The 42,722-nt window shown below is 58.7% G+C and carries 36 protein-coding genes; 18 read left to right on the forward strand and 18 right to left on the reverse strand.

Going from position 1 to position 42,722, the window contains the following annotated elements:
- The first annotated feature begins 92 nt into the window (after positions 1–92).
- Together quiC and KGB24_RS19300 are read left to right on the forward strand one after the other, a co-directional pair.
- Positions 93–1,994 carry a 3-dehydroshikimate dehydratase QuiC gene (gene quiC / locus KGB24_RS19295; protein WP_223415828.1) on the forward strand — a complete coding sequence of 634 codons (1,902 nt, stop codon included), beginning with the start codon at positions 93–95 and terminating at the stop codon, positions 1,992–1,994.
- A 102-nt stretch (positions 1,995–2,096) separates the two neighbouring features.
- Entirely contained in the window at positions 2,097–2,774 is a 678-nt protein-coding gene (locus KGB24_RS19300) for a TetR/AcrR family transcriptional regulator (RefSeq protein WP_192228022.1), read from the forward strand.
- 74 nt (positions 2,775–2,848) lie between these two features.
- Here KGB24_RS19300 and KGB24_RS19305 read toward each other — a convergent pair whose 3' ends face one another.
- From KGB24_RS19305 to KGB24_RS19315, 3 genes are all read right to left on the reverse strand, one after another.
- On the reverse strand, positions 2,849–3,703 hold the full coding sequence (locus KGB24_RS19305) for a shikimate dehydrogenase (protein WP_223415827.1): 855 nt from the start codon (positions 3,701–3,703) through the stop codon (positions 2,849–2,851).
- Positions 3,704–3,708: 5 nt separating this feature from the next.
- Positions 3,709–4,149 (reverse strand): type II 3-dehydroquinate dehydratase, encoded by a 441-nt coding sequence (gene aroQ, locus KGB24_RS19310; protein ID WP_008028918.1) that lies wholly within the window; start codon positions 4,147–4,149, stop codon positions 3,709–3,711.
- Between the two features lie 140 nt (positions 4,150–4,289).
- Positions 4,290–5,201: a LysR family transcriptional regulator gene (locus KGB24_RS19315; protein WP_223415826.1), complete on the reverse strand. Its 912-nt coding sequence runs from the start codon at positions 5,199–5,201 to the stop codon at positions 4,290–4,292.
- 329 nt (positions 5,202–5,530) lie between these two features.
- Between KGB24_RS19315 and KGB24_RS19320 the strand changes: the two genes are divergently transcribed.
- Positions 5,531–5,977, forward strand: a complete 447-nt coding sequence (locus KGB24_RS19320) for a DUF2442 domain-containing protein (RefSeq protein ID WP_223415825.1) — start codon at positions 5,531–5,533, stop codon at positions 5,975–5,977.
- Between the two features lie 54 nt (positions 5,978–6,031).
- On the opposite strand, the gene trmA is transcribed toward KGB24_RS19320, so the two are convergent.
- A complete protein-coding gene (gene trmA / locus KGB24_RS19325) occupies positions 6,032–7,111 on the reverse strand; it encodes a tRNA (uridine(54)-C5)-methyltransferase TrmA (protein WP_223415824.1) in 1,080 nt (359 codons plus the stop codon).
- The gene (locus tag KGB24_RS19330) at positions 7,108–8,403 is read right to left on the reverse strand and encodes an NCS2 family permease (RefSeq protein WP_008028910.1); all 1,296 of its coding nucleotides are present in this window, start codon (positions 8,401–8,403) and stop codon (positions 7,108–7,110) included. Before KGB24_RS19330 ends, trmA begins: the two co-directional genes overlap by 4 nt.
- Positions 8,404–8,625: 222 nt before the next feature.
- Here KGB24_RS19330 and KGB24_RS19335 point away from each other — a divergent pair, with 222 nt between their 5' ends.
- Positions 8,626–9,072: a DUF4879 domain-containing protein gene (locus tag KGB24_RS19335; RefSeq protein WP_223415823.1), complete on the forward strand. Its 447-nt coding sequence runs from the start codon at positions 8,626–8,628 to the stop codon at positions 9,070–9,072.
- 66 nt (positions 9,073–9,138) lie between these two features.
- Positions 9,139–9,690 carry a DJ-1 family glyoxalase III gene (locus KGB24_RS19340; protein ID WP_008028906.1) on the forward strand — a complete coding sequence of 184 codons (552 nt, stop codon included), beginning with the start codon at positions 9,139–9,141 and terminating at the stop codon, positions 9,688–9,690.
- Between the two features lie 6 nt (positions 9,691–9,696).
- Here the strand turns inward: KGB24_RS19340 and KGB24_RS19345 are convergent, their stop codons facing one another.
- On the reverse strand, positions 9,697–10,935 hold the full coding sequence (locus tag KGB24_RS19345; RefSeq protein WP_008040294.1) for an MFS transporter: 1,239 nt from the start codon (positions 10,933–10,935) through the stop codon (positions 9,697–9,699).
- A gap of 482 nt (positions 10,936–11,417) precedes the next feature.
- Here KGB24_RS19345 and KGB24_RS19350 point away from each other — a divergent pair, with 482 nt between their 5' ends.
- The 3 genes from KGB24_RS19350 to KGB24_RS19360 all read left to right on the forward strand — a co-directional run bounded on the left by KGB24_RS19350 (position 11,418) and on the right by KGB24_RS19360 (position 14,129).
- Entirely contained in the window at positions 11,418–12,860 is a 1,443-nt protein-coding gene (locus tag KGB24_RS19350; protein ID WP_008040295.1) for a cytochrome ubiquinol oxidase subunit I, read from the forward strand.
- Positions 12,861–12,863: 3 nt separating this feature from the next.
- Positions 12,864–13,871: a cytochrome d ubiquinol oxidase subunit II gene (gene cydB, locus KGB24_RS19355; RefSeq protein ID WP_008028900.1), complete on the forward strand. Its 1,008-nt coding sequence runs from the start codon at positions 12,864–12,866 to the stop codon at positions 13,869–13,871.
- Positions 13,872–13,961: 90 nt separating this feature from the next.
- Positions 13,962–14,129, forward strand: coding sequence for a DUF2474 domain-containing protein (locus KGB24_RS19360; RefSeq protein WP_008028899.1), 168 nt, complete (start codon positions 13,962–13,964; stop codon positions 14,127–14,129).
- 78 nt (positions 14,130–14,207) lie between these two features.
- On the opposite strand, the gene KGB24_RS19365 is transcribed toward KGB24_RS19360, so the two are convergent.
- Positions 14,208–15,332, reverse strand: a complete 1,125-nt coding sequence (locus KGB24_RS19365; protein ID WP_223415822.1) for a methyltransferase — start codon at positions 15,330–15,332, stop codon at positions 14,208–14,210.
- 150 nt (positions 15,333–15,482) lie between these two features.
- Positions 15,483–16,214: a helix-turn-helix transcriptional regulator gene (locus KGB24_RS19370; protein ID WP_008028896.1), complete on the reverse strand. Its 732-nt coding sequence runs from the start codon at positions 16,212–16,214 to the stop codon at positions 15,483–15,485.
- Positions 16,215–16,553: 339 nt separating this feature from the next.
- Here KGB24_RS19370 and KGB24_RS19375 point away from each other — a divergent pair, with 339 nt between their 5' ends.
- Positions 16,554–17,330 carry a ferredoxin--NADP reductase gene (locus KGB24_RS19375; protein WP_223415821.1) on the forward strand — a complete coding sequence of 259 codons (777 nt, stop codon included), beginning with the start codon at positions 16,554–16,556 and terminating at the stop codon, positions 17,328–17,330.
- Positions 17,331–17,374: 44 nt separating this feature from the next.
- Here the strand turns inward: KGB24_RS19375 and mscL are convergent, their stop codons facing one another.
- A complete protein-coding gene (gene mscL / locus KGB24_RS19380; protein WP_008028892.1) occupies positions 17,375–17,788 on the reverse strand; it encodes a large-conductance mechanosensitive channel protein MscL in 414 nt (137 codons plus the stop codon).
- 637 nt (positions 17,789–18,425) lie between these two features.
- On the opposite strand from mscL, the gene radA reads away from it, so the two are divergent.
- A complete protein-coding gene (gene radA / locus KGB24_RS19385; RefSeq protein ID WP_223415820.1) occupies positions 18,426–19,793 on the forward strand; it encodes a DNA repair protein RadA in 1,368 nt (455 codons plus the stop codon).
- Between the two features lie 95 nt (positions 19,794–19,888).
- On the opposite strand, the gene KGB24_RS19390 is transcribed toward radA, so the two are convergent.
- Positions 19,889–20,257 carry a PilZ domain-containing protein gene (locus tag KGB24_RS19390; RefSeq protein WP_223415819.1) on the reverse strand — a complete coding sequence of 123 codons (369 nt, stop codon included), beginning with the start codon at positions 20,255–20,257 and terminating at the stop codon, positions 19,889–19,891.
- Between the two features lie 158 nt (positions 20,258–20,415).
- Between KGB24_RS19390 and KGB24_RS19395 the strand changes: the two genes are divergently transcribed.
- The 3 genes from KGB24_RS19395 to yjiA all read left to right on the forward strand — a co-directional run bounded on the left by KGB24_RS19395 (position 20,416) and on the right by yjiA (position 23,828).
- Complete coding sequence (locus KGB24_RS19395; protein WP_008028884.1) at positions 20,416–22,482, forward strand: carbon starvation CstA family protein; 2,067 nt, start codon at positions 20,416–20,418, stop codon at positions 22,480–22,482.
- Positions 22,483–22,496: 14 nt separating this feature from the next.
- Positions 22,497–22,694 carry a YbdD/YjiX family protein gene (locus tag KGB24_RS19400; RefSeq protein WP_007895266.1) on the forward strand — a complete coding sequence of 66 codons (198 nt, stop codon included), beginning with the start codon at positions 22,497–22,499 and terminating at the stop codon, positions 22,692–22,694.
- Positions 22,695–22,856: 162 nt separating this feature from the next.
- Positions 22,857–23,828, forward strand: coding sequence for a GTPase (yjiA, locus tag KGB24_RS19405; protein ID WP_008028882.1), 972 nt, complete (start codon positions 22,857–22,859; stop codon positions 23,826–23,828).
- A gap of 95 nt (positions 23,829–23,923) precedes the next feature.
- Here the strand turns inward: yjiA and KGB24_RS19410 are convergent, their stop codons facing one another.
- From KGB24_RS19410 to KGB24_RS19420, 3 genes are read right to left on the reverse strand one after another with little or no spacing between them, the layout of a single operon-like run.
- A complete protein-coding gene (locus tag KGB24_RS19410; protein ID WP_223415818.1) occupies positions 23,924–24,613 on the reverse strand; it encodes a GntR family transcriptional regulator in 690 nt (229 codons plus the stop codon).
- Between the two features lie 25 nt (positions 24,614–24,638).
- Positions 24,639–25,343 (reverse strand): FadR/GntR family transcriptional regulator, encoded by a 705-nt coding sequence (locus KGB24_RS19415; protein ID WP_008028878.1) that lies wholly within the window; start codon positions 25,341–25,343, stop codon positions 24,639–24,641.
- Between the two features lie 52 nt (positions 25,344–25,395).
- Positions 25,396–26,709, reverse strand: coding sequence for a C4-dicarboxylate transporter DctA (locus KGB24_RS19420; protein ID WP_008028877.1), 1,314 nt, complete (start codon positions 26,707–26,709; stop codon positions 25,396–25,398).
- On the opposite strand from KGB24_RS19420, the gene KGB24_RS19425 reads away from it, so the two are divergent.
- From KGB24_RS19425 to lanM, 3 genes are all read left to right on the forward strand, one after another.
- Entirely contained in the window at positions 26,708–26,998 is a 291-nt protein-coding gene (locus tag KGB24_RS19425) for a hypothetical protein (protein WP_223415817.1), read from the forward strand. The genes KGB24_RS19420 and KGB24_RS19425 overlap by 2 nt on opposite strands.
- 292 nt (positions 26,999–27,290) lie before the next feature.
- On the forward strand, positions 27,291–27,446 hold the full coding sequence (locus KGB24_RS19430) for a hypothetical protein (RefSeq protein WP_008028874.1): 156 nt from the start codon (positions 27,291–27,293) through the stop codon (positions 27,444–27,446).
- A gap of 58 nt (positions 27,447–27,504) precedes the next feature.
- On the forward strand, positions 27,505–30,582 hold the full coding sequence (gene lanM / locus KGB24_RS19435; RefSeq protein ID WP_223415816.1) for a type 2 lanthipeptide synthetase LanM: 3,078 nt from the start codon (positions 27,505–27,507) through the stop codon (positions 30,580–30,582).
- A gap of 75 nt (positions 30,583–30,657) precedes the next feature.
- Here lanM and glyA read toward each other — a convergent pair whose 3' ends face one another.
- Together glyA and KGB24_RS19445 are read right to left on the reverse strand one after the other, a co-directional pair.
- On the reverse strand, positions 30,658–31,911 hold the full coding sequence (gene glyA, locus KGB24_RS19440) for a serine hydroxymethyltransferase (protein ID WP_008028869.1): 1,254 nt from the start codon (positions 31,909–31,911) through the stop codon (positions 30,658–30,660).
- A 222-nt stretch (positions 31,912–32,133) separates the two neighbouring features.
- Entirely contained in the window at positions 32,134–35,982 is a 3,849-nt protein-coding gene (locus tag KGB24_RS19445) for a bifunctional diguanylate cyclase/phosphodiesterase (protein ID WP_223415815.1), read from the reverse strand.
- Positions 35,983–36,265: 283 nt separating this feature from the next.
- Between KGB24_RS19445 and ettA the strand changes: the two genes are divergently transcribed.
- Positions 36,266–37,930: an energy-dependent translational throttle protein EttA gene (gene ettA, locus KGB24_RS19450; RefSeq protein ID WP_008028865.1), complete on the forward strand. Its 1,665-nt coding sequence runs from the start codon at positions 36,266–36,268 to the stop codon at positions 37,928–37,930.
- 349 nt (positions 37,931–38,279) lie between these two features.
- A complete protein-coding gene (gdhA, locus tag KGB24_RS19455) occupies positions 38,280–39,617 on the forward strand; it encodes an NADP-specific glutamate dehydrogenase (RefSeq protein WP_008028863.1) in 1,338 nt (445 codons plus the stop codon).
- Here the strand turns inward: gdhA and KGB24_RS19460 are convergent.
- The 3 genes from KGB24_RS19460 to KGB24_RS19470 all read right to left on the reverse strand — a co-directional run bounded on the left by KGB24_RS19460 (position 39,614) and on the right by KGB24_RS19470 (position 42,603).
- Positions 39,614–40,108: a GreA/GreB family elongation factor gene (locus KGB24_RS19460; RefSeq protein ID WP_008037922.1), complete on the reverse strand. Its 495-nt coding sequence runs from the start codon at positions 40,106–40,108 to the stop codon at positions 39,614–39,616. The genes gdhA and KGB24_RS19460 overlap by 4 nt on opposite strands.
- 70 nt (positions 40,109–40,178) lie before the next feature.
- Entirely contained in the window at positions 40,179–40,535 is a 357-nt protein-coding gene (locus tag KGB24_RS19465; RefSeq protein WP_008028859.1) for a hypothetical protein, read from the reverse strand.
- A gap of 214 nt (positions 40,536–40,749) precedes the next feature.
- Complete coding sequence (locus KGB24_RS19470) at positions 40,750–42,603, reverse strand: DUF4105 domain-containing protein (RefSeq protein ID WP_223414059.1); 1,854 nt, start codon at positions 42,601–42,603, stop codon at positions 40,750–40,752.
- Positions 42,604–42,722: the final 119 nt, after the last annotated feature.

Genomic DNA, 42,722 nt, shown 5'->3' on the forward strand with positions numbered 1-42,722 from the left:
GCCGGCGATGGCGTCCGCGAAATCGCCATCGCCGGCAAGCCGGCTCCTACAAAACCTCTAACAAGACAGTCTCCACCACCGGGAGTCGAAACATGCAGCGTTCCATTGCCACCGTGTCCTTGAGCGGTACCCTGCCGGAAAAACTCGAAGCCATTGCCGCCGCCGGTTTCGACGGGGTGGAGATTTTCGAGAACGACCTGCTCTATTACGACGGTAGTCCTCGGGAAATTAAACAGATGTGCGCCGATCTCGGGATCGCCATCACGCTGTTTCAACCGTTCCGCGATTTCGAAGGCTGCCGCCGCGACCGCCTGCCGCGAAATCTGGAGCGGGCCGAGCGCAAGTTCGACCTGATGCAGGAACTGGGCACTGACCTGGTGCTGGTGTGCAGCAACGCTTCCGCCGATTCCGTGGGTGATGAGCAAATCCTCGTCGACGACTTGCGCCTGTTGGCCGAACACGCCGGTGCGCGTGGCCTGCGAATCGGTTACGAGGCGTTGGCCTGGGGCCGGCACGTCAACACCTGGCAACAGGTATGGAACATCGTTCGCCAGGCGGACCACCCAAGTCTGGGCGTGTTGCTGGACAGTTTCCACACGTTGTCGCTCAAGGGCGATCCGAGTGCCATCGCCGACATTCCCGGCGAGAAAATTTTCTTCGTGCAAATGGCCGACGCGCCGATCCTGGCCATGGACGTGCTGGAATGGAGCCGGCATTTCCGCTGCTTCCCGGGGCAGGGCGAATTCGATTTGCCGGGGTTCCTCGCGCCGATCATCAAAAGTGGCTACACCGGGCCGTTGTCGCTCGAAATCTTCAACGACGGCTTCCGCGCCGCACCGCCACGGGCCAACGCCGCCGATGGTTTGCGTTCGTTGCTGTACCTGGAAGAGAAGACCCGCGAGCGGCTGGCGCAGGAAACCAAACCTGCGGCCAGCCCGGACATTCTGTTCGAGACGCCGAAGGCCAGTGAATACAACGGCATCGAATTTCTTGAGTTCGCCGTGGACGAAAGCCTCGGCGCCAGGCTTTCTCATTGGCTGGAACGGCTGGGCTTCGTCAAGGCCGGTCAACACCGTTCAAAAAGCGTGAGCCTGATGCGTCAGGGTGACATCAACCTGATTCTCAACTCCGAGCCCTACTCGTTTGCCCACAGCTTTTTCGAAGCTCATGGCCCGTCGCTTTGCGCCACTGCGGTGCGGGTCAATGACAGCGCCAGCGCGCTGGCCCGGGCCGTGGCTTACAAAGGTCAGCCCTATCGCGGACTGGTCGGCCCCAATGAGCTGGAACTGGCTGCGGTGCGCGCGCCGGATGGCAGCCTGATTTACCTGGTGGACCAGGACGCCGACGTCTACGGCACCGACTTCAATCTGCAACCGACGGAAACGGCCAGCGGTGGCCTCAAGCGCATCGACCACATGGCCATGGCGTTGCCGGCCGACAGCCTCGACAGTTGGGTGCTGTTCTACAAAAGCCTGCTGGATTTCGAAGCTGATGACGAGGTGGTGCTGCCCGATCCGTATGGTCTGGTGAAGAGCCGGGCGCTGCGTAGCCGCGACAGTTCGATCCGCTTGCCGCTGAACATTTCCGAGAACAGAAACACCGCGATCTCACACGCGCTGTCGAGTTATCGCGGCTCCGGTGTGCATCACATCGCGTTTGACTGCGACGATATCTTTGCTGAAGTCCGTCGGGCCAAGGAGGCGGGCGTACCGCTGCTGGATATCCCGCTCAACTATTACGATGACCTGGCGGCGCGGTTCGATTTCGACGACGAATTCCTCAGCGAACTGGCTTATTACAACGTGCTCTACGACCGTGATGCCCAGGGCGGTGAGTTGTTCCACGTTTACACCGAGCCGTTCGAAGGGCGGTTCTTCTTTGAAATCATCCAGCGCAAGAACGGCTATGCCGGTTACGGCGCGGCCAACGTGGCGGTGCGGCTGGCGGCGATGGCCAAATCCCGTAGCGGCGCCATTCGTCAGGCGAAGTTGTAGCAATTTCGTAAACGCGAGGTTAAACCGCTGCCGCGCGGCTTCCTTCACTGTGCCGTGCGGCTCATAATCGCCAGCCTGTGCAGTGATGGCCGTGAGCCCGCAATGACAATGACATCAGAACTCTCCGTAGCGCCCGACGAACCCTTGGCCGAGCCACGCAAGAGTCGCAAGAACAACCCGGAAAAGACCCGCGAGAACATTCTTCAAGAGGCCATTGTAGAGTTCGTCCAGCAGGGGCTTTCCGGCGCTCGCGTCGATGCGATCGCCGAGCGTATCCACACCTCCAAACGCATGATCTATTACTACTTCGGCAGTAAGGAACAGCTCTACATCGAGGTGCTGGAGAAACTCTACGGCGATATCCGCAGCACCGAAAACCGCCTGCACCTGGCCGAACTGGCGCCGGTGGAGGCGATTCGGCGGCTGGTGGAATTCACCTTCGATCACCATGATCGCAATGTCGATTTCGTGCGCATCGTCAGCATCGAGAACATTCACAACGCCGAATTCGTGAAGCGCTCCGATGCGATCAAGGCGATGAACAACACCATTCTTGATTCACTGGGCGTGATATTGCGTCGCGGGGTTGAAGAGGGTGTGTTCCGGGCGGGGCTTGAGCCGCTGGATGTGCATCTGTTGATCAGTTCGTTCTGTTTCTATCGCGTGTCGAACCGCCATACATTTGGTGAGATTTTTCAGATCGACCTGCCTGACGAAAGCATCAAGCAGCGTCATCGGGAGATGATTTGCGAGTCGGTGTTGCGATACCTGCAGGCCTGACGCCTTCGCGGGCAAGCCTCGCTCCTACAGGTTTTACGTTGATCTGTAGGAGCGAGGCTTGCCCGCGAAGCTTTTCAGCTATTCATACTTTGAAAATGCGCCAGCATTCGCTGCGCATCCGGCACCACGCCGCTGAACAATTCAAACGCCTTCACCGCCTGAAACACCGCCATGTTGCCGCCATCCAGTGTCCGGCATCCCAAGGCGCGGGCGTTGCGCAGCAGTTCGGTTTCCAGCGGGAAGTACACGATCTCCGCCACCCACAACTGTGGCCTTAGCAACTCCACCGGGACCGGCATGCCAGGCAGTTTTTTCATGCCCATGGGCGTGGTGTTTACCAGGCCGTCAGCCTGAGCCAGCGTGTTCGGCAAATCATGACCCGCCACGGCTCGGCCAGCGCCGAAATGCTGATTGAGATTGTCTGCCAGACTTTGCGCGCGACTGATTTCCACATCGAAAATGCTCAGCCGCTGTACGCCTTCGCTCAACAGCGCGTGGGCCACTGCCGCCCCGGCACCACCGGCGCCCATCTGGACGACACGCTCAAGGGCAACGCCCTGCAAGCCACGGCGAAAACCTTCGGCAAAACCCAGGCAATCGGTGTTGTGGCCGATGCGTTTACCGTCCTTCAACACCACCGTATTCACCGCGCCGATACCGCGGGCTTCCGGCGACAATTCGTCGAGCAGCGGGATGATCGACTGCTTGCACGGAAAGGTGATGTTCAGGCCAGTGAAGTTCATACGTTCCGCCGCCATCAACAGGTCGGGGAGGGCGCTGCTGTCGAGTTTCAACTGATCGAGATCGATCAGGCGGTAGAGGTAACGCAAACCCTGGGCGTCGCCTTCATGTTCATGCAGTGCGGGCGTACGGGACGCCTGAATGCCGGCGCCGATCAGCCCGGCCAGTACCGCGTAGTTCTGAGTCACGGCGTTCACCCTTTCAAGCGCAGGCTGAAATGCTCCAGCGCCAGGCGATAGCCGTGGCTGCCGAAACCGGCCATTACTGCGGTGGCAATGGCTGAAACAAAGGAGTGGTGGCGGAAAGGTTCACGAGCATGGACGTTGGACAGGTGGACTTCGATCACCGGCAATTCGCTGGCGACCAGGGCGTCACGAATGGCGACCGAGGTGTGAGTCCAGGCGGCGGGGTTGATGACGATCCCGGCGCAACGGCCGCGGGCGGCATGAATCCAGTCGAGCAGTTCGCCTTCATGGTTGGTCTGGCGAAACTCCACCGCCAGGCCGAACTCTTCGGCGGCCCGGCCGCACAACGCTGCGATATCCGCCAGGGTTTCGTGGCCGTAGGTTGCCGGTTCACGGGTGCCGAGCAAGTTCAGGTTCGGGCCGTTGAGCACCAGAACGATAGGGTTCATCAGGGTCTCTCCACATATTATTTTTGGCATGGGCTGATGCTTCAGCCTGTGGAGATAAATTGTACTAGATGGTTAATTTGGTCAATTGAACAGGCGCCGAGACGGAGGTTTGTGTGCGGTGATCGGACGGTTTCGGCATCTCAACGCGGCAAATGCTCGATCAGGAAATCAATAAACGCCCGTAATCGCAGAGGCACATGGCGGCTTTGCGGGTAAAGCAGGGTGAATGGTCGTGACCGTCCGCCGTAAGGTTTGAGGATTTCCACCAGCGAGCCATCGGCCAGCTCTTTTTCGACGATAAAACGATAAGTCTGGAAGAGCCCCGCCCCATGTTTGGCCAGCGTCACACCGCCCAGCACGTCGTCGGAACAACTGAGATCGCCCTCGGCGAGGATTTCGCGCTGCACGCCATCGTCGTTGAACAGCCAGGCAATCCGCCGACCGCTGCTGGGCAAATCGTACTGGATGCATTCATGATTTTTCAGGTCATCCAGGGTTTGCGGCGTGCCCGCGCGGTTCAGGTAATCGGGGCTGGCGATCATCACCAATTGCGCGTCCTCCAGTTGCCGGGCGATCAGCCCGGAATCCGGAATCGCCCGCACGCGGATGGCCAGGTCATAGCCTTCACCAACGAAATCGATGTTGCGATTGCTGATGTGCGACTCGACTTTCACCTGCGGAAAACGCTCCCGAAACGCCGGCAGCAACGGCAGGATCCGGTGATGCGCATACGTCGTGGGAATACTGATGCGCAAGGTGCCGGAAGGCTCTTGCTGCTGGCCCATCACTTCGCGCTGAGCCTCGACCAATTGCGCCAGCGCCTGACGACATTCTTCGTAATACCGGCGCCCGCTATCCGTCAGTTTGACGCTGCGAGTGGTGCGCGCGAACAGCCGCACACCCAGGCGTTCCTCCATGCGCGACACGGACCGACTCACCGCTGCCGGCGTCACGCCAGCGACCAGCGCTGCGGCGGTGAAGCTGCCCGCTTCGGCGGCGAGGCAAAACAGTTCGATGCTGCCGAGCTGAAGATCGTCGAATGTTCGCTGCATGATTGATTACACCGGGGATCAAATGAAGGGCTTGATGCAGTGTTTATCAAATTGGTGAAAGGATTGCTTACCATTTTTGCAGCGTATCGCCATGCCCGATGCGAGTTGGAACGCTAGCCTCAAGTTCGGGAGATAACGTGCAGGCTTGCACCGGTTATCGGATTTTCAAGGGAATGACGAGTCATTGGGCTCATTAACCTAACTGATGGGTTAGCATGAAATTGTTCCTCCAGTGCGACCAACATGATTTATTCGGCTTGCTATGAGCCCGAGACGAACAAGACCTTACTGGCGCTGTTTGGCGTTTCGGAGGGTGTGGAGATCAAGTTATGAAATCGATAGAGGCGAAAACACTGGCGGATCGGCCTGTGACAGAGGCCGCGCTGGATATGGCCATCCGTCGTGGGCAAGTGCGCCACAAAGCTGGTTTGCACGTGACGGCCGTGTCCTATGTGGAGCCGTGTCTGGCAGTCAGTTTCGTTGATGGCAGTGGCGTGCTGCTGCCGGTGCAGCACTATCCGGAGTTCAATGGATTCGAGGTCGAGGATTTCGCCGACCTGAAAGTCGGCTTTTCCGGAACCGCCCTCTGCCATGAGGGCAAGGATTTGCATGTATCCATCGCCGGCATGATCTCGGCGAGCAAGCCGCTGATGGACATGGCCGCCTCGGTCATTGCTTCGCGCAATGGTCGCCAAAGCAGCGCAGCCAAAGCGGAGGCTGCGCGGGCCAATGGTCGCAAGGGCGGACGTCCGCGCAAGCCAGAAATCACCGAATGAGCACGCACAAAAAAGCCGTCGAAATGACGGCTGTTTTGTATCGCTCAGCAGCAATCAACGACGGGTCAACAACACCCCGGATTCCATGTGGTGAGTCCACGGGAACTGGTCGAACATTGCGCATTGGGTAATGCGGTGGGTGTCGTGCAACTGGGCGATGTTGGCCGCGAGGGTTTCCGGGTTGCAGGAGATGTACAGGATATTGTCGAAGCGTCGGGTCAATTCGCAGGTGTCCGGGTCCATGCCGGCGCGAGGCGGGTCGACGAAGACGCTGCCGAACTCGTAGCTCTTGAGGTCGATGCCGTGCAGGCGACGGAACGGGCGAACTTCGTTCAGGGCTTCAGTCAGCTCTTCAGCGGACAGGCGCACCAGCGTGACGTTATCCACCGCGTTTTCGCTGAGGTTGCTCAGCGCCGCGTTGACTGAGGTCTTGCTGATCTCTGTGGCCAGCACTTTGCGTACGCGGGTCGCGAGCGGCAGCGTGAAGTTGCCGTTGCCGCAATACAGCTCCAACAGATCGTCGGGACGATCGCCGAGCTCGTCAAAAGCCCAGTTCAACATCTTCTGGTTCACGGTGCCGTTGGGCTGGGTGAACGCGCCTTCCGGCTGACGATAGCTGAACGTGCGGCCACCGACTTCCAGTTTTTCGACCACGTAATCGTGGCCGATCACTTCGCGTTTGCCCTTGGAGCGACCGATCACGCTGACGTTCAAGTCGGCCGCCAGTTTCGACGCCGCCGCGTGCCAGTGTTCATCCAGCGGGCGGTGATAGCACAGGGTAATCATCGCATCGCCGGCCAATGTGGTCAGGAACTCCACCTGAAACAGCTTGTGGCTCAGGGCCGCACTGGCTTTCCACGCGGCCTTGAGCTGCGGCATCAGTTGATTGATGCGCAGGCTGGCAATCGGGAACTCTTCGATCAGGATCGGCGTGCGTTTGTCTTCCTGGGAAAACATCGCGTAGTGACGCTCGCCGGCTTCACGCCACAGGCGGAATTCGGCACGCAGGCGGAAGTTCTTCAGCGGCGAGTCAAATACGGCTGGCTCAGGCGCATCGAACGGGGCCAGCAGGTCGCGCAGGCGCGTGACCTTTTCTTCAAGCTGAACGGTGTAAGCCTGGGAATCAAAAGTCATGCGTTGAACCAACCCAACTTGATCACAAACAGAATCGACAGAATCACCAGCGCCGGGTTCAGCTCACGGCCGCGACCGGACAGCAGCTTGATGGCGGTCCAGGAAATGAAACCGAAGGCGATGCCGTTGGCGATGGAGTAAGTGAATGGCATGGCCAGCGCAGTGACCACGACCGGTGCGGCAACGGTGATGTCGTCCCAGTCTATTTCGGCCAGGCCGGAAGTCATCAGGACAGCGACGAACAGCAGTGCCGGCGCTGTGGCAAATGCCGGAACACTGGCGGCCAGTGGCGAGAAGAACAGCGCCAGCAGGAACAGGATCGCCACCACAATGGCCGTCAGACCGGTGCGGCCGCCGGCGCTCACGCCCGCTGCGGATTCGATATAGCTGGTGGTGGTCGACGTACCCAGCAACGAACCGGCCATGGCCGCGGTGCTGTCCGCGATCAGGGCGCGGCCCATTTTCGGCATGTGGCCGTCCTTGCCCATCAGGCCGGCGCGCTTGGCGACGCCGATCAGGGTGCCGGAGTTGTCGAACAGGTCGACGAACAGGAAGGCGAAGATCACGCTGACCAGACCGATGTCCAGTGCACCCTTGATGTCCAGTTGCAGGAAGGTCGGCGCCAGCGATGGCGGCATCGACATCACGCCGCCGAACGGGGTGAAACCGAGGGCAATCGACGCAATGGTCACGACCAGAATCCCGATCAGCACCGCACCGCGCACGGCGAGGGCTTCAAGGGCAACGATCAGGGCAAAACCCAGGGTGGCGAGGATCGGTGCCGGTTGTTTCAGGTCACCGAGGCCGACCATGGTCGCCGGATTACTGACCACGATGCCGGCGTTGTGCAGGGCGATCAGCGCCAGGAACAGGCCGATACCGGCAGCAATCGCCGAACGCAGCGGCAGCGGGATGCTGTTGATGATCCATTCCCGGATGCGGAAGATCGACAGCAGGAAGAAGCACACTGCCGAGATGAATACCGCGCCCAGCGCCACTTGCCAGGTGTGGCCCATGTGCAGGACCACGGTGTAGGTAAAGAAGGCGTTCAGGCCCATGCCCGGTGCGAGGGCGATCGGGTAGTTGGCGATCAGGCCCATGGTCGTGGAGCCGATGGCGGCTGCCAGACAGGTGGCGACAAACACCGCACCTTTGTCCATGCCGGTCTCGCCGAGGATGCTCGGGTTGACGAACAGAATGTAGGCCATGGCCAGGAAGGTCGTGACGCCCGCAAGAATCTCGGTCCGCACGTTGGTGTTGTGTGCCTTGAGTTGAAACAGCCTTTCCAGCATGTCTGCTCCCCGTGGCGCGCCCGGCGCCGTGAATGTATCGACCTCAACAGCAAAGCACAGACCGCTGCAGGCGCCTGGTAATTTTCTGTGGGTCGGAAAAAGCCGCGCATCATACCAGCCGCGTGGGGTTGTGGCTGCTTATGGTGGTGATCGTCGTCGATGTTTTGCGTTAAAGCCAAGTGCGCCATACTGCGCGCTGGTTTTGGGGGACATGGGGATTGCATGAAAAAGCGTCTGGTTAACGTATTCGCAGTATTGATTGCCTTGATGCTGGGGGCGCAAACCGCCTCGGCTGCCTCGGCGGCGCCGTTGAGCCAAGTCAAGGTGCTCAAGGTCGAGTCGCCAGGCTGTGGGTTTGAAGACATCAGTGAGGGGCAGGAAAAGACCCGCTGCGATCACAGCGGTCCGAGCATCAAGATCTACGTGCTGGAAGTCGGCTATGGTCGCAAGGCGCAAGTCGGGCTGGACGGTTTTGATGTGGACGGCACCCGGACCCCGGTCTGCGCCTTTGATAACGGCAATCTGACCGAATGCACCGTCGGTAGAAAAACAGTCGGCTATCTGTATGTCTTCGATCTGGCCGGCAAGCAGGAAGGCACGTTCACCTTCAGCAACACGTCCATCAACGCACCGGGCAACACGCTCTCGACGCAGCTTTACATCAAGTAACGGCCGGCTCGAACAAGGGTCAGGAAAGCTGACTACGCTTTAAAGATCATTCTGTGGACTGCGCCCATGACCTTTAGAGCCCTGATTACCCTCGCCGAGGGCATCGATGATCTGCAAACCGTGACGCTGATCGATGTGCTGCGTCGCGCCAAGGTTGAAGTGGTGGTGGCCAGCATCGAGGGCCGGCGCATGCTCACCTGTGCCCGCGGCACCCGCGTGACGGCCGATGCAATGCTGGTGGATTTGCTGGCCCAGCCGTTCGACCTGGTCGCGCTGCCTGGCGGTGCCGTCGGCGCGCAACATCTGGCCGGCCATCAACCCTTGCAGCAATTGATCAAGGATCAGGCGGCAGCCGGCCGTCTATTCGCCGGCATCGCGGAAGCCCCGGCCCTGGCACTTCAGGCCTTTGGCGTCCTGCGTCAACGGCGGATGACCTGCCTGCCGACGGCCAGCCATCAACTGTCGGGTTGCAACTTCGTCGATCAACCGGTGGTGGTCGACGGCAATTGCGTGACCGCTCAAGGTTCAGGGGGCGCACTGGAGTTTGCCCTGACACTGGTGGAACAACTTTGCGGTAAGGCCATGCGTGCGACGGTGGCGGGGGAGTTGGTGGTTTAACGAGTGTCAGGCCGTCGTTTCTTCCACTGGCACATGCATGCGATCCCGGTTGGCCAGGGTCGGAAACAGTTTGATCCAGACCCCGGTCACCACCAGCGTGCCGATACCGCCCATGACCACCGCCGGCACAGTGCCGAACCAATGGGCGGTGAGACCGGATTCGAACTCGCCCAGCTGGTTCGAAGCGCCGATGAACAGGCCGTTGACGGCGCTGACCCGGCCGCGCATTTCATCTGGGGTTTCCAGTTGCACGAAGGACGCGCGGATCACCATGCTGATCATGTCTGCTGCGCCCAATACGACCAGCACCGCCAGCGAGAACCAGAATGAAGTGGACAGGCCGAACGCAATGGTCGCGACGCCGAATACACCGACGGCGGTAAACATCACCCGACCGACCTTGCGATCCACGGAGAATCGCGCCAGCCATAGCGACATCAGCAACGCGCCCACTGCCGGAGCCGAACGCAACAAGCCCAGGCCCCATGGACCGGTCAGCAGAATGTCCTTGGCAAACACCGGCAGCAAGGCCGTCGCGCCGCCGAGCAGCACGGCAAACAGATCCAGAGAAATCGCCCCGAGAATATCTGGCCGACTGCGAATGAAGCGGATACCCGCCAGCAGCGAATCCAGGGTGGCCTTGCCTTTGTTCAACGGCGTTTGCCGCGCGGGCAGGTTGAGCATCAGCAGGCAGGCAATCACGTAGAGAATCACGGTCGGGCCATAGACCCAGACGCTGCCAAAGGCATACAGCAAGCCGCCGAGGGCCGGCGCGACGATGGTCGCCGATTGTTGGGCGGACTGTGCAGCGGCAACGGCGCGAGGGAACAGCGCGGAGGGAACGATACTTGGCAGCAGCGCCTGGGTGGTCGGCATCTCGAAAGAACGCGCGGCGCCGAGCAGAAACGCGAGGATGAAGATCATTTCCCGCGTGACATGGCCGGTGGCACCGCCAATCGCCAGGGTCAAGGCAATCAAGGCTTGCAGCGACTGACAGATCGCCGCGACTTTACGCCGGTCATAGCGGTCGGCGACATGCCCGGTGTGCAACATGAACAGCACGCGCGGGGCAAATTCCACCAGACCGACCAAGCCCAGATCCAGCACGTTGCCGGTCAGTTGATAGAGGTTCCAGCCGATGGCCACGGTGAGCATCTGAAAGCCGCTGGCGGTAAATACCCGAGCCAGCCAGAACGCGATGAAAGGGCGGTGATGACGTAACAGCAAAGGCGCTTGGCTGGGCATCGGAGGCAGATCTTGAGCGAGGGGAGGCCCGAGATTATCACCAACCTGTAACCAGAAGTTGCAGAGGCGGGAAATTTAGTTAGCTAGACACCGATCCCGAAAACCCTGAAATCCCCCTGTAGGAGTGAGCCTGCTCGCGATGGCGTCGGTACATCCAACATTAAAGGTGACAGACAGACCGCTTTCGCGAGCAGGCTCGCTCCCACAGGAATGTGTTGCCAGCTATGACTGTGGCTATGAGGCAACCTGTCACGCGGCAAAAGACCACACCGTCCATCGCCAAAAACCGGACTACTCTTTTACCCAAGCTTGATCCAGATCAAGGCCTTTGCGGAATTGATCTGGTGGCCAGATGGCCAGACTCCCTACGTGTGATGTTTGTAAACAGAAGAACGAATTCAAATTCGCCACACTCCTATTCGTGGGGGCCGTGGGTGTAGGCCGCAAGCCTTCAGCCGGTATTACCTGACAGAGGAAGACTTATGTTCGGTTTGGAGGCGCTTGATCTCGCCCGAATTCAGTTCGCGTTCACCATCTCGTTCCACATCCTGTTCCCGGCCATCACCATTGGTCTGGCGAGTTACCTGGCGGTACTCGAAGGCCTGTGGCTGAAAACCAATAACGACACCTACCGCGATCTGTACCACTTCTGGTCGAAGATCTTTGCCGTCAACTTCGGCATGGGCGTGGTCTCCGGGCTGGTCATGGCCTACCAGTTCGGCACCAACTGGAGCCGTTTTTCGGACTTCGCCGGTTCCGTCACCGGGCCGTTGCTGACGTACGAAGTATTGACCGCGTTCTTCCTTGAAGCCGGTTTCCTTGGGGTCATGCTGTTCGGCTGGAACAAGGTCGGGCGCAATCTGCACTTCTTCGCCACGGTCATGGTCGCCATCGGCACGCTGATCTCGACCTTCTGGATTCTGGCGTCCAACAGCTGGATGCAGACCCCGCAGGGTTTCGAAATCGTCAACGGCCAGGTCATTCCAACCGACTGGCTGGCGGTGATCTTCAACCCGTCGTTCCCGTACCGTCTGATGCACATGGCGACGGCCGCGTTTGTCGCGACCGCATTCTTCGTCGGCTCCTCGGCGGCCTGGCATTTGCTGCGCGGCAAGGACAACCCGGCGATCCGTACCATGCTCTCGATGGCCATGTGGATGGCCTTGATCGTCGCGCCTATTCAGGCGGTCATCGGTGACTTCCACGGTCTCAATACGTTGAAGCATCAACCGGCGAAAATCGCCGCGATCGAAGGCCACTGGGAAAACCACGGCGATGAACCGACCCCGCTGATCCTGTTCGGCTGGCCGGACATGAAAGAAGAGAGGACCAAGTTCGCCGTCGAGATTCCGTACCTGGGCAGCCTGATCCTCACGCACTCGCTGGACAAACAGGTGCCGGCGCTCAAGGAGTTCCCGCCGGAAGACCGGCCGAATTCGACCATCGTGTTCTGGTCGTTCCGGATCATGGTCGGCTTGGGCATGCTGATGATCTTTACCGGTCTGTGGAGCCTGTGGCTGCGCAAAAGCGACAAGCTGTATACCTCGCGACCGTTCCTGTACCTGGCATTGTGGATGGGGCCGTCCGGCTTGATCGCGATCCTCGCCGGTTGGTTTACCACTGAAATCGGTCGTCAGCCTTGGGTCGTCTACGGCCTGATGCGCACGGCGGATGCGTCTTCCAATCACAGCTTCATGCAGATGAGCATCACGCTGATCCTGTTCGTCGTGGTCTATTTCGCGCTGTTCGGTGCCGGTCTTGGCTACATGATGCGCCTGGTGCGCAAAGGGCCGAAGATCGACGAAGGCAAGGAAACCAACGACGGTGGTCCCGGCCAGAAACGCACACCGGCGCGTCCCCTGTCTGCGGCTGACGATGATGGCGCCGAAAACGACCACAGCCCCAGCCTGACCAAGGAGATTTGAGTCATGGGTATTGATCTTCCGCTGATCTGGGCCGTGATCATCATCTTCGGCATCATGATGTACGTGGTCATGGACGGCTTCGACCTGGGGATCGGGATTCTCTTCCCGTTCATTCCGGGCAAGACCGACCGTGACGTAATGATGAACACCGTCGCACCGGTCTGGGACGGCAATGAGACCTGGCTGGTGCTGGGCGGTGCGGCGCTGTTCGGCGCCTTCCCGCTGGCGTATTCGGTGGTGCTCTCGGCGCTGTACCTGCCGCTGATTTTCATGCTGATCGGGCTGATCTTTCGCGGCGTGGCGTTCGAGTTCCGCTTCAAGGCCAAGGACGACAAGCGCCACCTCTGGGACAAGGCGTTCATTGGTGGCTCCATCGCCGCGACCTTCTTCCAGGGTGTCGCATTGGGTGCGTTCATCGATGGGCTGCCGGTCGTCAACCGTCAGTTCGCCGGCGGATCACTGGACTGGCTGACGCCGTTCACGATGTTCTGCGGCGTGGCGTTGGTGGTGGCTTATGCGCTGCTCGGTTGCACTTGGCTGATCATGAAAACCGAAGGCAAGTTGCAGGAGCAAATGCACAACCTGGCGCGGCCGCTGGCGTTCGTGGTGCTGGCGGTAATTGGTATCGTCAGCATCTGGACGCCGCTGGCTCACGCGGAAATCGCCGCGCGCTGGTTCACGTTGCCGAATCTGTTCTGGTTCCTGCCGGTGCCGATTCTAGTGTTGGTGACCATGTACGGCTTGATCCGCGCTGTGGCTCGCAATGCTCACTACACGCCGTTCCTGCTGACGCTGGTGCTGATTTTCCTCGGCTACAGCGGTCTGGGCATCAGCCTGTGGCCGAACATCGTGCCGCCGTCGATCTCGATCTGGGACGCCGCCGCACCGCCGCAAAGTCAGGGCTTCATGCTGGTTGGCACCTTGTTCATCATCCCGTTCATCCTGGGTTACACCTTCTGGAGCTACTACGTGTTCCGCGGCAAGGTCACCCATGAAGATGGTTACCACTAATCCTGTAGGAGCCGAGCTTGTTCCGGGCGGCGCTCCGACGATGGCGTCATCACAGACGCCATCAACCTTGAAGAGGAGGTCTTGAACGCCATGACTGGTAAACACACTTTGGAAGAAATTCAGGCGGCAGAGAAAAAGCCGCTCTGGCAGCGGCTCGGCTGGCTGGCGATGATCTGGGCCGGCAGCGTGGTGGCGCTGTTCATCGTTGCGAGCCTGATGCGCATGTTCATGAATGCCGCAGGCCTGTCGACCCACTGAACTCGCAAAATCCCATCCCGATGCCTTGCGGCACGGATTTACAACCCTCCTGCGCTGGAGGGTTTTTTTTGCCCAGGATTATTTTCGGGCTTTGAGGATCACGAACTTCGGCGTGGCGGCCACTTGTTCGACGCCACGGAACAACCGCGCCAGTTTGCTGTGATAACCCAGATGACGGTTGCCGACGATGTACAGCGCGCCGCCGACCACCAGCGCTTCGCGCGCTTGCTGGAACATCCGCCAGGCGAGGAAGTCGCCCACGACTTGTTGCTGGTGAAACGGGGGGTTGCACAGCACCACGTCCAGTGACTGCGGTTCCTGTCCGGCCAGACCATCCCCAGCACGCACGATCACGTCCCGGTCACCCAGCGCCGCGCGCCAGTTTTCGGCGGCCGATTGCACGGCCGTGAAGGATTCGTCCACCAGCGTGTAGTGTGCCTGCGGGTTTTGCAGAGCGCTGGCAATGGCCAACACGCCGTTGCCGCAGCCCAGATCAGCGACCCGTGCCGCGCCGAGGTTTGTCGGCAAGTGCGGCAAAAAGGCTCGGGTACCGATATCCAGCCCCTCGCGACAGAACACATTGGCGTGGTTGAGCAGTTCAATCGCCGGCGCATCGAGCCGATAGCGAGTCGGGTAGGGCGACGTCGCGGGGGCTTTCGCTTCAGCGGTGGCCATCAACAGCCGAGCCTTTTTCACCGCCAGCGAGGCTTGAACCGGACCGATGTAGCGCTCCAGCAAATCCCCGGCGGCGCGTGGCAGATGCTTGATCATGGCGCCGGCAATCACTTGGGCGCCGGGCGCCAATTGGCTTTGCAGACGGATCAGTTGTTCCTCCAGCAAGGCCAGGGTTTTCGGCACGCGGATCAGGACCCGATCAAACGGGCCGCTAAACCCTTCGCTGGCAGGCACGCGAGGCACGGCATCAAATGCCTGAGCGTTACGGATCAGATTTTTTTCCAGGCCCTGAAAGGCCAGGAACGAGTCGCCGCTGCTGGTCACCTGAACCTTGCCCGCGAGGCTGGCAGCCAATGCGCCAAAGCTGTCATTGAGCACCAACACTCGAGTGTTCGCGCCCGGTTGTTGGTCGGCCAGGTGATTGAGCAGATATTCGTCGGCGGCATCAAACGCTTGCAGCGGTTCGTTCTGCTGTTCTGGCTGGCGGATCAGGTCGAGGCGGGCGAAGGGTGTTTCGAGCAAAGGCATGGGGCGGGGCTCTGGGTAAATCAACGGGTATCCCGCGGCCCAGGGGCGTTGTAGCGGGCGAGACTGTCCGAGTGCACTGCGTCGTGAAGCTTCACACGTCAACACTCAGGAGGAATCGCAAATGGTACGTTACTCGCAGGTTTTAATCGATCAACGTGTCAAGGTGCTTTTGAGGTAGCCGGCCTTGATCGCGGCGATGATCGCGGCAATCTTGTTGCTGACCCCGAGTTTACAAATCACGCTTTGAATGTGGAAATGGATGGTCCGTGCGCTCAGATTGAGAATTCGTGCGCTTTCTTCAGCTGTTTTACCGGCTGCCGCCAGTTCCAATACGTCGATTTCCCTTGGAGTTAACTGCGGAGCAGGCTGTTTCAGCATTTTCCTGGGCAGCGATTGTGCGATCAACGCATGAAGATGACGGCACATGAATACCGAGAAACCGAGATTTTCATACAGCTCCAGGACCGTGATCGGACAATGGCTCCTGGCCAGGCTCAGAATGCTGCACAGGCCGCTATCTTCGTCATGCAGCGATTGTGACCAGCCGTGCTGCAAACCTTGTGCTTCAAGGGCCTCCCACAGTAAAGGAGCCTTGGAAAAAAGATTTTCGCTCCACAGGATTGGCAGCATAGAGTGATTGCAATGAGCTACTAACGGATCAATCGAGCTTAAATTTTTTTGTTCATACTCCTTGTTCCAACTGGTTGGGTAATTGTTGTGTTGGATAGTATTGAATTGGTTGTTTTTTGTTTGATAAGTAGTTGAAAAAGCGAAAAATTTAAACCCGATATTTTTCGCGAATTCAAGTGCGATCGGGTACGCGGCATCCATATGCTTCGTGCTCGATAGTTGGTTGAGTTGTGACTCCTTCCACCGCTCCATCATGTATCTCCAATTTGAATCTACTGGGGTGCTGTTTGGATCCGAGATCAAGCACGAGCCGAGTGTAGGATGAATCCTACATTCAGGTGAGACTTTTTCGCTTTACCAGGCGTTAAAAAATAAATATCAAGATCTAATAGGGTGTTTAAACATATGACCGATTTTGAATGTCGAGTTTAATTTCATAGATAGTTATTTTTAACTGAATGGTACGTATAGAAATAAAATACTATTTGTAATGTTCAGCTCGACAACCGCATTAAAGGCACTACAAATCGTCGGTGTTTGTTTCCCATGCTTTGCGGGACACTGGACGCAATCTGTTGAATGGAGCGCCCCATGACTGCCAGTGCAGAAAAATTCACGCGCCAGACCCTGCTCGACGTCAAGCCGTTGACCCCGAACCTGTTCACCCTGCGCACGACGCGGGATCCGGGTTTTCGTTTTCGTGCAGGGCAATTCGCCCGGCTGGGCGTGACCAAGGCTGACGGCAGCGTTGTTTGGCGTGCCTATTCCATGGTCTCTTCGCCTTACGACGAGTTCCTCGAATTCTTTTCCATCGTGGTGCCGGGGGGCGAGTTCACCAGTGAGCTGAGCCGGCTGGGCGTCGGCGATACACTGCTGGTTGACCGCCAGGCCTTTGGTTACCTGACGCTTGACCGCTTCATCGATGGGCGGGATCTCTGGTTGTTATCCACAGGCACGGGCGTGGCGCCGTTTCTGTCGATCCTGCAGGACTTCGAGGTCTGGGAGAAATTCGAGCGAATCATCCTGGTCTACAGCGTGCGCGAAGCCCGGGAGCTGGCGTATCAGGAGCTGATCGCGGAGTTGGTGCAGCGTGACTATCTGGCCGAGTACGCGCACAAGTTTCAGTACATTGCCACCGTCACCCGCGAGCAGCATCCAGGCGCCTTGAATGGCCGGATCACCACCTTGATAGAGAGTGGCGAACTGGAGCAGGCGGCAGGCGTGGCACTGACGGCCGAGCATGCGCGGGTCATGCTGTGTGGTAACCCGCAGATGATCGATGACACGCGAAAACTGCTGAAACAGCGTGACATGCACTTGAGCCTCAGCCGACGCCCCGGGCACGTTGCGGTGGAAAATTACTGGTAAAAAAACGGCGCCACGAAGGCGCCGTTTTTACCTGCATCCGATCATTAAGGCCGATTGTTCTGGGCCTTCAACAGATCGCGAATCTCACCCAACAGCTCTTCTTCCTTGGTCGGAACCGGCGGCAGGGTGGGCGCAACGGCCTCTTCGCGCTTCAAGCGGTTGATGGCTTTGACGCCCATGAAAATCGCGAATGCGACGATGATGAAGTCGATCATGCTCTGGATGAATTTGCCGTACGCCAGCACCACTGCGGGGGCGTCGCCGCTGGCGGCCTTGAGCGTAATGGCGAGATCACTGAAATCCACCCCACCGATCAGCAGGCCGATAGGCGGCATGACCACATCGCCGACAAACGACGAAACGATCTTGCCGAAGGCGGCACCGATGATGATACCGACGGCCATGTCGACCACGTTGCCTTTTACCGCGAAGGCCTTGAACTCATTTAGCACGCCCATAGGTTATTTCCTTGTTACAGATGAGGTTGGTAATGCAGTGTAAATCAGCCAAATGGTTCTTGCCCGAAACAACTGCTTACAGCGCTTGCCTGCTATCGACCGAGGCAACGGTAAAAAGTTTTCAAAATGCCATCACTGATGCGCAGGTCTGCGTGTTCCAGGCTTGCTTTCGCTATCCATCTGAGGTGGCGTTGTTCGTCATTCAGCGATGGAGGTGGTGGTTGTCATTAAAGGTGTGTGCGTCTCAGGAGTGACTTATTGAGAGTAGTGGGAGTGTGCGCAATAAGTTTTACAGTGCTGCATTTCAGGTGTCAGTTCTCGGCTAAAAAGTAGTGGCCGGAAAAACACAGGGTGCACGATGTCATAAAGCCATTTATTTGATTCTCTGTATTAAATTATTTATTTTTGGATGATGTTGTACATTAAATTTTTAGAGTGCTATGGCGTGTATAGCTTTGTGGGGGCTTATTTTGAGTTTGACAGTGTTATTTGAGTGGTGCGTTGTACAAGTTATTCCAGTTGCAACACTGTAGGTGTCTCGAGAACCGAATAAGTTGCAGCGAATCTCCATTGAGTAACTCCGTCGCACTGATCCAGTCCAGCTGAGCTATCATCGCGGTTTTTGCCGGGAGTTCAGATGGCCAAGGCCAAGCGCATGTACGGCTGCACCGAGTGCGGCTCAACCTTCCCCAAGTGGGCCGGCCAGTGCGGCGAATGCGGGGCCTGGAACACGTTGACCGAAACCATGGTCGAGAGCGGCGGTGCCGCAGCTCCCAGCGGTCGCACCGGCTGGACCGGCCAGCAGGCGCAGATCAAGACCCTGGCCGAAGTCAGTGTTGAAGAAATACCACGTTTTTCCACCGCCTCCAGTGAGCTCGATCGCGTCTTGGGTGGCGGACTGGTGGATGGTTCGGTGGTGCTGATCGGCGGTGATCCGGGCATCGGCAAATCAACCATCCTCTTGCAAACCTTGTGCAACATCGCCAAGAGCATGCCGGCGTTGTACGTCACGGGCGAAGAGTCCCAGCAGCAAGTGGCCATGCGCGCCCGACGCCTGGGATTACCGCAGGATCAACTGCGGGTCATGACCGAAACCTGCATCGAAACCATTATCGCCACCGCCCGGGTCGAAAAGCCCAAGGTCATGGTGATCGACTCGATTCAGACGATTTTCACCGAGCAGCTGCAATCGGCACCGGGCGGCGTGTCCCAGGTGCGGGAGAGCGCGGCGTTGCTGGTGCGTTATGCCAAACAGAGTGGCACAGCGATTTTCCTGGTTGGCCACGTGACGAAAGAAGGTGCGCTGGCCGGTCCTCGCGTGCTGGAGCACATGGTCGATACCGTGCTGTATTTTGAGGGCGAATCCGACGGTCGCTTGCGCTTGCTGCGGGCGGTGAAGAACCGTTTTGGCGCGGTCAACGAACTGGGCGTGTTCGGCATGACCGACAAGGGTTTGAAAGAAGTCTCCAACCCTTCGGCGATTTTTCTCACTCGTGCACAGGAAGAAGTCCCGGGCAGTGTGGTCATGGCAACGTGGGAAGGCACCCGACCGATGCTGGTGGAAGTTCAGGCGTTGGTGGATGACAGCCATCTGGCCAACCCGCGTCGGGTCACGTTGGGGCTGGATCAGAACCGACTGGCGATGTTGCTGGCGGTTCTGCATCGACACGGCGGCATTCCGACCCACGACCAGGACGTGTTCCTCAACGTGGTGGGCGGCGTGAAGGTGTTGGAAACCGCTTCCGACCTGGCGCTGATGGCGGCGGTCATGTCCAGCTTGCGCAACCGGCCATTGCCCCATGACCTGCTGGTGTTCGGCGAAGTCGGTTTGTCTGGCGAAGTGCGTCCGGTGCCGAGTGGGCAGGAACGCTTGAAGGAGGCCGCCAAGCACGGTTTCAAGCGGGCCATCGTGCCCAAGGGCAATGCGCCGAAGGAGTCTCCACCGGGATTGCAGATTATTGCCGTGACCCGCCTCGAACAGGCCCTCGACGCATTGTTCGAATAACCCCAATCCTTGTAGGAGCCAGCTTGCTGGCGAAGGGGCCTTGAGTTGTTCTTGAGGCCGCCTTCGCCAGCAAGCTGGCTCCTACAAAGGGAGGTTCACACCTCTATAAGTGCGCCCAATTCGCGCTCCAGCTCCTGCGGATCCCCCAGATTGAGCTCGATCAATCGCCGCAGGCGTTCTATGGATTCCAGGCTGATGTATCGGCAAACGAATCCCAAATGGCGAGGATCATCGTGCGTCAGTTGCACATCCATCTTGATGTCAACGTCGTTGCTGAGATGAATGTCGACGGAAAAGATCTTTTCCGGGTCGCCCAGCCACGGCTCGGGCCGCTCGATCAATATTCCCTTGAGCGACAGGTCGATAAGCTTCGCTGGCCAGATGAATTCCCCTTGGCAAAGCTCGGTTTTGGCATCGAACGCGATACGTTTGAAGCGGCGGCGATTGGCAGGGTGTTCGCTCATGGCTTATTCCTCTTAATGTCCGCTGACTATAGACCCGCATTGTCAAAGCCTGCCAGCCGACACAGGCGTCTAGACCAATGTCGGGTATGGCCTTTGCCGTCAGGAGAGCTAAACTCGGGGTGGCTGTCTTTCTTGTCCACCCTGGCTGGAATAAAAAAATGAAAAATAATAATAGCCCGCTACGCCACCTACCCTGGCTGCTGCTGGCAATCGTAGGAGCGTGCGCCCTTGGCGTAGTGGCATTGCGCCGAGGCGAGGCAATCAACGCCTTGTGGATTGTGGTCGCTGCCGTGGCCATTTATCTGGTTGCGTACCGTTACTACAGTCTGTTCATCGCTAACAACGTGATGCAACTCGATTCACGACGGGCCACCCCCGCTGTGCTCAACAATGATGGTCTGGACTACGTCCCTACCAACAAACACATTCTCTTCGGTCACCACTTCGCGGCCATCGCTGGCGCAGGTCCGCTGGTCGGTCCGGTGTTGGCGGCGCAGATGGGCTACTTGCCCGGCACACTGTGGCTGATCGCCGGTGTGGTGCTGGCCGGTGCGGTTCAGGACTTCATGGTCCTGTTCATGTCCACCCGCCGCAACGGTCGCTCCCTGGGCGACATGGTCCGCGAAGAAATGGGCCGCATCCCAGGCACCATTGCGCTGTTCGGCTGCTTCCTGATCATGATCATCATCCTCGCGGTGCTGGCGCTGATCGTGGTCAAAGCCCTGGCCGAGAGCCCGTGGGGCATTTTTACGGTGATGGCGACCATCCCGATCGCGATGTTCATGGGCATCTACATGCGCTACATCCGCCCGGGCCGCATCGGTGAGATCTCCATCGTCGGCGTGCTGTTGCTGCTGGGTTCGATCTGGCTCGGCGGGCAGATTGCCGCAGACCCGGTCTGGGCCAAGGCCTTCACCTTCACTGGCGTACAGATTACGTGGATGCTGGTCGGTTACGGTTTCGTGGCCGCCTCGTTGCCGGTGTGGCTGATTCTGGCGCCGCGTGACTACCTGTCGACGTTCCTCAAAATCGGCACCATCATCGCGCTGGCGATCGGCATCCTGGTGACCATGCCCGAGCTGAAAATGCCGGCGCTGACCCAGTTCATCGATGGCACCGGCCCGGTATGGAAGGGCGGTCTGTTCCCGTTCCTGTTCATCACCATTGCTTGTGGCGCTGTCTCGGGTTTCCACGCGCTGATCTCTTCCGGCACCACGCCAAAACTGCTGGATAACGAGGTCAACGCCCGTTACATCGGTTACGGCGGTATGTTGATGGAATCGTTCGTGGCCATCATGGCGATGGTTGCCGCTTCGGTGATCGAGCCTGGCGTGTATTTCGCCATGAACAGCCCGGCGGCCGTCGTCGGTGGTGACGTGGTCGCGGTTGCACAAACTGTCAGCAGCTGGGGCTTTGCAATTACCCCGGAAGCGCTGCAAACGGTGGCCAAGGACATCGGTGAAACCACCATCCTGGCCCGCGCCGGCGGTGCGCCGACCCTGGCGGTCGGTATCGCGCAGATCCTGCACAGTGTCCTGCCGGGTGAAAACACCATGGCGTTCTGGTACCACTTTGCGATCCTGTTCGAAGCGTTGTTCATCCTGACAGCGGTAGACGCCGGCACCCGTGCCGGTCGCTTCATGTTGCAGGATTTGCTCGGCTCGTTCGTGCCGGCGCTGAAACGCACCGAGTCGTGGACCGCCAACCTGATCGCCACCGCCGGTTGTGTGGCGATGTGGGGCTGGTTGCTGTATCAGGGCGTGATCGATCCGTTGGGTGGCATCAACACCTTGTGGCCGCTGTTCGGTATCTCCAACCAGATGCTGGCCGGTATCGCGCTGATGCTCGGCACCGTCGTGCTGATCAAAATGAAACGCCAACGCTACGTCTGGGTGACCATGCTGCCTGCGGTCTGGCTGTTGATCTGCACCACTACCGCCGGCTTCATCAAGCTGTTCGACGCCAACCCGGCGATCGGCTTCCTGTCGCTGGCCAAAAAATACAGCGATGCGCTGGCCAACGGTCAGATCCTCGCCCCGGCCAAGGACATCACCCAGATGCAACACGTGATTTTCAACGCCTACACCAACGCAACGCTGACCGCGCTGTTTCTGTTCGTGGTGTTCAGTATCCTGTTCTATGCACTCAAGGTCGGCATTGCCGCCTGGGGTAAAAAAGAGCGTACGGATAAAGAATCGCCATTCCAGGCCTTGCCGGACGCGTAATCGAGGATTGCAGCATGTTCAATGACCTGAGTCGCCTCGGTAAATACCTCGGTCAGGCCGCGCGCCTGATGGTCGGCATGCCCGACTACGACAACTACGTCGAGCACATGCAAACCAAACACCCGGACAAACCGGTGATGAGCTACGAAATGTTCTTTCGGGAACGTCAGGAAGCCCGTTACGGTGGCAAGGGTGGGCCGAAGTGCTGTTGACCCGGTTGTCGGGTTAACAGCAATCCCTGTGGGAGCTAGCCTGCTGGCGATGGCGGCTGAACATTCAACATCACTGTTGATTGACAGTCCGCCATCGCTAGCAGGCTAGCTCCCACATTTGTTTTATGTTGTTTTCTAATTTTGTAAAGCAGGAGACTCCAGTTGTCCTCTCCCATCCCCGTCACGATCCTCAGCGGCTTCCTCGGCGCCGGCAAGACCACGCTGTTGCGCCACCTGCTCAAAGCCGAGCACGGCCTGAAAATCGCCGTGATCGAAAACGAATTCAGTGACGCCGGCATCGACACCCAACTGTTGGGCGACGAGCCGGTGCAAGTGATGACGCTGTCGAACGGCTGCGTCTGCTGCACCATCCACACCGACCTGACCAAGGCGCTTTACCTGTTGCTTGAACGCCTGGACAGCGGCGAAATCGCCTTCGACCGTCTGGTGATCGAGTGCACCGGCCTGGCTGATCCGGCACCGGTGGCGCAAACCTTCTTCATCGACGAAGAACTGCGTGAGCGTTACATCCTCGACGGCATCATCACGTTGGTCGATGCCGCGCACGCCGACGTACACCTGACACAAACCATCGCCCAGGCGCAGATTGGTTTCGCCGACCGCTTGCTGGTGAGCAAACGCGATCTGGTGGACGAGCCGACCTTCACTGCGTTGAGCGAGCGCCTGACCCGTATCAACCGTCGCGCGCCGATTCGCGTGGTCGACCACGGCCAGATCGATCTGGCCGAACTGCTCGATGTGCGCGGCTTCAACCTCAATGCCGACCTGGGTGGCGGCGTGAGTTTGCGCCCGGTCAGCAAAGCGCCTTCCATCGACCGCATTTCCAGCCTGGTGCTGCGCACCGACAAGCCGCTGGATATCGACAAGCTCAGCGAGTTCATGAACGAACTGCTGGAAGAACATGGCAAGCAGTTGCTGCGCTACAAAGGCGTGCTGAACATCCTTGGCGAGCCGAGGCGCATGGTGTTTCAGGGTGTGCTGAAGTTGTATGGCTTCGACTGGGACACGGAATGGGCAGAGGGCGAGGCGCGGGAAAGCGTGATTGTGTTTATTGCCGATGAATTGCCGGAGGAGAAGATTCGCGAGGGGTTTGCGCGGGTGGCGGCGGATTGAATCGTTTCGTTCGTCAGTGATAAAGCCTTCGCGGGCAAGCCTCGCTCCTACAGTCGGTGATATCCGTAGGAGCGAGGCTTGCCCGCGAAAGCGATCTAACCAGCAACACGATCCTGACCAAGCCCAAGTCCTGAGTTCAGCAATATTTCCTCAAGATCATCCAGATGCCCGCTCAGCAGCGAGACCGCCTTCACCGCATCCCCACGCTCCACCGCATCCAGAATTGCGGAATGCCCCCGCCAATCGCAATAACCCTCCACCGATACATCAAACTGCGCAATCGCCAGTGAAGTCAGTGGCACCAGGCTGCCCAGAAAATGCGCCAACGGTGCATTCCCCGCCATTTCGGCCAGCTGCAGATGAAACGCCCCCGCCAACCTGATCGCCGAGCCATGTGTGGCACATTGGCGCTCGCGATCAATCAACCCACGCAGACACTTCAAGTCTTGTGCACGGGGCTGCTGGCACGCCAGCCGCACCACCGTGGTTTCGGTCAGCCGCCGCGCATGCAGCGTCTGCCGGACTTGCTCATGATCGAGCGCCGCGACTCGGGGACGATGGTGAGTGCGTAACACGATGATCTGCTGATGGGACAGCTGCGTCAGCACCCCACGCATGTCACTGCGGCGAACGCCGAACATCTGCGCCAGGCTTTCTTCGGTAAAGCGACTGGCCGCATCGATGCGCTGTTCAAGAATGGCGTCGAAGACTCGCGAGTAGAGATCATCCGTCGGCGCGGGAAAGGGCAGGGCAACAAGAGTTTGCGCTGAAGCGAAGCTGTTCATGGCCTGTCTCCGGTTCCAAGAGGGTTCAACTGCCGAGGTTGTCGTCCGGGATATTCAATTCGATGCCCATCCGCTGGCCTTCGCGAAGAATGTGCCGACGCATTTCGGCACTCGCCAGGGCGCTGTTTTTGCTGCGGATCGCGCGTACCACGGCTTCGTTTTCTTCGAGGCGTTCGGCCAGATGCTCGGGTGAGTTGCGCAGCACCTCGGCGCTTTGCTTGAGGGCGTTGCTGGTCTGCTGTACCACGCTCTGGAAAATCGGGTTCGAGGTCAGCGTGAACAGCTCTTCGTGGAACGCGATGTAGGCGTTGACCCCGGCTTCGCTGTCGTTCGCCTCCAGAGCTTCGCGCATGTCCATCAGGGTCAGGCGCAGTTGCCCGACTTCCTTGCTGCTGATCGACTGCGCCACCAGGCCGACGATAAACGGCTCAAGGGTGTAGCGCAGTTGCAGCACGTCTTCCAGGCTCGCGCCGGCCACTGCACTGTCGTGGCTTTGACTGTCAGCCAGATGGGCATCGAGCACCACCACGCCTTTGCCCGGCATCGAGCGCACCAGGCCGAGGGTTTCCAGGACGATGACCGCCTCGCGCAGGCTCGGGCGGCTGATGCCCAGTTGTTCGGCCAGTTCACGTTGCCCCGGCAGCATCTCGCCGGAGCGCCATTGCCCACGTGCCAGCGCGGCACGAAGTTTTTCCACTACTGAATTTACGACGGTTGACGAGGTAATCACTGTTCGCTCCAAGTCGCGATAATGTGCCCGCCCAAAGGCAGGCACACGTTGTTTAAAATTCCTGCTGGTGCGCGGGCGCGACCGGTTTTCGAGGCTGGAAGGTATAACCCACCTGGCCGGAAAGCACCTTGTTTGCGCGTTGGATATCGATGTCTTTTTCCCAGCGGGCGATGGCCACGGTGGCGACGCAGTTGCCGATCAGGTTGGTCAGCGCGCGGCCGATGCCCATGAACCAGTCCACCGCCAATACCAGCACCAGACCGACCACCGGAATCGCCGGGATGGCCGTCAGTGTCGCTGCCAGAATCACCAGCGCCGAGCCGGGAATCCCGTGAGCTCCTTTGGAGGTGATCAACGACACCAGCAAAATGGTCAGCAAATCGGACATGGCCAGCGGCGTGCCCGTGGCATTGGCGATGAACACGATGGCCAATGTCAGGTAGATCGAAAAGCCGTCGAGGTTGAACGAGTAGCCGGTGGGAATCACCAGCCCGACCGTTGAACTGCCGATGCCCAGGTGTTCGAGCTTGCGCATGATTTGCGGCAGCACGGCGTCGGACGATGCGGTGCCCATGACGATCATCAGTTCTTCGCGCAGGTATTTGAGCAACGGCCACATGCGCAGGCCGGACAGGCGCATCACCAGGCCGAGAATCAGCGCCACGAACGCGACACACGTCAGGTAGAAAAGACCGACCAGACTGCCCAGGTGTTGCAGCGAGTCCAGGCCATATTTGCTGGTGGTGAAGGCAATCGCGCCGAACACGCCGATCGGCGCCAGGCGCACGATCATGCCCATGATGCGGAAGATCACGTGGCTCAGCTCATTGATCAGCCGGGAAATGCCCGACGCGGCTTCGCCCACCAGGTTCAGTGCGCTGCCGAACAGCACTGAAAACAGCAGGACCTGCAGGATGTTGTTGTCGGCGAAGGCGCCGATCACCGAGGTCGGAATCAGGTCCATCAGGAACTGCGTGGTGGTGTGCATGTGCTGGCCGCGCTGGGCGATGTCGCCCATGTCGGCGGCAGACAGCTGCTCCAGATGAATGTTCGCGCCGCTGCCGATGCCGGTGCTGAAGGCGAACACCAGGCCAATCACCAGGGCGATGGTGGTCAGCACTTCGAAGTAGATTACCGATTTGAGGCCGATGCGCCCGACCTTCTTCAGGTCGCCGGCGCCGCTGATGCCGCTGACCACCACGCAGAACACGATCAGGCCGATGAGCATCTTGATCAGTTTGATGAAGCCGTCGCCGAGGGGTTTGAGCTGGGCGGAGTATTCGGGAAGGGTCAGCCCGCAGATGATGCCGAGCACCAGTCCGAGAACCACTTGAAGGAAGATTGAACGCGAGCACCATCTGAGCATGGGAGGAATCCTGGTCGGTGTCCTGGCTGCCGTGCGCTGCGCGCATCAGATTCAGGACTTAATTATTGTGGTCTTACCGGTATGTCCAGTGCAGGCGCAGTCTACGCCGGATTTTTTTACGATGACAAGTGAAAACCTGAAAATTGGCATGACCGGTCTGACCAGTGGTGTAGGCGGTCAACGTCAGATCCTTGCGGGAGCCAGCTTGTCTGCGATAGCGGCGCAGGGACAGCTCATACATGGCCATCTAGTTGTAAGTGAATGTTTTATTTTAATGTTCGTAAACTAAGGTTGAATCAGTTTAGTTTGTTGTGATGAGGGGGAAATTGCTGTTTTGTTAAGTTCTGAAAAATGTTTTTAGTTCCGGTTTTGTTGTCTTTCTCTTTGGGATGAGGCTCATCTGTTTCAGGATGTATGAACGTCGTTGTTTTTTATGTTGATGCTCGTGTAGGTGTCAGAGTTGATCGTTGATCAAGTGGCTTATATTTGGTTTTATTTAATGGCTGGGTGCCGTCGGTCTGTGAGTGATAACTTCAACTTTCGCCAACTAGGGCGACTTGTTTTTTATCAGGAGAAGTCTCATGCAAGAACACATTATGGATCTGTCCGGTGAACTGGGTGCCGAGTTCGAAGCTTATGTAAATTCTGGTAGTGCCGGTATCAACGGCGGGGAAACCATGTGCACCATGGTTTCGTGCGAGACCCTGGGCTGCACCGTTATCGGCTGCACCTGCTGATCCTCAAATAATACAGGGCGGGTCTCTGACCCGCGCTGTTCGTCGAGAGTGGTTGGCGATGTTGACTGATGTTTTGAGTTTCAATGAACGACTGATCGGGGGCGTTAAAACAGCGGTAGACCATGACGTCCTGCGCAAGACTCTCGAACTTTTGCATAAGGACGATAAAGCTGTTCGGCGATATTTTGGCGTCGATCGACAAGCACTTCTGGGCGAATGTCATCGCCTTTCATCGTCGTCGAATAATAAAGAATCCCCAGCGATTGAAATGCTCGAGCAGAAGATAAAGCTTATTGCTTCGTTGTCGTTCGACAGTGAGCTTGATAGTCAGGAGGTATTCAGTATTTTTTATACGCGGTGGTATGCGTATTTTAAATGTATCTTTGAAGGTGATCCAAAATACAATTCGATAAGTGAGTGGGTTAATACAGAGCTTTTTCTTTCCGGCATTCGATTGCATATAACGGCCTTGGTTAAAGGCTTTTCGGAGAAATCACTGGTTTACCAGTTAAACAGCCAGATAACCGAAGGTGCCGATCTGGATCTGCAGGGGTTTGACCAGGCCCTGGCAGGCGATGGATTCAGCTCGTTCCTCCGCTCATACCCGGTGCTGGCCCGTTTGCTCATGGTGCGAATCGAAGACACGGTGGCCTACCTGTACAAGGTGATCGGGCATTTCGCGGACGATAGCCAACGACTTAAAACCGCTTTCGCATTGCCCGACACACGAATCGACTCGATCACCCTCGGTCTCGGGGACTCACATGCCAACGGCGAAACCGTCTGCTGTCTGCAGATCGGCAATCAGGCACTGATGTACAAACCCAGGAGCAACCGTGAAGCATTGTTTTACGGCGCATTGCTCAGGCAACTGCATGAACGCAGCGGTGAGGCCTGTTTCTCCGTTTACGTACCGCTCATGGTGTCACTGGACAATCATTGCTGGATTGAAAAAATCGACAACCGGGCCTGTGAAACCCACAGTGACCTGTCACTTTTTTTTCAGCGTCTGGGCGCCCAGGTCGCGGTGATTCATGCGCTGAACGGCATCGACTTTCACTACGAAAACATCATTGCCTGCGGTAGCAGCCCGGTGATGATCGATCTGGAATGCCTGTTCACGCCGGTCATGGTCGACTTGAGGGTCAATTTGCCTCACAGCCGTGCGCTGTTCAAAACCATCAAACTCAACAGTCAATCAGTGTATGCAAGCGGATTCGTGCCTAATTCGCCGGACTCCGACAATGACTACAGTGGTCTGAGCTGCCAGCAACAGTTCGTCGCGAAAAAAAAACAATTGGTCCGTGAGCAGCGTTTGTACCGTTTGAAGCCCATCGACGCCCACAGCCGCCCGGTCATTCGGCACCTGCCCGTTTTCGAAAGCAGGACGCATTCGGTCACGGATCACAAGGACGCCTTTTTTCTCGGTTTTGAGGCGGGTTACGACGAGATGATGAACCACCGCGGTGCGGTGCTTGAGTTGCTCGAACAGCATGCCCAGTCGTTGAAAACCCGGGTTCTGATCAAAAATACCCAGCGTTATGCTGATTTCATCGGGATGATGCTCCATCCACGGTTTACCCGCTGTGGGCTTCAGCGGGATCTTTTACTGGCAACCTTATGGTCGGAGCTGAACGAAACGCTCAATGACTACGGGATTCCCAGGCATGAAATCAGCGATCTGGCGAAGGCCAACTTTCCTTGTTTTACCTTGCCCTTACTGTCCAATGGCTTGCTGGACGCGCATGGACAAGCCGTAGCTTCTTTGGCCATTGAGCGCCCGTTCGACAGTTGCCGCCGCAAGTTGGAAAACCTTTCGCCCGAACACAAAGCCTTTCAGATACACATCGTGCAGATGTGCCTGTTTCCTGTGGCCAATGAAGCCTTGCCACTCAACCGGGAGCATCACCTCAAAACAGCGCCTGAGCTGAGCCGGGCGCACTACCTTGAACACGCGATGACCATTGCCGGAATCATTGAGCGAACGCGTGTCGAGGGCGAGGAGGGCGATGTGGCGTGGACGTTCATGGATACGCAGCCGCGTACCCGGCGCCACTTCATTTCGCCCATGGGTAGTGGTTTGTACAACGGGATGGGAGGCCTGGCGATTTTTTACTTGAGCCTGTTCAGGGCCAGCGGTGCGACGCGTTATCTGCAAGAGGCTGAGCGGATCCTCGTGGGCATCAGTAAATCCCAAGGGCATTTTGCAAGCGAGCTGACCGTCAGCGCCTATTTCGGCTTGACCTCCTACTTATACGTTCTGGTCAACTACCAGATCATGACCGGTCGCCAGACGTATCAGGCAAGCATCGACGAAACAGTGCTCCAACTGGCCGACTTTCCCCGTGAGGGTGATGAGTTCGACTTCATTCATGGCTGGTGCGGCGCGGTGACGGTTCTGGTGAATCTCTACCAATTGGAGAAACGCGAAACGTTGCTGCCCTTGATCGAAAAGTTCTCGCAAGCCATTCAGTCAGCACTGACGCTGGACAATGGAACGCTGTTGCTCAAGGCAACGGGCAAGCCGCTGTTGACGGGTTTCTCCCATGGCATTTCAGGCGTTCTGCACGCGTTGGGAAAAGTCTGGGAGGTGACGAAAGCGCCGGGTTTGGCCGAGCTGATCGCGCAGGTGTTGCAGGCAGAAAACCGCCTGACAATCGATGGTTTCTGGCTTGATCTGCGTGAAACCGCGAAGTCAGCGTCCACCGTCAAATGGTGTCATGGCGACGCCGGCATTCTCATTTCCAGACGCGGGCTGACTCGGGCGCTGGGTGAGGCGCTGGACGTCGATACCAGGGCGGTGCTCGAGCAGGATGCCGAACGGTGTGAGCGTCATCTCTGGGAGCAGGGCCTGGGGTCTGGTTACAGTCTGTGTCATGGAGACTTCGGCAATCTGATGTGCTTGCTCAGACTCTATCGCGACACACGTAATGAGCAGGGTATCGCCCGGGTGGAGCGAGCACTCTCACAGGTGACCCAGAACTTCTTCAATGAAGATTTTCTGGATGAGCGCACTATCCCTGATCCGGGCCTGATGCTCGGGATCGCGGGCGTCGGTCAGGCGCTGCTGCATGCTGTGGCGGACGGTTTGCCTGATGTGTTGTCCCTCGAGTTTGCAAGACCGGCTGCTGCCTGAGTGGCACAAAACCCAGGCGAAAAAAAACCGGCCATCACTGGCCGGTTTTTTTATCGCAGCGGTTCAGCGATGCAATTAAGCGCCGTATACCGGCAGCTTCTTGCAGATGGCCTTGACCTTCTCACGAACGGCGTCGATCACCGCTTCGTTGTTCAGGTCAGCCAGGATGTCGCAGATCCAGCCGGCCAGCTCTTTGCACTCTGCTTCCTTGAAGCCGCGAGTGGTCACAGCCGGAGTGCCGAAGCGCAGGCCGGAGGTGACGAACGGGGAGCGTGGATCGTTTGGCACGGAGTTCTTGTTCACGGTGATGAATGCTTTGCCCAGAGCGGCGTCAGCGTCTTTACCGGAGATTTCCTGCTTGATCAGCGACAGCAGGAACAGGTGGTTTTCAGTACCGCCGGAAACCACGTCGAAACCGCGCTCGATGAAGACGCTGGCCATGGCCTGGGCGTTTTTCACCACTTGTTGCTGGTAAGCCTTGAACTCAGGCTGCAGCGCTTCCTTGAAGCAGATCGCTTTAGCGGCGATCACGTGCTCCAGCGGGCCACCCTGGGCGCCCGGGAATACTGCGGAGTTCAGCTTCTTCTCGATGTCGGCGTTGGCGCGAGCCAGGATCAGGCCGCCACGTGGACCGCGCAGGGTCTTGTGCGTGGTGGTGGTCACGACGTCAGCGAATGGCACCGGGTTCGGGTAGACGCCAGCGGCTACCAGACCGGCCACGTGGGCCATGTCGACGAACAGGTAGGCGCCAACCTTGTCAGCGATTGCGCGGAAGCGCGGGAAGTCGAGGATCTGCGAGTAAGCAGAGAAACCGGCCACGATCATTTTCGGCTTGTGCTCAACGGCCAGGCGCTCGACTTCGTCGTAGTCGATCAGGCCATTGGCGTCGATGCCGTACTGAACGGCGTTGTACAGCTTGCCGGAGGACGAAACGCTGGCACCGTGGGTCAGGTGACCACCGTGAGCCAGGCTCATGCCCAGGATGGTGTCGCCAGCTTGCAGCAGGGCCAGGTAAACGGCGCTGTTGGCTTGCGAACCGGCGTGCGGCTGAACGTTGGCGTAATCGGCGCCGAACAGTTCTTTGGCACGGTCGATGGCCAGTTGCTCAACGACGTCGACGAACTCGCAACCACCGTAGTAGCGCTTGCCCGGGTAGCCTTCGGCGTACTTGTTGGTCAGTACCGAGCCTTGAGCTTCCATCACCGCAGGGCTGGTGTAGTTTTCCGAAGCGATCAGCTCGATGTGTTCTTCCTGGCGCTGAGCTTCTTGCTCCATGGCGGCAAAAAGATCGGCGTCGTACTTGGCAATAGTCAAATCACGGCTGAACATGGCGGTCCTCAAGGATCGGGGCAGAAAAGGGGGGCATTCTAACCCAATGGGATTTAGATGGCATATGAAAGGGCATCATGTCGCAGACAAGTGGGCTTCATGTCGGGATCAGCGGTGATCATGCCGCCCACATCGCCGGCAAGCCGGCTCCTACAGGGGAACGCATTCCAAATGTAGGAGCCGGCTTGCCGGCGATGGGGCCATCAGCCCCACTGCACAACCTCAATCGAACATGAACAACGCATCATTACTGAACTGCGCTTCAAACCGTCCCGCCGGCATCGGCCGCCCGAACAGGTAACCCTGAACCTCATCGCAGCCATGCTCACGCAGGAAGTCCAGCTGCTCATGGGTTTCCACACCCTCGGCGATCACCGCCAGGTTGAGGCTGTGGGCCATGGCGATGATCGCCCGGGCGATCTGCGCATCCTGTTCACCCGACGGCAAGCCATCGACAAAGGTACGGTCGATCTTCAGCACGTCGATCGGGAACTGCTTGAGGTAGTTGAGCGACGAATAACCGGTGCCGAAGTCGTCGACCGCGATGCTCAGCCCGAGGTTTTTCAGCCCGGCCAGAATCTGCATCGCCTCGCTGACTTCGCGCATCAGGATACTTTCGGTCAGCTCCAGCTCCAGGCACGCCGGTGGCAGGCCGGTTTCCTTGAGGATAGTGGCGATCCGCGTGCCGAGCTGGCCGTCGGAGAACTGCCGGGCAGAGATGTTGACCGATACCTTCGGCACCCGCACCTTGGCCTGATGCCAGGTCTTGAGCTGACGGCAGGCCTCGCTGATCACCCAGTCGCCGACGTCCACCACCAGGCCCAGTTCTTCGAGCACCGGAATGAAATCCCCCGGTGGCACCAGGCCACGGCGGGGATGACGCCAGCGCAGCAAGGCTTCGGCACCGGTCAGGCGTTTGCCGTCGCCGCTGAATTGCGGCTGGTAGTACAGCACGAATTCGTTCTGTTCCAGGGCGTGACGCAAGTCGCTTTCCAGCTCCAGGCGCTCGAGGGCACTGGCGTTCATGTCCGCCTGATAGAACTGGAAGTTGTTCTTGCCGCGTTCCTTGGCGTGGTACATCGCGGTGTCGGCGTTCTTCATCAGCTGGCTGAGTTCGTTGCCGTCCTGCGGGCTCAGGGCGATGCCGATACTGGCGGTGACGAAGAATTCGCGGCCTTCAAGCACGAACGGTTTCACCAGGCTGGCGAGAATCTGTTCGGCCACGTGAATCGCCCGATTGAGGGCGATTTCGCGGTTGGCCCGCGGTTGCAGGAGCAAGGTGAATTCATCGCCGCCCATACGCGCCACGGTGTCGTCGTCATCGACGCAACCGAGCAGGCGCGTGGCCATTTCCTTGAGCATGCGATCGCCGGCGGCGTGGCCCAGGGAGTCGTTGATCGGCTTGAAACGGTCGAGGTCGAGGAACATCAGCACCACCCAGGACTTCTGCCGTTCCGCCGATTGCAACGCGGTGTGCAGGCGGTCCTGGAACAGCGTGCGGTTGGGCAGGTGCGTCAGGGCGTCGTAATAGGCGAGGCGGTGAATCCGTTGTTCACTGGCCTTGCGCTCGCTGATGTCGCTGAAGAAACACACGTAACTGGCCAGATCGCCTTCATCGTCGAGCACCGCCGTGATACCGACCCACGCCGGGTAATGCTCGCCGTTACGACGCCTGAGCCAGACTTCGCCTTCCCAGGTGCTGTGCTGGTTCAATTGCTTGAGCACATAGCGCAGGTGCGCTTCCTGCTGCTCGTCGACGGTCAGCATGTTCGGCAACTGGTCGAGCACTTGCTCCACCGCATAGCCGCTCACGCGACTGAACGCTTCGTTGGCCTGCACGATGTAGCCTGCCGGGTCGGTGATCAGGATCGCCGACGTCGAGTGTTCGAATACCGTGGCCGCCATGCGCAGGTCTTTCTCGGCGCGGCGTTGCTGGCTGATGTCGCGACCGACACCGAGCACGCCTTCGAAGGCGCCGTGTTCGTCCCAGACCAGCACCAGCCGCAACTCGATCGGAATCTTGCGCCCGTCGGCACGCAGGCAGTCGAACAGGAACAGTTGGGTCTGCACCTGGCTGCGCAACAGCGCCAGTTGGTCGGGCTTGCCCAGCGCTTTGCTGACGCGGTCCATCAGGTTGTAGATGCCGGTCAACTGTTGCGGGTTGGCGATGGTCGACTGCCAGCCGTTCTGGAAAATCCAGTCGGTGTCGTAGCCCAGCACGGCTTGCACCGACGGGCTGACGTAGTTGAGCGAGAGCTTGCTGTCGGTGGAGAAAATCACGTCGCTGATGCTTTCGGCGAGCATCCGGTAGCGCTGCTCGCTGTCGCGCAGGGACTCACTGGCCTCGATCTGCTCGGTGATGTCCTTGGCCACGCCGATGATCCGTGTGACCTGGTCGTGTTTGTCCCGCGCCAGCGCCTGTTCACGAATATCGAAACGCCGCCATTTGCCGTTGCGGTGACGGAAGCGCAGTTGGCATTGCAGCAATTGCGTATAGCCCGCGTGTCGCTGGGTCTGGCGCGCGCGATGGTAGTGGTCGGCATCTTCGGGGTGCAGCAGGATTTCCCAGAAGTACTCGCCCATCTGGTGTAGCTCGGTGCGGTTGTAACCGAGTGTCTGGCCCAGGTGATGGTTGCTGAAGATCATGCGCTGGCTGATCACGTCCTGGACGTACAAATGATCCGGCACGGTGCGCACCACATCGGACCAGAACCCTTCACGCTCAAGCAGCGACAGTTCGATGAGCTTGCGACTGGTGATGTCGCTGATGCTCAGGATCACCGCTTTATAGTCGTCCTGGTTTTCCGGCAGGCGCATCACCAGCCACAGGTGCTGATCGCGGCCATTGGCGTCTTGCAGTTTTATTTCCAGCTCAAACTGTTTCTGCTGATTGAGTACCGCTTCGAGCACTTGATTGCCGATGGCGGTGCCATCCAGCGGATTGCCGTCGATCAGCAACTTCCAGGCTTGTTCACAGGAATTGACGTTGAGCAGTTGCAGGGCAACCTGGTTGACCTCGGTGATGCGCAGTTCCTGCAACAGCTGCTGGCGCTGTTCCGGGGTTTCCAACCAGGCTTGCAGGTGTTCGGTGCTGAGCAACTGGTTTTTGTCGAAGACGTTCTTGAGGCCAGACACGTCGAGCACGCACAGGGCGACGCCGGTGCCTTCGAAAATATCCTGATAGCGCCGGCGACCTTCACTCACTTGGCGCTGACGGCGGCGTATGTTCAACAGGGCGATCAGCGGCAGCAGAGAGAGCGCCAGCCCCAGCAGGCATTTACCGATAAATGCCGGCAGCAGTTCTTCGATCACACGTTGCCGGTCGAACAACCCGCGCAGTTGCCAGTCGCTGCCGGTCAGGGGAACCGTCAGCACGCTGTTGGCCACATCATTTGCGGTCAGCTCGCTCGGCTTGGCCAAGGGCTGTGAATCATCGCGGCTGATGACCTGGTGATTGACGCGGTTTTCCACCAGCCACAATGGGCGGATCCCGGCCTCGCCTGGTTTGGTCAGTGACGAGAAAAAGCTTGGCGTCAGGCGCAGGACCCAATAGCCCCGAGAGCTGCCGCTGGCTTGATGCAGCAACAGGTGCACCACCGAACCGTTATCGGCGTTGCTGAAATAATGTGCCTGGGTACGGCTGCGGCGTACCAGCTCGACGAGGTAGTCGGCGTCCTCGCTGTCGGCGGTGGTGTCGCTGATGACTTTCCCTGAGGGGCTCAACAACGCGAGGCTGCGCAGGTCGGGCAAGGACTTTTGCAGCTTGCGCAGCAGCTCCTGCTGTTCGTCGGCGCTTTGCGGCTGTTCGACGATCGGTAGCAGGTTGAGGGCGATCTGCGCATTGAGCGACATGTTCAGGCTGACTTGCGCAGCCAGATCGGCGGTGTAGTCGATGGTGTATTGGCGCTGGTTTTTCTGGGTTTCGCGCATCTGATCCAGCAGTTGCCAGAACAGCAGCGCGAGCAGCAAAAGCACGAGTGTCGCCAGCGCGCCCTTTAATGTTCCGCGCAGGGGGGAACCGGACACAGCAGTCGGTGCACGGGTGGTCAAGGGCGGAGTGACATTAGACAAACTGTAATCCTGCGGTTTAGCTGGACTGGCGCGACGTGCACTATAAGCCGGACGCCCGGAGGGCGGCTAGCATGCCTTGAGTTGTGGCAAAGTGCCAGACCCTCCCGGCTGGACTGCCTTCTGTCAATAAGGTAGCTTTGCCGGTTACGCGGGAGCGTTCCAGCTCCTAGAATCAGGTTTTTTCAGCGCGCAGCATTGATACCTATCAGTCGTCGACGCGCACGGCCTGGCCGGGCATCGCCTGCGCTCCAATCATTCATCTGTCACTGACCCAAGGTTCTCCATGGCTCAATACGTCTTCACCATGCATCGGCTGGGCAAAGTTGTTCCGCCGAAGCGGGAAATCCTGAAAAACATTTCGCTGTCCTTCTTCCCCGGCGCCAAGATCGGCGTGCTCGGCCTCAACGGTTCGGGTAAATCCACGCTGCTGAAAATCATGGCCGGCGTCGACACCGAGTTCGAGGGCGAAGCCCGTCCGATGCCGGAGTTGAACATCGGTTACCTGCCACAGGAACCGATCCTGGACCCGACCAAGACCGTGCGTGAAGTGGTCGAGGAAGCGGTCAGCGTGATCAAGAACGCCCAGGCACGCCTGGACGAGGTCTACGCGGCTTACGCTGATGAAGATGCCGACTTCGACAAACTGGCCGCCGAACAGGCCAAGCTCGAAGCCATCCTGCAAGCCAGCGACGGTCACAACCTGGATCGCCAACTGGAAGTCGCCGCCGATGCGCTGCGCCTGCCGGCCTGGGACGCCAAGGTCGAATTCCTTTCCGGTGGTGAAAAACGTCGTGTGGCCCTGTGCCGCCTGCTGCTGTCCGCCCCCGACATGCTGCTGCTCGACGAACCGACCAACCACCTGGACGCCGATTCCGTCGCCTGGCTGGAACACTTCCTCCACGACTTCCCGGGCACTGTCGTTGCGATCACGCACGACCGTTACTTCCTGGACAACGTTGCTGGCTGGATCCTCGAGCTCGACCGCGGCGCCGGTATCCCGTACGAGGGCAACTATTCGGGTTGGCTTGAAGCCAAGTCCGATCGTCTCGCTGCCGAATCCAAGCAGCAGTCGGCCCACGAAAAAGCCATGAAGGAAGAACTGGAGTGGGTGCGCAAAGGCGCCAAGGCCCGCCAGTCCAAATCCAAGGCACGTCTGCAACGCTTCGAAGAAATGCAATCGCAGGAATTCCAGAAGCGTTCGGAAACCAACGAGATCTACATCCCGGCCGGTCCGCGCCTGGGTGACAAGGTCATCGAGTTCAAGAACGTTTCCAAGGGCTATGGCGATCGCGTGCTGATCGACAACCTGTCGTTCTCCATGCCTAAAGGCGCCATCGTTGGCGTGATCGGCGGTAACGGTGCCGGTAAGTCGACGCTGTTCCGCATGCTGATGGGCAAGGAACAACCGGATTCGGGCAGCATCGAAGTCGGCGAAACCGTGCAACTGGCCTGCGTCGATCAGAGCCGCGAAGACCTGGACGGCAGCAAGACTGTGTTCCAGCAAATCTCCGACGGTTCGGATCAGATCCGCATCGGCAACTACGAGATCCCGTCGCGTACCTACGTCGGTCGCTTCAACTTCAAGGGCGGCGATCAGCAGAAGTTCGTCAAGGATCTGTCCGGTGGTGAGCGCGGTCGCTTGCACCTGGCCCTGACCCTGAAAGAGGGCGGCAACGTCCTGCTGCTCGACGAACCGTCCAACGACCTCGACGTTGAAACCCTGCGTTCCCTGGAAGAAGCCCTGCTGGACTTCCCGGGCGCCGCCATTGTGATCTCTCACGATCGGTGGTTCCTTGACCGCGTCGCGACGCACATCCTGGCGTACGAAGACGATTCGCAAGCAGTGTTCTTCGAAGGTAACTACACCGAGTACGAAGCCGATCGCAAGAAACGCCTCGGCGAAGCGGCTTCCCAGCCGCATCGTGTACGGCACAAGAAACTGGCCTGATTTCGGGTTGGTTGCATGAAAAAACGGAGCCTTCGGGCTCCGTTTTTTTTATGGGTTTTTTCAGTGGCACCGTGGCGAATTCATCGCGAGCAGGCTCGCTCCCACAGGGGGAATGCACATCAAATTGTAGGAGTGAGCCTGCTCGCGATAGCGGTGTAGCTAATGGTGCAAAACCCAGATTGCGAATCCCTTTTTAGGTGCGAAATCAGCCTGAAAATGGAGTTTATTTATATCCTGCGCACCATTTAATTTCATAAACGCGACATTTTGCTCTATTGCTGTGCGCACTCCGTTTGCTAAAGTCCGGCCCAATCTCTTCCAACGACAATAAATTTGCCGAGACTTTTCCATGATCGAATCCGTCGAAACCTTCCTTGCCCGACTGAAAAAACGCGACCCGGACCAACCTGAATTCCACCAGGCCGTCGAAGAGGTCCTGCGCAGTCTGTGGCCGTTTCTCGAAGCCAATCCGCATTATCTGACCTCCGGCATTCTGGAGCGGATCTGCGAGCCGGAGCGGGCGATTGTGTTCCGTGTTTCCTGGGTCGACGATCACGGCAAGGTGCAGGTCAATCGCGGTTTCCGCATCCAGATGAACAGTGCGATCGGTCCGTACAAGGGCGGCTTGCGTTTCCATCCTTCGGTGAACCTCGGCGTACTGAAATTCCTCGCCTTCGAGCAAACCTTCAAAAACTCCCTGACCTCGTTGCCCATGGGCGGTGGCAAGGGTGGCTCGGACTTCGACCCGAAAGGCAAAAGCGACGCGGAAGTCATGCGCTTCTGCCAGGCCTTCATGAGCGAGTTGTACCGCCACATCGGTGCAGACGTTGACGTGCCGGCCGGCGACATCGGCGTGGGTGCCCGCGAGATCGGTTTCCTGTTCGGTCAGTACAAGCGCCTGAGCAACCAGTTCACCAGCGTGCTGACCGGCAAAGGCCCGAGCTATGGCGGCAGCCTGATTCGTCCGGAAGCCACCGGTTTCGGCTGCGTGTACTTCGCCGAGGAAATGCTCAAGCGCAGCGGTGAAGCCGTCGAAGGCAAGCGCGTAGCCATCTCGGGTTCCGGCAACGTTGCGCAGTACGCGGCGCGCAAGGTCATGGACCTGGGCGGCAAGGTGATTTCGCTCTCGGACTCCGAAGGCACGCTGTACTGCGAGGCGGGTTTGACCGAAGAACAGTGGCTGGCGCTGTTGGAGCTGAAAAACGTCAAGCGTGGACGGATCAGCGAACTGGCCACGCGTTTCGGCCTGGAGTTCCGTGCGGGTCAGTGCCCATGGGATCTGGCGTGCGACATCGCGCTGCCCTGCGCCACTCAAAACGAACTGGATGCCGAGGCCGCGCGCACGTTGCTGCGCAACGGCTGCATCTGCGTGGCGGAAGGCGCGAACATGCCGACCACCCTGGAAGCCGTGGACCTGTTTATCGAGGCCGGGATTCTGTTCGCGCCGGGCAAGGCGTCCAACGCCGGCGGTGTCGCGGTGAGCGGGCTGGAGATGTCGCAGAACGCCATGCGTCTGCTGTGGACCGGCGGGGAAGTGGACAGCAAGCTCCACGGGATCATGCAATCGATCCACCATGCGTGTGTGCATTACGGCGAAGAGAACGGCCGCATCAACTACGTCAAAGGCGCGAACATTGCCGGTTTCGTCAAAGTCGCCGACGCCATGCTCGCCCAAGGCGTGGTTTAAGCCGGTTCGATGCGGATGATTTCGATCGTCTGATCGCCGGCCGGGCGTTGCCACAGCACCTCGTCGCCGAGTTGCGCCCCAAGCAATGCCCGGCCCAGCGGTGAGCCCCAGTTGATCAGGCCCGCAGACGCGTCGGCCTGGTCTTCACCGACCAATTGCACGGTTTGCTCGGTGCTGTGCTCGTCGGCGAAGGTCACGCGGCTGCCGATCTGCACCTTTTGCGTCGAACTGGCGGCGGTCACGACCTGAGCGCTTTGCAGGCGCTGATTGAAGTAGCGCAAATCCCGCTCAAGGTCCACCAGGCGTTGCTTGTCGGCCTGTTCGCCTTTGGCCGATTGTTCATTGTGCAATTGTTGCAACCCGGCGACTTTTGCCTGCAGCTGGGCAAGGCCTGCGGGCGTGACGTAATTGGGCTGCGTGCTGACCTGCCGTTCGACGGGCTGATCAACTTGCGCGGCGGCGTTATCTTCATTGACGAAGGCGCGACTCATGGTTTCCTCCCGTTATAGGGTTTAGGCCATGGTCACAGGCTTTTAGTTTCGGCGGATGTCTGTCAGCGACTCATTGCGAGCGAAACGCACGGGCGGCGTCCTGATCTTTCTGCTGTTGCCAGGCTTTTTCACGTTCGTCCCAGTGATGGCTGCGATAGTCCTCGCGGTCTTCGCTTTCGCGCATGGCCTGGCATTGGCGGAAACCATCGCTCCAGCCTTCGGCGTATGGCTTGTCCTTGAGATACCGCGGCACGTTCTTGCGAAATTCACCGGTGATCGCCCCGGCAGCCTGTCGACCACTGCTGCAGCCGTCATCGAAACCATCGGCGAAGGCCGGAGGATAACCCTTGGCAATCAGGTCTTCGTGAGTCGTCTGGCAACCCGCGCACAACAGCAACACACCCACCACACCCACACAACGCCACATCTCGGACTCCCGGCCGTTCAACGGCCTATGGTTCAAGTCTAGAAGTGCATTCGTGAGACCTTCGTGAAAGGCCTGTGATGAATCCGTTGAACAACGCATATCCAATGTGGGAGCGGGCTTGCTCGCGAAGGCGTATTGTCAGTCACCATCAGTGTTGAATGACACTACGCCTTCGCGAGCAAGCCCGCTCCCACAGGGATGGTGGTGTGTCAGGTCAGTAGTGATACCACTTCAGCTCAAGCATCACTTCATTCTCGGGTGTAGCCAGATGGCTGAATTCGCGCTGGGCGCTCAGACGCAGACCCAGGTTGCGCGACAATTCCCACTGCTGGTTCAGACTCAAACTACGGCGCACTTCGCCATTGGTGAAGAAATCCCCCTTGGCCTCCAGGCTGAAATTGCCCAGCGGATTCTTCCATAGCACACCGCTGTTGAAACCTGCCGCGGGGGCGATGAAACCGGCGAAGTCGTTATTGTGTTCGACGCGCACGGTGCCCAAGGCAAAACCAAGCATGTCGTCGCCCAGTTGCCACGTGCCGCCACCACCGCCGTTGACATGGCTGACGAGGGTTTCATCGTCATGTTTGCCCGGCACCCGCTCCAGGCCGCCGGTGACCTGCCACGACAGCGGTTGCAGCAGCTCGTTGCGCGGCGTCAGGGAGCGAATGGTCGCCAGATCCAGTTGCTGCAACTGCCACTGATTGCCTTCGTACTGGCGCAGTTTCATCTGCAGGATTTCGATCTGCGCGCCGAGGGGAAAGCTTTCCGAGTTGTCGTTGAGATCGTGATACGCCATGCGCAGGCCATATTCGCCAAAGGCCTTGTCGCCCCGGGTGCCGAGGCCGGCCTGCCAGGTGCGCGATTCATGGCCATCTTCGGGCAAGCCCGGTTGCGGGATGTCCAGCTCCGGCGCCGGGTTCTGGTTGATCGCCCGCAGCAATTCAAAACTGCGCTGAGCCCGCTGCGGGTCGCGTTCCTGGCCGTTGGCGCGGTAGCGTTCGAGCCGGTAAGCCGCGTCGATGATCAGCGCCTGACGTTCGCGCGGTTGCGCCTTGAACGCCGGTTCCTGCAACTGTTTCTGGTCGGCGCTGACTTTCAGCACCCATTGCTGCTCTTCAGGATTCAACGGTTCGGCGCGGCTCAGCAGTTCGCGTTCGCGGGACGGCCGATACTGAATGGACTCCACCAGGCCGGCTTCTTTCACCGCTTTGACCGTGTCGGTGGGGATGGCGGTCAGCGGGAATTGTTCGGTCAGGCGCAGGCTTGGACGCGCCACTTGCAGCAGTTCCAGCAGGCGATAGGAGCAGTTTTCGTCGAAGAAGAAATAGTCGAACTGGATCTGCTTGAGTTCCCAGACGTGCTCGACCATGCGCTCGGTTTCCTGCTGTGTCAGGTTCAGCCGGTATTCCCACAGGTCACGGTTTTCGAGGCTGCGGTATTCCGAGAGTTTTTCCTGATACGGCACCAGCGCAAACAGGCCCGGGTAGCCGCCCATCAAACCTTTCCAGGCGTAGAGAATGCTGTTGTCCGAACCTTCGATGTAGGCGCCGAAGTTGATGGCGTAGCTGAGCAATGACGTCTTGTCGCTCTGCACATCCGCCTGATCGATGCGCAGCAGCGTGTGGCCGAACATCGATGACGGACTGTTCAAGTAGGCTGCCGGGAAAATCATCACCGCGCTGTGGGGCGAGACATCCTTGAACCATTGCTTGAATTCGGCGCAGTCCGGCGACGGCAGATCGCTCAGGTTGAGTTGTGCCTTGAGCCAGCGGGTACGCGCCGGGTAGACGCATTGCGCATGTTTTTCGCCGGCACTGGCCGGGGCGTACAGCGCCTGCACGGTGGCCGCCAGTTCGCGGTCGGGGTGTTCGTTGCCATCGGGCGCCAGAAAGAACTTCCTGTCGCTGACATAGCTGCGCCAGCCACCGAGCTTGGCGGTTTCGTAATGCCCCAGGGAAATCCAGAAGGGGTCGTTGGCCAGTTGCTGCAAACGTTGATTGTCGATGTGAGGCGCGGCGGACAGCGGGGCGCAGACACAGAGCGCCAGCCAGGCAAGGCGTTTGAACATAGTGGGCAACTTAAGTCGAAAAAAATAAAGACCCGGTACGGAAGATCCGTCCTTGTAGGAGCCGGCTTGCTGGCGATGGCATCGACACGGTGTTTCTGAATCACCGCGGTGATTCAGAA

Origin of the sequence: Pseudomonas sp. BF-RE-25 (genome assembly GCF_019956105.1) — a bacterium.
GTDB classification, from domain to species: Bacteria; Pseudomonadota; Gammaproteobacteria; order Pseudomonadales; family Pseudomonadaceae; genus Aquipseudomonas; species Aquipseudomonas migulae.

What these genes read in the sequence shown, in the direction of transcription:
- quiC (WP_223415828.1), top strand. Translation starts at nt 93, where the DNA reads ATGCAGCGTTCCATTGCCACCGTGTCCTTGAGCGGTACCCTGCCGGAA.
- KGB24_RS19300 (WP_192228022.1), top strand. Translation starts at nt 2,097, where the DNA reads ATGACAATGACATCAGAACTCTCCGTAGCGCCCGACGAACCCTTGGCC.
- aroQ (WP_008028918.1), bottom strand. Translation starts at nt 4,149, where the DNA reads ATGAACCCTATCGTTCTGGTGCTCAACGGCCCGAACCTGAACTTGCTC.
- KGB24_RS19315 (WP_223415826.1), bottom strand. Translation starts at nt 5,201, where the DNA reads ATGCAGCGAACATTCGACGATCTTCAGCTCGGCAGCATCGAACTGTTT.
- KGB24_RS19320 (WP_223415825.1), top strand. Translation starts at nt 5,531, where the DNA reads ATGAAATCGATAGAGGCGAAAACACTGGCGGATCGGCCTGTGACAGAG.
- trmA (WP_223415824.1), bottom strand. Translation starts at nt 7,111, where the DNA reads ATGACTTTTGATTCCCAGGCTTACACCGTTCAGCTTGAAGAAAAGGTC.
- KGB24_RS19330 (WP_008028910.1), bottom strand. Translation starts at nt 8,403, where the DNA reads ATGCTGGAAAGGCTGTTTCAACTCAAGGCACACAACACCAACGTGCGG.
- KGB24_RS19335 (WP_223415823.1), top strand. Translation starts at nt 8,626, where the DNA reads ATGAAAAAGCGTCTGGTTAACGTATTCGCAGTATTGATTGCCTTGATG.
- KGB24_RS19340 (WP_008028906.1), top strand. Translation starts at nt 9,139, where the DNA reads ATGACCTTTAGAGCCCTGATTACCCTCGCCGAGGGCATCGATGATCTG.
- KGB24_RS19345 (WP_008040294.1), bottom strand. Translation starts at nt 10,935, where the DNA reads ATGCCCAGCCAAGCGCCTTTGCTGTTACGTCATCACCGCCCTTTCATC.
- KGB24_RS19350 (WP_008040295.1), top strand. Translation starts at nt 11,418, where the DNA reads ATGTTCGGTTTGGAGGCGCTTGATCTCGCCCGAATTCAGTTCGCGTTC.
- cydB (WP_008028900.1), top strand. Translation starts at nt 12,864, where the DNA reads ATGGGTATTGATCTTCCGCTGATCTGGGCCGTGATCATCATCTTCGGC.
- KGB24_RS19360 (WP_008028899.1), top strand. Translation starts at nt 13,962, where the DNA reads ATGACTGGTAAACACACTTTGGAAGAAATTCAGGCGGCAGAGAAAAAG.
- KGB24_RS19365 (WP_223415822.1), bottom strand. Translation starts at nt 15,332, where the DNA reads ATGCCTTTGCTCGAAACACCCTTCGCCCGCCTCGACCTGATCCGCCAG.
- KGB24_RS19370 (WP_008028896.1), bottom strand. Translation starts at nt 16,214, where the DNA reads ATGGAGCGGTGGAAGGAGTCACAACTCAACCAACTATCGAGCACGAAG.
- KGB24_RS19375 (WP_223415821.1), top strand. Translation starts at nt 16,554, where the DNA reads ATGACTGCCAGTGCAGAAAAATTCACGCGCCAGACCCTGCTCGACGTC.
- mscL (WP_008028892.1), bottom strand. Translation starts at nt 17,788, where the DNA reads ATGGGCGTGCTAAATGAGTTCAAGGCCTTCGCGGTAAAAGGCAACGTG.
- radA (WP_223415820.1), top strand. Translation starts at nt 18,426, where the DNA reads ATGGCCAAGGCCAAGCGCATGTACGGCTGCACCGAGTGCGGCTCAACC.
- KGB24_RS19390 (WP_223415819.1), bottom strand. Translation starts at nt 20,257, where the DNA reads ATGAGCGAACACCCTGCCAATCGCCGCCGCTTCAAACGTATCGCGTTC.
- KGB24_RS19395 (WP_008028884.1), top strand. Translation starts at nt 20,416, where the DNA reads ATGAAAAATAATAATAGCCCGCTACGCCACCTACCCTGGCTGCTGCTG.
- KGB24_RS19400 (WP_007895266.1), top strand. Translation starts at nt 22,497, where the DNA reads ATGTTCAATGACCTGAGTCGCCTCGGTAAATACCTCGGTCAGGCCGCG.
- KGB24_RS19410 (WP_223415818.1), bottom strand. Translation starts at nt 24,613, where the DNA reads ATGAACAGCTTCGCTTCAGCGCAAACTCTTGTTGCCCTGCCCTTTCCC.
- KGB24_RS19425 (WP_223415817.1), top strand. Translation starts at nt 26,708, where the DNA reads ATGGGAGGAATCCTGGTCGGTGTCCTGGCTGCCGTGCGCTGCGCGCAT.
- KGB24_RS19420 (WP_008028877.1), bottom strand. Translation starts at nt 26,709, where the DNA reads ATGCTCAGATGGTGCTCGCGTTCAATCTTCCTTCAAGTGGTTCTCGGA.
- KGB24_RS19430 (WP_008028874.1), top strand. Translation starts at nt 27,291, where the DNA reads ATGCAAGAACACATTATGGATCTGTCCGGTGAACTGGGTGCCGAGTTC.
- lanM (WP_223415816.1), top strand. Translation starts at nt 27,505, where the DNA reads ATGTTGACTGATGTTTTGAGTTTCAATGAACGACTGATCGGGGGCGTT.
- glyA (WP_008028869.1), bottom strand. Translation starts at nt 31,911, where the DNA reads ATGTTCAGCCGTGATTTGACTATTGCCAAGTACGACGCCGATCTTTTT.
- ettA (WP_008028865.1), top strand. Translation starts at nt 36,266, where the DNA reads ATGGCTCAATACGTCTTCACCATGCATCGGCTGGGCAAAGTTGTTCCG.
- gdhA (WP_008028863.1), top strand. Translation starts at nt 38,280, where the DNA reads ATGATCGAATCCGTCGAAACCTTCCTTGCCCGACTGAAAAAACGCGAC.
- KGB24_RS19460 (WP_008037922.1), bottom strand. Translation starts at nt 40,108, where the DNA reads ATGAGTCGCGCCTTCGTCAATGAAGATAACGCCGCCGCGCAAGTTGAT.
- KGB24_RS19465 (WP_008028859.1), bottom strand. Translation starts at nt 40,535, where the DNA reads ATGTGGCGTTGTGTGGGTGTGGTGGGTGTGTTGCTGTTGTGCGCGGGT.
- KGB24_RS19470 (WP_223414059.1), bottom strand. Translation starts at nt 42,603, where the DNA reads ATGTTCAAACGCCTTGCCTGGCTGGCGCTCTGTGTCTGCGCCCCGCTG.